Genomic DNA, 55,949 nt, shown 5'->3' with positions numbered 1-55,949 from the left:
ACTACGAGGCCGAGAGCCGCTTCGAGGGCGATCCCACGCCCACGCTCAAGAGCCTGGACCGCAGCAACCGCGTGATCTACGTCGGCAGCCTGTCCAAGAGCCTGGCGCCGGGGCTGCGCATCGGCTACGTCGTCGGTCCGGCGGCGCTGATCGCGGAGCTGCGCGGCGCGCGCCGGCTGATGCTGCGGCACCCGTCGGCGTATATCCAGCGCGCGTTTTCGCTGTTCCTGTCGCTCGGCCACTATGATGCGCACCTGCGCCGGCTGGCCGCTGCGCACCGCGAGCGCGCCGAAGCGCTGCTGGCGGCGCTGGCCACGCATATGCCGGATTTCCACGCGGTGCCGATCGCCGGCGGCGCCTCCTGCTGGATCGAAGGGCCGTCGTGGCTTGACGCCGATGCGCTGGCGCGGCTGGCGGAACTGCAGGGCGTGCTGATCGAACCCGGCAGCGTCTTCTTCATGGCCGAGCCCGCGCCGCGCAACGGCTTCAGGCTGGGCTACTCGTCGATCTCGCTGGACCGCATCGAGCCCGGCATCCGCGTGCTGGCCGCCGTCGCGCGTGAACTGCAGGCCACCGCCGGCAGTGCAGCGCCCCCCGCCGCCGTCACTTGCCGGGCCCGCCCTGCCGCCTGAGCGGGACTGCCGGCCGCGCTGGCGTGGCTGGCCCAAGCGATAGTCCCGAACTGGCGCTACAGCGCCGCGGCCGGTTTCCCTATGCTCGAGTCATGGCCGGTTCCCCACGGACCGGCAGACAACACTCACGGAGACCAAGCCATGTCCAAGGACAACACCGCCGCCGGCATCGAACTGCTGCAAGCCTTCAACGACGCCTGGAACCGCCACGACATCGATGCGCTGATGGCCTGCATGGCCGACGACTGCGTGTTCCACGGCGTGGCCGGCCCCGACCTGCTGGGCCGCAGCTTCGTCGGCCGCGAGGCGGTGCGCGAAGGCTTCCAGCTGGCCTGGCAGACCTTCCCCGATGCGCAATGGGTCGATGGCGACCACTTCGTCGTCGGCGACCGCGGCGTCAGCGAATCGACTTTCCGCGGCACCCGCGCCGACGGCGCCCGCATCGAGGCGCGCATGGTCGACGTGTTCACCTTCCGCGGCGGCAAGATCGCGGTGAAGAACGCCTACCGCAAGGACCGCCCGCCGGTGGTGGCCGCAGCCTGAAGCGAGGAGACGCGCCATGCAAGCCGTAGCTCCCCGCAGCAGCCTCCTGGCCGGCGAGCAGTCGACCGCCCCGACCCGGCCGTACGACCCCGCCTACGACCCCCTGCACACGCCCACGCCCGGCCATGGCCGGGAATACGCGCCCACCTACTGGATCGGCACCGCCGGCGAGCCGCCCGCCGACGACGGCCCGATCACGCACGACATCGACGTCGACGTGGCCATCATCGGCTCGGGCTTCACCGGCCTGACCTGCGCCATCTTCCTGGCGCAGGAATACGGCATCAAGGCCACCGTGCTCGAGGCCAACCGCGTCAGCTGGGGCTGCAGCACACGCAACGGCGGCCAGGCGCAATGCGCTTCGGGGCGGCTCAAGCGCTCGCAGTGGATCCAGCGCTACGGGCTCGATACCGCGCTGCGGCTGCACCAGGAGGTCTGCGACGGCATGGAGACCTTCAAGGGGCTGATCAAGGACATCGACTGCGATCCGCAGCCCGGCGGCCACCTGTATATCGCGCACCGCGACAAGGTCATGCCCGCATTGGAGAAGGAAGCAAAGATCCTGCGCGAGGTGTTCAACTACGACGCGCGCATCCTCGACGCCGACACCGTGCGGCGCGAATACGTCGACGACAAGGAAGCCGCGGGCGCCATGCACGAGCCCGAGGGCATCGGCATCCATGCCGGCAAGCTCGCCTTCGGCTACCTGCGCCGCGCGCGCGCGCTCGGCGCGAAGGTGCATCCGTCCAGCCCCGTGACCGGCTGGGAAACGCGCAATGGCGTGCACTACCTGCGCACGCCGGGCGGCATCGTGCGCGCCCGCGCCGTGGGCGTGGCCACCGGCGGCTACACCTCGCAGTCGCTGCACCGCGAGCTGAAGAACCGGCTGTTCCCGATCCTGTCGAACTCCATCGTCACGCGCCCGCTCACCGCCGACGAACTGGCCGCGTGCAACTTCCGCACCACGCAGGTCATTACCGACACCCGCATCCTGCGCCACTACTACCGGCTGATGCCCGACGGCCGCCTGCAGATCGGCAGCCGCAGCGCCATCACCGGCAACGACGCGCCGCAGGACCAGTACAAGCAGAAGCTGATCGCCGACATGCACCGCAAATTCCCCGCGCTGCAGGGCATCCAGATCGACTATTCCTGGTGGGGCTGGGTCGACGTCAGCCACGACATGATGCCGCGCATCACCCAGCCCGACCCGGCCCAGTCGATCTACTACGCCATGGGCTACGGCGGCAACGGCGTGATGTATTCCGCCCAGGCCGGCAAGCGCCTGGCCGCGCTGATCGCCGGCAAGTCGTCGGCGCTGCCGGAACTGCCGATCTTCCGCTCGCCGCTGCCGTTCCCGAATGTGCGCGAGATGGTGGAATCGCAGATGTTCGCGCCGTTCCGGAGGCTGGGGCAGCGAGTGCTGTATCACTGGTATCACTGGAAGGACGACGTGTTCTGAAGGTGCGGCGCTGCTTGCCGAGCGCGACTGCGTTTGCCACCGTCCAGCGTGATCGCTCCCCTCTCCCGCCCGGCGGCAGAGGGGTTGGGGGAGAGGGCCGAAGCCTCCACGAAGTACCCCCGTCGCTATTGCCAGCGCCCGTCCTCTCGCCCGGCCCCTCTCCCGCGCGCGGGAGAGGGGCGCAAACCGTCAGCGCGGTTGCGCCGAAGCGCAGTCTCTGCAGCCTGCCGCTTGTCAGACCCCCACCGACACCCGAACCAGCCCCCACCGCCTCCACACGCGGCACCGCCGCGCAGTATGATGCCCAGGTCTCCCACCGCGGGAGCATCGCGTGCCGCGCGCCGGCCGCAGTGCATCAGGAGGCACGCTTGGACCCGACCCGGCCGCTACCCGATTCCCCCCGCCCCGGCGACCTGATCGTCGCCCGGCCGGAAGGCCTCTATTGCCCGCCCGGCGATTTCTACATCGATCCGTGGCGCCCGGTCGAGCGCGCCGTCATCACGCACGCCCACTCCGACCACGCCCGCTTCGGCCATGCGCACTACCTGTGCACCGCGCCCGGCCGCGGCGTGCTGCTGGCGCGGTTGCCCGGCATCCAACTCGATACCCTGCGCTACGGCGAACGCATCACCCACCACGGCGTCACGCTGAGCCTGCATCCGGCCGGGCACGTGCTGGGCTCCGCGCAGGTGCGGCTGGAGCACGGCGGACAGGTCTGGGTGGCCTCCGGCGACTACAAGCTGGAGGCCGACGGCACCTGCGACCCGTTCGAGCCGGTGCCCTGCGACACCTTCATCACCGAAAGCACGTTCGGCCTGCCGATCTACCGCTGGCCGCCGCAGGCGACGCTGATGGACGAAATCTTCGACTGGTGGCAGGCCAATGCCCGCGCCGGGCGCGCCAGCATCGTCTATGCCTATACCTTCGGCAAGGCGCAGCGCATCCTGCACGGCCTGCTGCGGCATGCGGGCGCCGATGGCATGCCCGGCCCGGTGATCGTGCATGGCGCGCTCACGCAACTCAACGCCGCCTATGCCGGGGCCGGCGTCGCGCTGCCGCCGACGGCACTGGTCTCGGAATTGCCGGCACGCAGCCCGCTGCTGCGCCAGGCGCTGGTGGTGGCGCCGCCGTCGGCGCAGCGCTCGCCGTGGCTGCGGCGTTTCGGCGATGCGTCGGACGCCTTCGCCAGCGGCTGGATGCAGCTGCGCGGCACGCGCCGGCGGCGCGGCGTCGACCGCGGCTTTGCGCTGTCCGACCATGCCGACTGGCCCGGGCTGCTGCACGCGATCAGCGCCACCGGCGCGGCCCGCATCATCGTGACCCACGGCAACGTGCCGGTGATGGTGCGCTATCTGGGCGAGCGCGGCTGGCAGGCACAGGCCTTCGACACCGAGTACGGCGACGACGATGAAGCCGCGCGCCCGGACCCGGCGGTGTCCGCCGAAGCGGCCCAGGAACAGGCCGCGCCATGAAGGCCTTTGCCGACCTCTACGCCGCGCTCGACGGCACCACGTCGACCAAGGCGCGGCTGGCCGCGCTGGTCGAATACCTGCGCGTCGCGCCGCCCGCGGATGCTGCCTGGGCCGTCTATTTCCTCGCCGGCGGCAAGCCGCGTCAGATCGTGCCGGTATCGCTGCTGCGCGACCTCGCACGGCAGGCCGCCGACCTGCCCGACTGGCTGTTCGAGGAGAGCTACCAGGCGGTCGGCGATCTCGCCGAGACCATCGCGCTGCTGCTGCCGGACCCGCGCGATGCCGACCACGCCGGCCTGGCCGAATGGGTCGAGCAGCGGCTGCTGCCGCTGCGCGGGCTGCCGCCGGAAGCGCTGATGCCGCGCCTGGACGCGCTGTGGCGCCCGCTCGATGCGCATGGCCGGCTGGTGCTGTTCAAGCTGATCACCGGCGCCTTCCGCGTGGGCGTGTCGCGGCTGCTGGTGACGCGCGCGCTGGGCGAGGTGGCCGGCATCGACCCCAAGCGCGTGGCCGAGCGCATGGTCGGCTACACCGACCTGTCGGCGCGGCCCGACGCGGCACGCTTGCTGGCCCTGCTGGCGCCCGAGGACGAAGACGATCGCGCGCTGCGCGCCGGCGGCCAGCCGTATCCGTTCTTCCTGGCCCACCCGCTGCAGGCCCCGGCCGAGCAGTTCGACACCGTGCTGGGCGCGCCCGGCGCGTGGCTGGTCGAGTGGAAGTGGGACGGCATCCGCGCCCAGCTGGTGCGGCGCGGCGGCCAGACCTGGCTGTGGTCGCGCGGCGAAGAACTGATCACCGAACGCTTCCCCGAACTGCAGCAGGCCGCCGCGACGTTGCCGGACGGCACCGTGCTCGATGGCGAGATCGTGATCTGGCAGCAGGCACGGGTGCAGCCGTTTGCGCTGCTGCAGCAGCGCATCGGCCGCAAGACGCTCAGCGCCAGGCTGCTGCGCGAGGCGCCCGCCATCCTGATGGCGTACGACCTGCTCGAATGGCAGGGCGAGGACTGGCGCACCCGCCCGCAAGCCGAGCGCCGCGCGCAGCTGGAACAGGTGGTGGCGGCCCATGTCCACCCCGCGCTGGAACTGAGTCCGCTGGTCGAGGCCGACAGCTGGGAACACTATGCCCGCCTGCGCGACGCGTCGCGCGAACTGGGCGTTGAGGGCTTTATGCTGAAAGCCGCCGGCGCGGCCTATGGCGCGGGCCGCACCAAGGATGTCGGGGTCTGGTGGAAATGGAAGATCGACCCGTACTCGGTCGATGCCGTGCTGGTCTACGCGCAGCGCGGCCACGGCCGCCGCGCCAGCCTCTATACCGATTTCACCTTCGCGGTCTGGAACGCTCCGCCCGGCACGCCGGGCCGCGCGCTGGTGCCCTTTGCCAAGGCCTATTCCGGGCTCACCGATGCCGAGATGCGCGCGGTCGACGCCATCGTGCGCCGCACCACGGTCGAGAAGTTCGGCCCGGTGCGCAGCGTCGAGCCGACCCAGGTGTTCGAGCTCGGCTTCGAAGGCATTGCCCGCAGCGGCCGCCACAAGAGCGGCATCGCGGTGCGCTTCCCGCGCATGCTGCGCTGGCGCACCGACAAGCCGATCGACGAGGCCGACACGCTGGCCACGCTCGAAGCGATGTTGCCGGCCACCAGCGCGCCGCGGGAGGATGCGGCATGAACCCGCCGCGCGCCGCACGCCAACAGGTGGCCCCAGTTATCGACCCGGCCCCGTCCTCGCCGCCACCATTGACTGTGGCCCAGGGCATGCAGGCGCTGTTCGACGCGCGCGGCTGGCAGCCCTTCGCCTTCCAGCGCGAAGTCTGGACCGCGATCGCGCGCGGCCAGAGCGGGCTGCTGCATGCCACCACCGGCACCGGCAAGACCTATGCGGCATGGCTGGGCGCGCTGATGGCATTCGCCACGCCGCGCACGGCCCCGTCGCACGACAAGCCGGCGCCGCCGCTGACCGTGCTGTGGCTGACGCCGATGCGCGCGCTGGCGGCCGACACCACGCGCGCGCTGCAGGCGCCGCTGGCCGAGCTCGCGCTCGACTGGACCGTCGCGCTGCGCACCGGCGACACCGGCAGCGCCGAGCGCGCGGCGCAGCAGCGGCGCCTGCCGACCGCACTGGTGACCACGCCCGAAAGCCTGACGCTGATGCTGACCCGCGCCGACGCCCACGACACGCTGCGGCGCGTGCGCATGGTGGTGGTCGACGAATGGCACGAGCTGCTCGGCAACAAGCGCGGCGTGCAGGTGCAGCTGGCGCTGGCGCGGCTGCGGCAGTGGCAGCCCGCGCTGATGGTGTGGGGGCTGTCGGCCACGCTCGGCAACCTGCCGCACGCGGCCGACGTGCTGCTGAGCGGCGTGCCCGGCGAGCGGCGCGTGCTGGTGCACGGCCATACCCCCAAGACGCTGCTGATCGACACGCTGCTGCCCGACAGCGCCAGCCGCTTCCCGTTTGCCGGCCACCTGGGCCTGTCGATGCTGCCGCACGTGGTCGAAGAACTGGCGCACGGCGGCACCACGCTGGTATTCCTCAATACGCGCTCGCAGGCCGAGCTGTGGTACCAGGCATTGCTCGACGCGCGGCCTGACTGGGCGGGCGAGATCGCGCTGCACCACGGCTCGCTCGATCGCGCGGTGCGCGAATGGGTCGAGCTGAACCTGAAGAACGGCGCATTGCGCGCGGTGGTGTGCACCTCCAGCCTGGACCTTGGCGTCGACTTCCTGCCGGTGGAGCGCGTGCTGCAGGTAGGCTCGCCCAAGGGGGTGGCGCGCCTGCTGCAGCGCGCCGGGCGCTCCGGTCATGCGCCGGGCCGCGCCTCGCGCGTGACGGTGGTGCCCACGCACAGCCTGGAACTGGTCGAGGCGGTGGCCGCGCGGCATGCGGTGCGGGCGGGACGGATCGAGGCGCGCGAGTCGCCCGACAAACCTCTCGACGTGCTGGTGCAGCACCTGGTGACGGTGGCGCTGGGCGGCGGCTTCCGGCCCGAAGCGCTGCTGGCCGAGGTGCGCTCCGCCTGGGCCTACCGCGGCCTGACCGACGAGGAATGGCAGTGGTGCCTGGATTTCGTGCGCCAGGGCGGCGCCACGCTGTCGGCGTACCCCGATTTCCGCCGCGCGGTGCCCGACGACGCAGGCGTCTGGCGCGTGCCGGACGCGGGGCTGGCGCGGCGCCATCGCATGAGCGTGGGCACCATCGTCAGCGATGCCACCATGCAGGTGCGCTACTGGAGCCGCGCGGGCAGTGGCGGCGCCTCGCTGGGCTCGGTCGAAGAAGGCTTTATCGCGCGGCTAGCGCCCGGCGACTGCTTCCTGTTCGGCGGCCGGCTGCTGGAACTGGTGCGGGTGCAGGAGATGACCGCCTTCGTGCGCCTCGCGACCGGCCGGCGCCCGGTGGTGCCGCGCTGGAACGGCGGCAAGATGCCGATGTCGACCGAGCTGGCCGAGGCCGTGATCGACACGCTCGCCGCCGCCGCGGCGGGCCGGCTGGATCCGCGCGACACCCCCGAGCTGCCGCTGATCCAGCCGCTGGTGGACCTGCAGGCGCAATGGTCCGCGCTGCCCTCGCGCCATACCCTGCTGGCCGAGTCGCTGCATTCGCGCGAGGGCTGGCACCTGTTCCTCTATCCGTTCGCCGGCCGCTCGGTGCACCTTGGCCTGGGCAGCCTGCTGGCATGGCGGCTGGGGCAGCAGGTGCCGGCCACGTTCTCGGTCGCGGTCAACGACTACGGGCTGGAACTGCTGGCATCGGCGCCGGTGGACTGGGCCCGCTGGCTGCCGCAGGTATTGGCCGACGAGCGCCGGCGTGACCTGGCCGCCGACGTGCTGGGCAGCCTCAACGCGGGCGAGCTGTCGTTGCGGCGGTTCCGCGAGATTGCGCGCATCGCCGGGCTGATCTTCCAGGGCTACCCGGGCGCGCCCAGGAGCGCGCGCCAGCTGCAGGCGTCGTCCAGCCTGTTCTACGAGGTCTTCCGCAAGCACGATCCCGGCAACCTGCTGCTGGGCCAGGCCGAACGCGAAGTGCTGATGCAGGAGCTGGACGCCCACCGCCTCGCCGCGACGCTGGAGCGGCTGTCGGCGCTGAAGCTGGACCTGCACGCGCTGAAGCGACCCACGCCGCTGTCGTTCCCGCTGGTGGTGGAGTTCCTGCGCGAGAAGCTCAGCACCGAAAAGCTCGCCGACCGCATCGCCCGGATGCTGGCCGACCTGGAGCTGGCGGCCGGACCCGAACCGGGCGAAGCCGCCGGCATGCCGGCCGAAGCAACGGCCGATGCCGTGGCCGAGGCCGCGCGCTTCGGCATGGCCGACCATGCCGGGCCGTCCGCCAGAACACCGCGCCGGCCGCGTCGGCCGCGCAAGCCGTCCAGGCCATTGCCGCTGCTATGACGCCCGACACCCGCACCTTGCAGCAGGGCGGCGCACTGGCCGTGCCGGCCGCCGGCGAAACCCTGTGGCTGCTGCCGGAACACGCGCTGTGGTGGCCGGCGGCCGGCATGCTGATGGTGGCGGACGTGCATTTCGGCAAGGCTGCGGCGTTCCGTGCGCTGGGGCAGCCGGTGCCGCACGGCACCACCGGCGACAACCTGTCCGTGCTGACCCGGCTGGTACGGCAGCTGCCCGTCGATGAACTGGTGTTCCTCGGCGACTTCCTGCACGCGCGCGCCTCGCGCACGCCGGCGGTGCTGCAGGCGTTGTACGACTGGCGCCAGGACCTGCCGGCGCCGTTGCGCTGCACGCTGGTGCGCGGCAACCATGACGCGCGCGCGGGCGACCCGCCCGCCTCACTCGGCATCGCGGTAGTGTCCGAGCCCGCGGTGGCGGGCCCGTTCGCGCTGTGCCATATGCCAGGGACTTCGCCGCTGGGCTATGTGCTGGCGGGCCACCTGCACCCGGCCTGCCGGCTGCGCGGCAGCGGCGCCGACAGCCTGCGCCTGCCCTGCTTCCTGTTCGGGCCGCGCGGCGCCATCCTGCCCGCCTTCGGCGCCTTCACCGGCCATGCCACGGTGCGCCCGCAAGCCGGTGAGCGCGCCTATGTCGTCGGCGGCGGCAGGGTGTGGCCGGCAGCGCCAGCGCGTCAGAACAGGGTATAGCCGCCGTCGATGACGAAGGTATCGCCGGTGTGGTAGGCCGACGCCGGGCTCATCAGGTAGACCGCGATGCCGGCAAAGTCGCTGCCCTCGCCCCAGCGGCGCATCGGCACGCGCTTGTGCACCATCTCCTGGAAGGCATCGTTGCCCTGCGCCGCGCTGGTCATCTCGGTCTTGATCCAGCCCGGCAGGATCGAATGGGCGCGGATGCCCTTGCGCGCATACTCGACCGCGAGCCCGCGCATCATCGAGATCACGCCGCCCTTGGTGGCGGCATAGTGCTCGGCGCGCGGCGCGCCCTCGATGGCGGCGACCGAGGCCGTGCTGCACAGCACGCCGCCCTCGCCCTGCGCCAGCATCTGCCGCACCGCCGCGCGCAGCGTGAAGAAGGTGCCGTCCAGGTTGACGCGCAAGGTCCGCCGCCAGGCCTCGGTGGCAATCTGGTCGAACGCTGCCTTGCTGCCGCTGCCGACGCCGGCGTTGGCAAAGCAGCCGTCGATGCGTCCCAGCGCCGCCACCGTGCGCGCCATCGCGGCGTCGACCGCCTGCTCGTCGCCCACGTCGCAAAGCTCCGTATGCACCTTGCGCCCGTGCCGTCCCAGCCGGTCCGCCGCGGCGGCGTTCTTGCCCGCGCTGGTGCCCCAGATCGCGATATCGGCACCGGCTGCGGCCAGCCCTTCGGCAATGCCGAGGCCGATGCCACCATTGCCGCCGGTCACCAGTGCCACCTTGCCGGTCAGGTCGAACGGATGCTTGCTCATGTCTGTCTCCTCGGATGGGTTGGTCGCTGTCTTGGCCCGACATTCTGGGCAGGACCGACGCCAAAGCTCGTCGTCGGATCGGATGAAATCGCGCGACCGGAAGGGAAACAGACGGATCAGCGTGAAACGGGGAAACGAAGAAGCGGGCGTGGCGCCGCCACGCCGCACTGCAGCAAGGGCATCGGGCGATGCCCGCGGTACGCGCATGCGCCGGCGAGCGAGCCGCTGGCGCCGCGCGGTACGCTACGCGATGTGGCCTAGCGCAAGCCGAAGAAGCTGAGTACCGCGAGAATGATGACTACGGCTCCAACAAGCCAGACGATATTCATGACAGCTCTCCTTGTCCCAAAGGTCCCGACGCGGCCTCAACCGACGCCTTGTGGCGGGTGGATGGTCGACCCGGTCACATGACTCTCGGGCCAGCGATATACCCATCGCTGTCAGGACTTGCCGCAACATTCGTGCCTTGGTTTGCCGGTGCATCGGGCGGCGCACCAGCGACCGTTGCAGGCTCCCGCACCCGCTGCGTGCGCCACGACTCCACGGATTACAAGGAAAGCCAGGGTCTTAATTACAAAAGCATGACATGGCGGGATGCGGCGCTTGTGGCAACTGCGGCAAGCCGTCGGCCGGCGGCGTGGCGCCACCCCTGAGCAGCTCGCCGGGCGTACAGCCGAAATGCCGCTTGAAGCGCCGCCCCAGGTGAGACTGGTCGGAGAACCCCACCAGCGTGGCCACCAGCGCCAGCGGATAGTCGCCCGAACGGATCATCTCGCGCGCGCGCAACAGGCGCACGTGTTCGACATACGCCATCGGCGTTTCACCCATGCTGCGCTTGAACATGCGCGCGAAATGAAAGCGGCTGACGTTGGCGAGATCCGCCAGCGCCTGCAGCGTCACCATCTCCGTGGTGCCGTGGATATAGTCCAGCACCCTGCCCAGCGCATGCGGATGCAGGCCGCCGGGCGTCGGCGAGGCCCCCGGGTGGCCGACATTGAAGCGATGCACCAGATGGGCGGAAAGCGCGCAGGACAGGGACTCGGCAATCAGCAGCTGCGCCGGATGCGCGGTCAGCTGAAGTTCTCGCGCCAGCGTGAAGACCAGGGTCTCGGCAAAACCGTCGCGCACGCCGAAGCAATTGCGCAGCCGCTGGGTCCCGCGTGGCAGGCGCGCGGTGGCATCGGCGGCTTCGTCCAGCAGGCCGGGCGGGACCCTGGCAATGACGATGGAGCCGGGCCGGTCCCAGGTCCAGCTGGATTCGACTTGCCGCGGATGCAGGCTGAGATTGCCGGGAAAGACGATGCTGCGATGGACCTGGCCCAGGCGCCGCTGCTCCAGCGAGGCATGTCCGGTGAGCCTCATCGCCAGCATGTCGTGGTCCAGCTCCGGCGACGACACCGCCCCGCCCGAGCGCCAGTGGTGGACCTGTACGGTGATGCCCGCCCACGGCCGTCCGCGGCTGCTGACATCGGGACGCACCGGCAACTCCGCATCGATAACGCCATGTCTGGGCGACGCTCGCATAGGCACTCAACCCCGCAAGGCCCAGGTCGGTAGCGCCGGGGCCAGGGCCACGTCCCCGCTGTGGATGGAAGCATATGAAGTTAACGGAGCGAAGTAAACCGGCCTGGACATGCCCGGCGCATGCCCCATCCAAGCCGCAAGAATCGTCCACCGCAGCGCAACGGCGTTCTATTTCGATGACCGCTGTGGCGGTAGCGTTGCGACGACTGCCCGCCAGTCCGAAGTCGCCAAGCACCCCTGCGCTAACCGCGACGGCGGAACGCGCCAACCTGCTGCAACTTGCAGATTGCGTCGCCCCGGTTGTTGCCGCAGCGGATTCAGCGAACGGGTGCAAGCCCACAGAAGCGTCCGTCCCCACCGCTCAAGTCCATTGGGCCTAGCAAAGAGGAATGTCAACCATGTCAAGTCCTGTTCATACCAACGGCAGCCAGTCAGCGTCCGGCGATGCCGGCAGCGTGCCTCCTGCGCCCCGCATGCCGCTGCGCATGACGATCAACGGCACGCCGCATCAGCTCGAAATCGATCCGCGCGAATCCCTGCTTGACGTACTGCGCGAGCGCCTGGACCTTACCGGCGCGAAGAAGGGTTGCAACCAGGGCGCATGCGGCGCCTGCACGGTGCTGGTGAACGGGCGCCGCATCAACAGCTGCCTGACCCTGGCCGCGCTGTGCCACGACGCGCAGGTCCGCACCATCGAGGGCCTGTCGGCGCCCGGCGGTGCATTGCATCCGCTGCAGGCCGCGTTCATCGCGCACGACGGCTTCCAGTGCGGGTTCTGCACCGCCGGCCAGATCATGTCGGGCGTCGCCTGCCTCGACGAGGGCCATGCCGGCTCGGCCGACGAGGTGCGCTTCTGGATGAGCGGCAACATCTGCCGGTGCGGGGCTTACCCGGGCATCGTCGCCGCGATCGCCGAACTCGGGCAAAGGAAGCTGCCATGATTCCCTTCACCCTGCACAAGGCCGGCTCGGAAGCCGAAGCCGTGGCGGCCGCTGCTGCCGGCGCCCGCTTCATCGCCGGCGGCACCACGCTGGTGGACCTGATGCGCGAGCACGTGGAACAGCCCGCGCGCCTGGTGGACATCAACGCGCTGCCGCTGAACCATATCCGCGCGGAAGGCGACGAGCTGGTCATCGGCGCGCTGGCCCGCATGGCCGACGTGGCCGCGCATCCGGACGTGCGGCGGCTGCAGCCGGTGATCGCCGAAGCGCTGATCGAAGGCGCCTCGCCGCAATTGCGCAACATGGCCAGCATCGGCGGCAACCTGCTCCAGCGCGTGCGCTGTCCCTACTTCCGCATGCTCGACGCGGCCTGCAACAAGCGCGCGCCGGGCAGCGGCTGCGCGGCCGTCGACGGCCTGCACGCAAGCCATGCCATCCTGGGCACGAGCGCGCATTGCAGCGCCACGCACCCGTCCGACCTTGCGGTCGCGCTGGTGGCGCTGGATGCGGTGGTCCAGGTACGCGGCCCGGACGGCGCGCGCCACATCGCCGTGGAACACCTGTACCGGCTCCCCGGCACCACGCCGCATCTGGAGCACACCCTGGCGCCCGGCGAACTCATCGTCGAGGTCAGGGTTCCGGCGCTCTCTTACGGGCGCACCGCGCGCTACCTGAAGGTGCGGGACCGGGCCTCCTATGAGTTTGCCCTGGTATCGGCCGCGGCGGCGTTCGAGCTCGGCGACGGCGTGATCCGCGCCGCCCGCCTTGCCTGCGGCGGCGTGGGCACGCGGCCATGGCGCATGCGCGCGGCCGAACAGTCGCTGCAGGGCAAGCCGCCGACACGCGCGAGCTTCGAGGCGGCGGCGCTGACCACGGTTGCCGACGCCACGGCGCTGCCGGGCAACCGGTACAAGGTCGCCCTGCTGCAACGCACGGTGGTACGGGCCCTCGAACTGGCAGGAGAATGCAAATGAACACCAACCACATCGGCCAGCCACTCGCCCGCGTCGACGGCCGCACCAAGGTCAGCGGCAGCGCGCAATACGCCGCCGACTTCAACCAGCCCGGACAGGCCTACGCCGTCATCGTCGGCGCCTCGATCGGCCTGGGACGGCTGACGGAACTCGACACCGAAGCCGCGCAGCGCGTGCCCGGCGTGCTCGCGGTCCTGACCCACCGAAACACCCCCAAGCTGGCCTACGCGCCGCACAAGGGCTTTATCGATCCGGAACACGGCGAACGCCTGCACGTGCTGCAGGATGACCGCGTGCACTTCTACGGCCAGCCGGTCGCCGTGGTCGTGGCACAGTCACTGGACCAGGCCGAACATGCCGCCACCCTGCTGCGGATCGGCTATGCCGCGCAAAACCCGGTCTGCGACCCGCTCGACACGCGCGCCGAAGCCGTGGTGCCGGAGGCAGGACGCGAGCCGGGGCCGCACGCGGCGGACCGCGTCCGCGGCGATCCCGACGCGGCGCTTGCCGCCGCGGCCGTCAGCATCGACGCGCACTACGATGCCGCCCGCGAGAACCACGTGCCGATCGAGCCGAACGCCACCGTTGCCGCGTGGGAAGGCGAGCGGCTGACGCTCTGGAGCAAGAGCCAGTTCGTGGTCAACGAGCAGGCCGAGATAGCGGCGATCCTGGGCCTCCCGGCCGGCAACGTCCGCGTGGTCTGCCCGTTCATCGGCGGCGCGTTCGGCACCAGCCTGCGCACCTGGCCCCACGTCACGCTCGCGGCCGTGGCCGCGCGCGTGGTGGGCAGGCCGGTCAAGCTGGTGCTGTCGCGTCGGCAGACGTTTCATCTGGCGGGGCATCGACCGCGCACGGTACAGCGCGTGGCGCTGTCGTCCACGCCCGACGGGCGGCTGACCGCCATCGTGCATGAAGGCAGGGGCGAAACGAGCCGCTACGAGCAGTTCGCCGAGGCGCTGACAGCGGTCACGCCGTTCCTCTATAGCTGCCCCAACGTGCGCACCCGCTACCGGCTGGTGCCGCTGGACATCAGCACCCCCACGTATATGCGCGGCCCGGGCGAGGCCACCGGCATCTTTGCGCTGGAATGCGCGATGGACGAGCTGGCACACGCGCTCGGGATGGATCCCCTCGCGCTGCGCCGGCGCAATGAGCCCGGGCTTGACGAGGGCCTGCAGTTGCCGTTCTCGAGCCGCTCCATGCTGGCCTGCTACGAGCGCGGCGCCGATGCGTTCGGCTGGTCGCGCCGCACGCTCGCACCCGGCTCCATGCGCGACGGCCGCCTGCGCATCGGCTGGGGCATGGCCTGCGCCAGCTACCCGGTGTTCCATGGCCAGGCCAGCGCGCGGGTGCGCCTGCTGGCCGACGGCACGGCCGAAGTCGAGGCCGCCGCCAGCGACATGGGGCCGGGCACCTATACCTCGATCACCCAGATCGCCGCGCAAACACTGATGCTGCCGCTGGAGCGCGTGCGCTTCAGCCTGGGCAACTCTGACTTTCCGCCGACCCCGCCGCATGGGGGCTCGATGACGCTGGCGTCGGTGGGCTCGGCGGTGCGCGCTGCCTGCCTCGCGGCGCTGGACCGGCGCCGCGAGGCAGGCCATGGCAGCGGCATCATCGAGGCCAGCGCCACCGCAGGGCCGGATGCGGGGGTGCGCGGCCGGTTCTCCATGCACGCCTTCGGCGCGGTGTTTGTCGAAGTCGCGATCGATCCCGATGTCGGCACCATCCGGGTCCGGCGGGTGGTCGGCACCTATGGCGCGGGCCGCATCGTCAATCCGCGGCTGGCCGCCAGCCAGTGCACCGGCGGCATGGTCGGCGGCATCGGCATGGCGCTGATGGAGCGAACCGCGCTGGACCCGCGCGACGGCCGCCCGGTGAACGCGCACATGGCGGACTACCTGGTGCCCGTCAACCTGGACATCCAGGGGCTGGAGGCGCATTTCGTCGACGAGGTCGATCCCCACGTCAACGAGCTGGGCGTCAAGGGACTCGGTGAGATCGCGCTGGTGGGGGTCGCCCCGGCCGTCGCCAACGCCGTCTTCCACGCCACCGGGAAGCGTGTGCGAGAGCTGCCGATCCGTATCGAGCACCTGATGGAGCACTAACTGCCGTGCCGCCTGGGTGGCCATGACTGGCGCTATGATGGCGCATTCCCAACCTCTGGTTGCCAGTCATGGACAAGGCCCGGGTCCTCACCCTCTTCCTCGGCGTGGTACGTGCAGGCAGCTTCCGGCGTGGCGCGGTCGAGGCCGGTGTCACGCCGCAGGCGGCGAGCAAGGCGGTGCGCACGCTCGAGGCCCACCTGGGCGTGCGCCTGCTGCACCGGACCACGCGCAAGCTCAGCCTGACCGAGGAAGGGGCGCGGCTGTTCGAACTGACCGCGCCCGGCATGCGCCAGCTCGACGAAGCGCTCGAGCAGGTCCGGGCCAGCCGCGGCGACGACGACGGACTGATCCGCCTGACAGCGCCGCCATCACTGGGCAGCCGCGTGCTGGTGCCGCTGGTCAAGGGTTTCCGTGACCAGTACCCCGGCATCGGCTTCGATGTAGTGCTGAGCGACCTCTTCACCGACCTGGTCGAAGCCAGGATCGACGTGGGCTTCCGCGTCGGCACCAGCCCCGGCCAGAACCTGGTGGCGCGGCGCCTGTGCGACCTGCCGCTGGTCATCTGCGCGGCGCCGGATTACCTGGCCCGGCACGGCGAGCCGGCCACGCTCGATGAGCTGATGCGGCACCAGTGCACGGGCTTCCGCCGCCCCGCCACCGGACGCATGGTGCCGTGGGAACTGCAGGTGGACGGTAACCTGGTGTACCAGGAGCTGCCCGCGGTGGCCAGCTTCAACGACGTGGAAACAGAGGTCGAGGCGGTACGCGCCGGCATCGGCATCGGCCAGCTGCCCGCCTACATGATCCATGCCGACCTGGTCAGCGGACGGCTCAGGGCCATCCTGCCCGGATACAGCAGCAGCCAGGTCGGGCTGTACATGTACTACCCGCACCGCAGCCAGATGCCGGTGCGGGTCCGGCGCTTCATCGACTTCGTGGTGGCGGCCTCGCGCGGCGCGGAGCAGTCGCTGTCACGGCTGGTGGGGGTGGTGGACTAAGACGCCCATCGCCGGCTGGTGCCACCGCGCCCGCAGCCGGCGCCCCCACCCGCGTATATCAGCGGCCAGAAGCGCCCTCTCCTTCTCCGGGCCTGACTCCCATTTCCTTCCCTCCCCCTTCCCGTTGCCTTTCGCTTGACTTTTACTCAACCGAAAGCGCCTGAAATATCGTTTGTCGCGGGGCCCGCCGGCGACAACCATTACACCAGGCCCAACCGCAGGAGACAGCCATGTCAGACCAGCCCTATCCGCTCTGGAGCGCGGAACCCGTCCCCCATCTGCTTGCCTCGCGCGAGCGCGCCACTGGCGCCTGGATCTTCCCGGCGCTGTCCGCCGACTCGCCGCTGACCGAGGGCCACGAGGCCGTCGCCATCACCGGCACGGGCACGCTCTACAGCTATACCGTGATCCATCCCGCGCCCAAGACCGGCCAGCCGCCCTACGCGCTCGGCTATGTCGATTTCGTCGGCCCGGTACGCATCTTCGGCCGCCTGCTGGGCGCGGCGCGCCCGGTCATCGGCGCGCGCTACGCGCCGCGGCATGACGCCGGGCTTGGCTATGTGTTCGAAGCCGTCGCGGCCTGAACGATCGAGAGAAGGGAAAAGGTAAGCACCATGCAGGACATCTACATCCACGGCGGCGCGATGACGCCGTTCGGCCGCCATCCCGGCGTGCTGGCGCCCGAACTGGCGCAACGGGCCATCCTGAAGGCGCTGGCCGACGCCGACGTGCCGGCCAGCCGCATCCAGGCGGTCTATTGCGCCAATGTGCTGGGCGGCATGATCCTCGGCCAGCTGATCGTGCGCGACCTGGGGCTCAAGGGCATCCCGGTCTACAACGTCGAGAACGCCTGCGCCAGCGGCGCCACCGGCGTGCACCTGGCGCGGCACGCGCTGCTGGCCGGGCAATACGACACAGTGCTGGTGTTCGGCATCGAGCAGCTTACCGCGCTCGGCGGCGGCACCATCCCGCTGCAGCGCAACGACCACAAGACCGAGCTCTATGCCAGGTCTGGCATGGTGCTGCCCGCGGTCTATGCGATGCGCGGCACGCGCTTCCTGTACGAGCGCGACGCCCGGCCGGCCGACCTGGCCGAGGTTGCGGTCAAGAACCGCCACCACGGGTCGCTCAATCCGTACGCGCAGCAGCGCAACACCACCACGGTCGAAGAAGTGCTGGCCTCGCGCATGATCGCCGACCCTCTGACGCTGCTGCAATGCTGCCCGTCGCAGGTCGATGGCGCCGCCGCGCTGGTGCTGGGCACGCAGCGGCCGGCGCAGGCGCGGCCGGTGAAGGTGCTGTCGTCGGTGGTGGTGTCGGGCATGCGCGAAGCGGCCGACGACGACATGCTCGATGCCGAGATCACCGCGCGCGCCGCGCGCCAGGCTTACGTACAGGCCGGACTGGGGCCGCAGGACGTCGATGTGGTCGAGCTGCACGACGCCTTCACCATCGCCGAGCTGCTCTACTACGAAGCCCTCGGGCTGGCGCCGCGCGGCGACGCCGTGGCCCTGCTCAAGTCCGGCGCCACGCGCCTGGGCGGGCGCGTGCCAGTCAACCCCAGCGGCGGCCTGCTGGCCAAGGGCCATCCGCTGGGCGCCACCGGCGTGGCGCAGATGGTCGAGATCCTGTGGCAACTGCAGGGGCGCGCCGGCGCACGCCAGGTGGCGCATGCCCGCATCGGCCTGACGCAATGCACCGGCGGCGGCATCGCGGGCGTGGACCACGCCGCCTCATCTGTCCACCTGCTGGGAGTCTGAGATGAGCACCCAACGTTTCGACCCCGCGCACGTGGCGGTGGTGACCGGTGCCGCGCGCGGCATCGGCCTGGGCATCGCCACGCAGCTGGCGCGGCAAGGGCTCACCGTGGCCCTGCTGGACCGCGATGGCGGTGCGCTGGACGAGGCCGTGAGCACGCTGGCCGCCGCCGGGCTCAATGCCTTCGGCGCCACCGCCGACCTGACCGATTCCGGCGCGGTCAACGACGCCTTTGCGCAAGTCGCTGGCCGCGCCGGCCGCGTCGACTACCTGGTCAACAACGCGGGCGCGGTGCGCGACATGCGCTTCCTGAAGATGACCGACGACGACTGGGACCTGGTCATCGACACCAACCTGCGCTCGCAGTTCCTGTGCTGCCGCGCGGCGCTGCCCGGCATGGTCGAGCGCGGCTACGGGCGCGTGGTCAATATCTCGTCGCGCGCCTGGCTGGGCGGCTTCGGGCAGGCCAACTACTCCGCGGCCAAGGGCGGCGTGGTCAGTCTGACGCGCTCGCTGGCGATCGAGTTCGCCGGCAAGGGCATCACCGTCAACGCGGTCGCGCCCGGCATCGTCGATACGCCGCTGTTCCGCGGCTTCGCGCCGGAGGTACAGGCGCGGCTGCAGAAGTCGGTGCCGATGCAGCGCATCGGCACCGCCGACGATATCGCCAATGCCGTCAGCTTCTTCCTCGATCCGCAGTCGTCGTACGTGACCGGCCAGACGCTCTACGTCTGCGGCGGGCGCAGCCTGTCGTCGCCCAGCGTGTAGGGAGGCCATCATGACCATCCAACGCCAGATCGAAGGCGCGGTCGCGGTGCTGACCATCGACCGGCCCGACGCGCTCAATGCGCTCGACGTAACCACGCTGCGCGAACTGCGCGCGCACCTGGCCGAGGTGCGCGACCGCGACGACCTGCGCGTCGCGGTGCTGACCGGCGCCGGCACGCGCGCCTTCTGCGCCGGCGCGGACCTGAAGGGCACGCGCACCTCAAGCGCCAGCTACCCTGAGGCGCTGTTCCGCGCGCCCGAGCCGGCCGCGGACCTGGGGCTGTATATCCGGCTGATGGACCTCACCGATCTCGGCCTCGCCAAGCCGCTGGTCGCGGCGGTCAACGGCCACTGCCTGGGCGCGGGGCTGGAGCTCGCGCTGCAGTGCGACTTGCGGATCGCGTCGACGCAGGCGACCTTCGGCCTGCCCGAAGTCGCAGTCGGCTCGATCCCGGCGGTGTCCGGCCTGCACCGGCTGCTCAAGGCCGTGCCCGCTGCGCATGCGATGCAGATGGTGCTGACCGGCGAACGGATCGGCGCCGAGCACGCCGCGCGCATCGGCCTGGTCACCGAGACGATGGCGCCCAACGCCCTGCCCGACCGCGCGCTGGCACTGGCCGCGCGTATCGCCGCCAACGCGCCGCTGGCCGTGCAGGCGGTCAGGAAGCTGTCGCGCCAGACCAGCCACCTCGGCGACGCCGACGCGCAGCAGCTCACCGAACTCTACTGGGGCGTGCTGCGCGACACCGCCGACCGCATTGAAGGGCGGCAGGCTTTCGCCGAAAAGCGGCAGCCCCACTACACGGGACGCTGAGCGGACCGACAAGAACCACGCAGGAGACACAACCATGGCAGGTATTTCCCGAATCATGCGCGCGGCAATGGCCGGCGTGCTGGCAGTCACGGCGCTGAGCGCAGCGGCACAGGCACCCTACCCCACGCAGAAACCGATCACGCTGGTGGTGCCGTTCGCCCCGGGCGGCGGCAATGACATGCTGGCACGCGCCATCGCACCCAAGATGAGCCAGCTGCTGGGCCAGACCATCGTGATCGAGAACAAACCCGGCGCAGGCGGCAACCTGGGCGCCGACTACGTCGCGCATGCGGCGCCGGACGGCTACACGCTGGTGATCGCGTCGAGCCAGATCACGATGAACCCGTTCCTCGGCATGAAGGTGCCGTTCCAGGTCGAGCGCGACTTCGAGCCGGTCGGGCGCATCGCGTCGGTGCCGATCATGCTGGTCGCCAATCCCGACCAGCCGTTCCGCACGCTGCAGGAGTTCATCCAGTACACCCGCGCCAACCCGGGCAAGCTCAGCTACAGCAGCCCCGGGCCCGGCACGCCGCAGCACCTGGCGGGCGAGGTCTTCGCCAAGCTCAACAAGACCGAGCTGCTCCACGTGCCGTACCGCGGCACCGGCCCGTCGATCAGCGACCTGATGGGCGGCCAGGTGCAGATCTCGTTCGCCACCTTTGCTTCGTCGATCCAGTTCGTGCGCGCCGGCAAGCTGCGCGCGCTCGGCATCGCCGGCAAGAAGCGCAGTGCGCTGATGCCAGACCTGCCGACCTTTGCCGAAGCCGGCATCGTCGGCTATGACGCGGAGCTGTGGTACAGCCTGCTGGCGCCGGCACGCACGCCGAAGACCGTGGTCGATAAGGTCAATGCCGCGCTGGTGGCCGCCCTGAAGTCGCCCGACGTTGCCGGGCAACTGGAAAAGCAGGGCTTCGAGCCGCAGGCCTCCACGCCGGCCGAACTGAAGGCGTATATCGGCAAGGAAATGTCGCGCTGGCAGCGCGTGATCCAGGACAACAACATCAAGGTGGCGCTGTGAACGCGCCGCTTGAACACCCCATGGTGCCGCCCACCGACAACCCGCTGCTGGACTACCTCGGCATCCGCCTGGCCAGCGTCGGCGACGGCCGCTGCGCCTTCGAACTCGACATCGAGCCGCGCCACCTGAACCGGCAAGGCAGCGTGCAGGGCGGCGTGATCGCCACGCTGCTCGACGCCGCGTGCGGCTACGCCGGCCTGCCGATGCGCCCCGACGGCGCGCTCGGCCACGCGGTGACGGTGATGCTGGCCATCAGCTACCTCAGCAGGGCCAGCGCGGGACGGCTGCGCGCCACCGCCACAGTGAGCCGCGCCGGCAGGAGCCTGTACTTTGCCTCGGCCGAACTGGCCATCGATGCCGGCGTGCTGGTCGCCACCGCGCAGGGCACGTTCAAACGATCCCACGTATCTGCGGAGAGCTGACATGCTGCGCGATGCACTGGACGGCCTGACCGTCATCGACTTCACCCAGATCGGCGCCGGGCCGACTTGCACCATGCTGCTGGCCGACATGGGCGCCAGGGTCATCAAGGTCGAGCCTCCCGGCGGCGAGCTGGGCCGCGGGCTCGGCCCCGGCTGGCTCGGCGACGACAGCGCGCTGTTCCACGGCTTCAACCGCAACAAGCTGGGCGTGGCGCTGGATCTGAAATCCCCCGAAGGTCTTGCCGTGGCGCGCCGGATGGCGGCAGAAGCCGACATCGTGGTGGAGAGCATGCGCCCGGGCGTGATGGAGCGCCTCGGGCTGGGCCATGCCGGGCTGTCGACGCTGAACCCGGCGCTGGTCTACTGCTCGATCTCCGCCTACGGCCAGGACGGCCCGTATGCCGGCCGTGCCGGCGTCGACGGCATCATCCAGGCCGATTCCGGCCTGATGAGCCTAATCGGCATGCCCGATGGCGAGCCGTGCAAGGTGCAGGCGCCGGTGGTCGACGTGATGACCGGCTACGTCGCCTGCGTCGGTATCCTGAGCAAGCTGGCGCAGCGGGCGCGCGACGGCCAGGGCGGGCATCTCGACGTCAGCCTGCTCAACGCCGCGCTGGCGCTGCAGCAATCGTCGCTCACCAGCTATTGCGCCGACGGGCGGCTGCCGGAACGCGCGGGCAGTGCCGCGCCCTATTCGGCGCCCAACCAGGCCTTCCGCACCGCCGACGGCTGGATCATGATCGCCGCTTACATGCCCGAGCGCTGGCGCCGGCTGTGCGACGTGCTGGGCCTGCCGGCGCTCGCCGACGACCCGCGCTTCGCCACCTCGCCGCTGCGCGTCGCCAATCGGGCGGCAATGGTCGAGGCGCTGACCAGCGTGCTGGTGACGCGACCCACCGATGCGTGGCTGGCCGTGCTGCAGGATGCCGACATCCTGTGCGCGCGCGTGGCCACCTATGAAGACCTGATGGCACACCCGCAGGTGGCGGCCAACCGCATGGTGCAGCGCATCCCGCACCAGACGCTGGGCGAGGTCCGCATGCCAGGCTTCCCGATCAATAGCGTCCAGGAGAACGCGCTGCCCGCGCGGCCCGCGCCGGCGTGCGGACAACATACGCAAACGGTGCTCGGCGAGCTTGGCTTCAGCGCGGCGCAGATCGCCGCCTTGCAGGCGCGCGGCGCGGTCCATTGTGCCGATACCATCGAGGCACCGCTCACGGCAACGGCATCATGAACCGCGCCGACATCACCGCCGCGCTCCACGCCCGCCGCAGCGTGCGCGGCTTTCTCGATACGCCGGTACAGCGCGAGACCGTGGCGGCAATCCTGGCCGACGCGGCGCGCAGCCCGAGCGCGTCGAACACCCAGCCATGGCGGGTCTACGCCTGCGCCGGTGCCGTGCGCGACCGGCTCAGCGATGCCCTGCTGGCGCTGCACGACAGCGATGGCGGCGGCCATCGCGAGGAATACGTCTACTACCCGCCGGCGTGGCGCGAGCCCTGCCTGGCGCGCCGCCGCACACTGGGCAAGGCGCTGTACGGCCTGCTCGGCATCCCGCGTGGCGACGGCGCCGGCATGGCGCGGCAGTATGCCCGCAACTACGCGTTCTTCGGCGCGCCGGTGGGGTTGTTCTTCACCATCGAGCGCGGGCAGGGACAGGCGGCGTGGCTGGATCTCGGCATGTTCCTGCATGCGGTGATGTTAGCGGCGCTGGGCCACGGCCTGGAAACCTGCGCGCAGCAGGCGTTCGCGCGCTACCACCGGGTCATCCGCGCGCAGCTTGCCATTCCCGACCATGAAATCCTGGTATGCGGCATGTCGCTCGGACACGCCGATCCTGCCGAGCCGGCCAACCGGCTGCGTACCGCGCGCGAGCCGGTGGAGGGCTTTGCCTGCTTCGCCGGCTGGTGACCGGCGAGCGCCGCGCTAGCTTCGCGTCTCGCACTGCGCCAGCAGCCACTCGCGGAACACCGACATGCTGGCGCTTTCATTGCGGTCCGCCGGCGTCAGCAGGTAGTAGGTGAAGTCGCCCATGTCGACGCTCTGGCGGAACGGCGCGACCAGCCGCCCGGCCTCCAGGTCTCCCGCGACCAGGAAGCGCTGGGCGATGGCGAAACCCTGCCCTTCCACTGCCGCCGCATAAGCCATGGCGGAACTCTGGAACGTCATGCCACTGCGCGCGTCGACCTGCGCGTCGGCGCGCGCCGCCTTCAGCCAGTGCGCCCAGTCGTCCGGGCGCGCAATCGAATGCAGCAGCGTCTGGTGCCGCAGGTCGGCAGGCTTTTTCACCTTCGGGTTGCCGGCCGCCACGCCGGGGCTGCAGACCGGCACCAGGATGTTGGACACCAGCCGGTAGGTATTCACGCCGCTCCACTTGCCGTCGCCGAGTCGGATCGCGCCGTCGATGTCTTCCTTGCGGAAATCGACCGGGTCCAGCGACGCGGTCAGCAGCACCTCGATGCCGGGATGGGCCGCATGGAAGCTCGACAGCCGCGGTATCAGCCAGCGCATGGCGAAGGTGGTGTAGGCGCGCACCTTGAGCTGCTTGCGCCGGGCGCGCTTGCCGAGCCGCCGCGTGGCCTCGCGCAGGTCGTCCATGGCCCCGGGTCACGGCGCGGTAGTAGTCCTCGCCGGTGCGAGTCAGTGAAATCTGCCGGTGGCCGCGATGCAGCAACTGCACGCCCAGGCCTTCTTCCAGCGTGCGGATCTGGCGGCTGACGGCGCCCGGGGTCACGTGCAGCTCTTGCGCTGCGGTAGTGATGCTGAGGTGCCGGGCCGCCGCTTCAAAGGCGCGCAGGGCGTTCAGGGGAGGCAGCTTGTCCATGCCGGCGAGTCTGCCATACGGTTGAGGATTGCTCAATCGACATCGCTCGGGTTTATTGACAACTTTTGGTTGTCTTTAAAACGGCATTGCATTGCCTAGTGTTGTTGGCCGCGCGCGCATAAATTTGTCTCCGTAGCCCCCGCTATCAGACATCGAAGTCAAACCGAGCAAAGGAGATTCACCATGTCCGCCAACACCACCATCGCTGCCAACACCAACACCCATGCCACCAACGCCGCCGCCAAGGTCTGGTTCATCACCGGCGCTTCGCGCGGCTTCGGCCTCGAGCTGACCCGCGCCGCGCTAGCCCGCGGCGACCGCGTCGTCGCCACGGCGCGCAACCCGCACGCCGTGATCGGCGCCGTGGGCGAGCACGAACACCTGCTCGCCGTGGCGCTGGACGTCACCAGCGAAGCCCAGGCCATCGCCGCCGCCGAGGCCGCGGTGGCGCGCTTCGGCCGCATCGACGTGCTGGTCAACAACGCCGGCTACGGCCTGCTGGGCGCGGTGGAAGAGGCCTCGGCCCGGGAGGTCGAGCAGCAGTTCGCCACCAATGTGTTCGGCGTGCTGGCGGTGACGCGCGCGGTGCTGCCGCAGATGCGCCGCCAGCGCAGCGGCCATATCGTCAATATCTCGTCGATCGGCGGCTATGCGGCGTATCCGGGCTGGGGCGTGTACGGCGCCACCAAGTTCGCGGTCGAGGGACTGACCGAAGCGCTGTCGGCCGAGCTGGCGCCGCTGGGCGTGCATGCGACGGTGGTGGAGCCCGGCTTCTTCCGCACCGACTTCCTCGATGCCAGCTCGCTGGTGCGCGTCGGAACCGAGATCGGCGAGTACGCGCAGACGGTCGGCGCGATGCGTTCGCACATGGCCTCGGCCAACCACCAGCAGCCCGGCGATCCGGCGCGGCTGGCCGCGGCCCTGCTCGCGCTTGCCGACAGCGACACGCCGCCGGTGCGGCTGCCGCTGGGTTCCGACACGGTCGCCCGCATCGCCGACAAGCACCGCAAGGTGGAAGGCGAGCTGGCCGCGTGGCATGCGCTGGCGGTGTCGACCGACCACGCCGACGCGCGCGGCTGAGTCCGCGCGGGGCGGGGCACGCTTTGCTGCACTGCAGCCAAGCCGGTGCGCCGCCCGGAAAAGGCCGCCGGAGCGCCGGCCTCACCACTTGGAGGGGCCCTTGCGTCGGGCATTGCACGGTATCGGCACGCATCTATGTCGCTTCCGCCGAATTTCGCCAATAATGCCCTGAGAGTCATTGCCGGACGAACCGAGAGCCACCATGCACGAGAGTCCCGATGCCATCCGCACTGTCGCCCTGCTCGGGCACGCAGGAAGCGGCAAGACCTCGCTCGCCGAGGCGTTGCTGCACAAGGGCGGTGCGGTGCACACGCCTGGCAGCGTCGAGCGCGGATCCACCGTGTGCGACAACGATCCGCTCGAGCGCAAGTACAAGCGCTCGCTCAGCGCCGCGGTCGCCCACCTGCACTACCGCGATACCCGCATCTACCTGATCGACACCCCGGGCTACCCGGATTTCGCCGGGCACGCCATCAGCGCACTGGCCGCGGTCGAAACCGCGGCCATCGTCATCAATGCGCAGACCGGCATCGAGATGACCACGCGCCGCGCCATGGCGTGGGCGCAGGCGCGCCAGCTGTGCCGGATGATCATCATCAACGGCATCGACGGCGAGAAGGTCGACCTGCCCGCGCTGCTGGCGGAAATCCAGGAGGCCTTCGGCAAGGAATGCCTGCCCATCAACCTGCCGGCCGACCACGGCGGCAAGGTGGTCGACTGCTTCTTCAATCCGGCCGGCGAGTCGGATTTTTTATCGGTGGCCTCGGCGCACGACGCGCTGATCGACCAGGTGATCGAGATCGACCCGGAGCTGATGGAGCTGTACCTGGAGCAAGGCGAGGCCATCACCCCGGAGCAACTGCACGCGCCGTTCGAGCGCGCGCTGCGCGAAGGCCACCTGGTGCCGATCTGCTTTACCTCGGCCGTCACCGGCGCCGGCATCGAGGCGTTGCTGGACGTGTTCGTGCGGCTGCTGCCCAACCCCACCGAAGGCAACCCGCCGCTGTTCTACCGCTCCACCGGCGCGGATGCCGAGGGCACCGAACAGCGCCAGGCGGTGCGCGCCGAACCGGTGCCGGACAAGCATGTGCTGGCGCATGTGTTCAAGGTGGTGATCGACCCCTATGTCGGCAAGCTGGCGATTTTCCGCATCCACCAGGGCACGGTCACGCGCGACAGCCAGCTCTATATCGGCGAAGGGCGCCAGCCGTTCAAGGTGGCGCACCTGCTGCGGCTGCAGGGCAAGGAGACCCAGGAAGTGGCGCGTGCCGGCCCGGGCGATATCTGCGCGGTGGCCAAGGTCGATGAACTGGGCTTCGACGCGGTGCTGCACGACGCCACCGAGGACGGCAACATCCACCTGACCCCGCTGGAATTTCCCACCCCGATCTATGGCCTGGCGATCGAGCCGGCGCGGCGCGGCAACGAGCAGCGCCTGGCCGAGGTGCTGCACAAGCTCAGCGCGGAAGACCCGTGCCTGCGCGTCGAGCACCCGGCCGGCACCAACGAAACCGTGGTGTTCGGCCTGGGCGAGTTCCACCTGCGCTGCGCGCTGGAGCGGCTGACCGAGCAATACAAGCTGGAAGTGGCGACGCGCCCGCCCAAGATCGCCTACCGCGAAACCATCGGCGCCAGGGCCGAGGGCCATCACCGGCACAAGAAGCAGACCGGCGGCGCCGGCCAGTTCGGCGAGGTGATGCTGCGCATCGAGCCGCTGGCGCGGGGGGCGGGCTTCGACTTCGTCGATGCGGTCAAGGGCGGCGCGATTCCCGGGCAGTTCATTCCGGCGGTCGAGAAAGGCATCCGCCAGGCGCTGGACAGCGGCCCGCTGGCAGGGTTTCCGATGCAGGACGTGCGCGTGACCGTGTACGACGGCAAGAGCCACCCGGTCGATTCGAAGGAAGTCGCGTTCGCCACCGCGGGGCGCAAGGCCTTTATCGACGCGGTGCTCAAGGCCAGGCCGAGCGTGCTCGAGCCGATCGTCGATATCGAGGTCACGGCGCCAGGCAGCGCCATGGGCGACATCATCGGCGACCTGTCGACCAAGCGCGGCCAGGTCCATGGCACGCGCACCGCGGCCGGCAACACAGTGATCGTCGCCGGCCAGGTGCCGCTGTCGGAGCTCAACGACTACCAGTCACGGCTGAACAGCATCACCGGCGGCCACGGCAGCTACACCATCCAGTTCAGCCACTACGACAACGTGCCGCCGGCGCAGCAGGAGAAAATGGCGTCCCGCCACAAGGCGCAGCAGGACACCGACTGACCTGCATGGTGCGGGCTTAGTGCGGGCTTAGTGCTGGCTGGCGCCGGCCGCGCCGATGCCGGTCATGGCGCGCACGAACTGCGCGCCGTAGCGCTGGCGTTCGGCGCTCGCCTGCGCCGAACGGTCCAGCACCGACAACAGCCAGGCGGCGGCAAAGGCCAGCGTCATCGAGAACAGCGCGGGGTTGGCATACGGGAAGATCGCCGACTCGTGCTTCAGGATGCCGACCCACACGGTCGGCCCGAGCACCAGCAGCACCACCGCCGAAACCAGGCCCGTCAGGCTCCCCGCCACCGCGCCACGCGTGGTCAGGCCTTTCCAGAACATCGAAAGGAACAGCACCGGGAAGTTGACCGATGCGGCGATCGCCAGCACCAGCCCGGACAGGAAGGCGATGTTCTGCTTCTCGAACATCACGCCCAGCACCATCGCCAGTACGCCGATCACCAGCGTGGCGATCTTCGACACGCGGATCTCGTCCTTCTCGCTGGCCTGGCCGCGGCGGAACACGTTGGCGTAGAGATCATGCGACACCGCCGACGCGCCCGACAGCGCCAGCCCCGCCACCACCGCCAGGATGGTCGCGAACGCCACCGCCGAGATAAAGCCCAGGAAGAGGTCGCCGCCGATCACGTGCGACAGGTGCACGGCCACCATGTTGCTGCCGCCGATCAGCTTGCCCGCCGCGTCGCGATAGGCCGGCTCCGCGCCCACCATCACGATCGCGCCGAAGCCCACCACCAGGATCAGCACGTAGAAGTAGCCGATGAAGCCGGTGGCGTAGAGCACGGACTTGCGCGCTTCCTTGGCATCCGCCACGGTGAAGAAGCGCATCAGGATATGCGGCAGGCCGGCGGTGCCGAACATCATGCCGACGCCGAGCGAGATCGCATCGATCGGGTTGGAGACCAGCCCGCCCGGCGACAGGATCGCGGCGCCCTTGTCATGCACCCTGGCCGCGCTGGCGAACATGGCTTCGGGGCTGAAGCCGAAATAGGCCAGCACCATCACCGCCATGAAGGTCACGCCGCCGAGCAGCAGCAGCGCCTTGATGATCTGCACCCAGGTCGTCGCCAGCATGCCGCCGAACATCACGTACAGCACCATCAGCGCGCCGACGATGACCACCGCCGATTCATAGCTGGTGCCGAACAGCAGTTCGATCAGCTTTCCGGCGCCGACCATCTGCGCGACCAGGTACATGATGACCACCGTCAGCGTGCCGCACGCGGCGGTGATGCGCACCGGCTTCTGCGCCAGCCGGTAAGAGACCACATCGGCAAAGGTGTAGCGGCCCAGGTTGCGCAGGCGTTCGGCGACGATGAACAGGATGATCGGCCATCCGGCCACCACGCCGAGCGCGTAGATCAGGCCGTCGTACCCCTTGTCGAACATCATCGCCGAGATGCCGAGGAAGGACGCGGCCGAGACCATGTCGCCGGCGATCGCCAGGCCGTTCTGGAAGCCAGTGAGGCCGCCGCCGGCCGCATAGAAGTCCGACGCCGAGCGCGTGCGCCGCGCGGCCCAGCGGGTGATGCCGAGCGTGAACAGCACGAACAGCATGAACATGACGATGGCGCTCCAGTTCAGCGGACGCTGAGCGGCTTCGCCCTGGATAGCGGGGGCCGCCGTGGCGGCGGTGGCGGCGATACTGGCGAGCCCGCACAGGGCCGCGCCGAGGAAACGGTGTACCGGCTTCATGCTTCGCACTCCTTGCGCACGCGTTCGTTGAGCGGATCCAGGTCGCGGTTGGCGCGGTGGACGTAGATGGCGGTGAGCAGCACGGCGGCGACAATCACCGCGACGCCCACGGGGATGCCGACCGTCATGACGCCCCCGGCGAAAGGCGTGCCGAGCGTGGCCGGCGAAAAGGCCAGCAGCAGGATGAAGCCGAAGTAGATTGCCAGCATGACCAGCGTCAGCGACCAGCCCAGCCGCGTGCGGCCGTGGATCAGGCGAATGAAGTCGGGGTGGTTCTGGATGGATTCGAGTTGTCGCGCGTCCATGGTGTCTCCTTTGGCGCAGGGGGTGGTGTGGCGGCTCTTGGTGGCTGCCATCGTGGAATTTCGTTCGTTGCGTCTTGAATGCCGCCGGTTTGCTCCCCTCTCCCGCGCGCGGGAGAGGGGCCGGGGGGTGAGGGCAGGCGTGTGGCAAGCACGATGCCGCGTCACGCTGTGGATACTCTGGCCCTCACCCCCACCCCTCTCCCGCAAGCGGGAGAGGGGAGCCTATGCCAGGGTTGTGGGTGAAAGGCAGCGCCTTAGATCGCGCCGACCGGCTGCTCGTGCGTGACCTTCGGCCGCATGTCCAGCACACGCCGTGCCTTGCCGACCGTGGTGCGCTCGATCCCTTCAGCCGCCACCACCTGCACCCGCGTAGTCACGCCGACATAGGTCTTGATCTGGTCCTTCAGATCCCGCTCCAGCGCCGCCCGGTCATCCGCCGACAGCGACGCGGAGCGTTCCGGCCGCGCCTCGACCCGCACCTCCAGCTTGTCGAGGTGCCCGTCGCGCGTCACCACCAGCTGGTATTGCGGTGCAAGCGCCGGCGCCTTCAGGATCAGTTCCTCGATCTGCGACGGAAACACGTTGACGCCGCGGATGATCAGCATGTCGTCCGAGCGCCCCGTGATCTTGCCGATGCGGCGCATCGCACGCGACGTCGGCGGCAGCAGGCGCGTCAGGTCGCGCGTGCGGTAGCGGATCACCGGCAGTGCTTCCTTGGTCAGCGAGGTGAACACCAGCTCGCCCTCGGCGCCATCCGGCAACACCTCGCCGGTCAGCGGATCGATGATCTCGGCATAGAAATGGTCTTCCCAGATCACCGGGCCGTCCTTGCTCTCGATGCATTCGCACGCCACGCCCGGCCCCATCACCTCGGACAGGCCGTAGATGTCCACCGCGTCGATGCCGGCGCGCGCCTCGATCTCCGCGCGCATCGCGTCGGTCCATGGCTCGGCGCCGAAGATGCCGACCTTCAGCGAGCTTTCCGACGGGTCCATGCCCTGGCGCTCCATCTCCTCGATCAGGTTAAGCATGTACGACGGCGTCACCATGATGATGTCGGGCTCGAATTCACGAATCAGCTGTACCTGTTTCTCGGTCTGTCCGCCCGACACCGGGATCACCGTGCAGCCCGCCTTCTCGGCGCCGTAGTGCGCGCCCAGCCCGCCGGTGAACAGCCCGTAGCCATAGCTGACATGGACCAGGTCCCCGGCGCGCCCCCCGGCGGCGCGGATCGACCGCGCCACCACGCTTGCCCAGGTATCGATGTCCTTCGCGGTATAGCCGACCACGGTCGGCTTGCCGGTGGTGCCGCTCGACGCATGCACGCGCGCCACCTGCTCGCGCGGCACCGCGAACATGCCGAAGGGATAGTTGTCGCGCAGGTCCTGCTTGGTCAGGAACGGGAACTTCGACAGGTCCGACAGCGACTTCAAATCGTCCGGATGCACCCCGGCCGCCTGGAACGCCTTGCGGTAATGCGGCACGTTGTCATAGGCATGGCGCACGCTCCATTTGAGCCGTTGCAGCTGCAGCGCCTGCAGTTCGTCGCGGCTGGCGCGCTCGATCGGCTCCAGCTCGTTGGGGTTGGGATTGCGTTGCACCATTGTCTACTCCATCTCGTTATGATGGCGCCGCGTGCGAGGGGGGCCGGCGCCTGGGTACTGCAAGCCTTGCGCTCAGATAGGCGAGCGGCTCTGGACCACGCGGAAGCGGTTGGCGACGAAGGCCGCATCCGACAGCGAGGCATTGGCCGCGGGGTTGGCACCGGTGGCGTGGAAATCGCTGAACGCGGCCGACTGGTTGACGAAGACGCCGCCGGTCAGGTTGAGCGACAGCGCCACGCCGGCGTCTTCCGCGGCATCGCGGATGCTTTCGGCCACGCCCGCATCGGTGGTGTAGGCCGACAGCGTCAGCGCGCCGTGCGTCTTCGCGCCGCGGTGCGCCAGTTCGATGCTGTGCGCGGTGCTGTCAGTTGCCACGACGAAGGAGATCGGGCCGAACAGTTCCTGCATGAGCTTCGCCTCGTCGCTGGCATCGACCTTCAGCACCAGCGGCGTGCGGATGCGCGCGCCCGGAAACTCGGGATGCTCCAGCACGCGGCTGTCGGCAACGATCTCGCCCAGCGCGCGCGACGCTTCGATCCGCTCCACCACGCCGTCGTTCTGGATCGCACCGATCAGTTCGACCGCCTTGGCCCGGTCGCTGGTCAGCTTGCCAACGGCCTCGCCGATCGCCGAGGCAACCTGGTCGAAGCTGATGCGCCCTTCCGGCGTGTCGATGCCGTCCTTGGGCACGTAGATGTTCTGCGGCGCCGTGCACATCTGGCCCGAATACAGCGACAGCGAGAAGGCGATATTGCGCACCATGCCCTTGAAGTCGGCGGTGGAGTCGATCACGATCTGGTTCACGCCGGCCTTCTCCGTGTACACCTGCGCCTGGTGCGCATTGCGCTCGAGCCAGTCGCCGTTGGCGCTGCTGCCGGTGAAGTCGATCAGGCGCACTTCCGGACGCAACGCCAGCTTCGACGCCATGCGCTCGCTCGGGTCGTTGGCCACCAGCGTGACGATATTCGGGTCGAAGCCGGCTTCTTCCAGCACCTCGCGCGCCACTTCGACGGTGATCGCCAGCGGCAGGATCGCCCCCGGGTGCGGCTTGACCACCACCGCATTGCCGGTCGCCAGGCTGGCAAACAGGCCGGGATAGCCGTTCCAGGTCGGGAAGGTGCAGCAGCCGATCACCAGGCCCACGCCGCGCGGCACCACGGTGTAGCGCTTTTCCATGCGCAGCGGCTCGTTCTTGCCTTGCGGCTTCTCCCAGGTGGCAAGCTTCGGGATGCGGCGCAATTCGTCCCAGGCGTAGGCCACGGCTTCCACGCCGCGGTCCTGCGCGTGCGGGCCACCGGCCTGGAAGGCCATCATGAAGGCCTGGCCGGTGGTGTGCATGACCGCGTAGGCGATCTCGAAGCTGCGGCGGTTCAGGCGCTGCAGGATTTCCAGCGATACGCCGACCCACGCTTGCGGCCCGGCCTTGCGCCACGCCGGCATGCCCTTGGCCACCGCCGCAAAGAGCTGGTCGAGGTCGGGCCTGGGGTACGTGACGCCCAGTTCCGGGCCGTACGGAGAGACCTCCTTGCCGGCCTGCCCGATGGTGCCGGGCTGCCCCAGCGCGAACGGCCGGTTCAGGCGCGCCTCGAAGGCGGCCTTGCCGTCGGCGTTGGCGCTTTCGCCATAGACCTTCGGGCTCGGCATCTCGGCGAACGGGCTCCAGTAGCCGCGCGTGGCGATGGCTTGGGTGGCTTGTTCCAGCAACGCCTGGTGGCGTTCGAAAAACGGATGGGACACGGCTTGCTCCGGGGGCGAAATTGAATCTGTTTGTTTGGAATGGCAGGAGAACGCGTCAGGTTTCCTGGTCGAAATCGATCACCAGCTTGTCGCTGACGGCGTAGCTCTGGCAGCTCAGGATGAAGCCCCGCGCGACTTCATAGTCTTCCAGCGCGAAGTTGACGTCCATGTCGACCTCGCCCTCGATGCGCTTGCAGCGGCAGGTCGAGCAGACGCCGCCCTTGCACGAGTACGGCAGCTCGATGCCCTGCGCCAGCGCGGCGTCGAGCACGGTTTCCTTGTTCTTTTCCAGCGTGAAGGAACGGGTACGGCCGTCCTGGATCACCGTCACCTCGCACTGCTGCTGGCCGACCTGCTTGTGCGCATGCGCGGCGGGCCGCGCCGAGGGGATGCTGGTGGCGAACAGCTCGCGCTTGATGCGGGCCTTGTCGACGCCGTTGTCGAGCAGCGCCTGCGAGACTTCTTCCATCATCGAGTGCGGGCCACAGATAAAGGCGACGTCGATATCCTGCGGCCTGACCCAGTGCTTCAGCAGCGCATTGACCTTCTCGCCGTCGATGCGGCCGTTGAACAGGTCGATGTCGAGCTGCTCGCGGCTGAGCACGAACACCAGGTTGAAGCGCTGCAGGTAGGTATCCTTCAGGTCTTCCAGCTCTTCCTTGAACAGCACCGACGACGACGCGCGGTTGCCGTAGAAGAGCGTGAAGCGGCTGTCCGGCTCCGCCCGCAACGTGGTCTTGATGATCGACAGCATTGGCGTAATGCCACTGCCGGCGGCGAAGGCGACGTAGTGCTTCGCGTGCGTGGCGGACAGCGGCACGTGGAAATGGCCAGACGGCGGCATCACTTCGAGCTTCATGCCCGGCTGCAACTGCTCGTTGGCCCAGTTGGAGAACAGCCCGCCGTCGACACGCTTGATCGCCACGCGCAGCTGTTCATCCTGCACCGCAGAGCAGATCGAGTACGAGCGGCGCACGTCCTCGCCATCGATGCCGGTGCGCAGCGTCAGGTGCTGGCCCTGCACATAGCGGTAGGTGTCGGCCAGCTCGTCCGGCACGGCGAAGGTCACCGCCACCGCGTCGCGGGTTTCGCGCGTGACCGCGGCCACCGTCAGTTCATGGAATTTGCTCATCTCCCCACCTTTTCCTTCTCAGTGCGCCTTGAAGTAGTCGAACGGCTCCTTGCAGTCGCCGCAGCGGTACAGCGCCTTGCACGCGGTCGAGCCGAACTGGCTGACCAGCCCCGTATGGCGCGAGCCGCAGTGCGGGCAGGCCACCACCAGTGCGCCGGACGCCTTGCGGCTGATGCCGCTGATATTGATCACCTGCTGCGCCGGCGGCGCGATGCCGTAGCCGGCGAGGCTGGCCTTGCCGCGCGGCGTCATCCAGTCGGTGGTCCACGCAGGCGCAAGCTGCGTCTGCACGCGCACCTGGTCCACGCCCTGCGCGGCGAGCGCGCTTTCGATGCCTGCGCGGATCACGGTCATGGCCGGGCAGCCGGAATAGGTCGGCGTGATGGTGACGACGCAGGCGTCGCCTACCCACGCCACGTCGCGCACGATGCCGAGATCCACCACGGAGATCACCGGGATTTCAGGGTCCGGCACCGTGTCGAGCCAGGTCCAGACCTGCTCCACGGCGGGACGGGCCAGCGCTTGCGCGATCATGATGCTCACCACTGCGCGCCGGGATAGGCGCGCTGCAGGAACTGCATCTCGGCCAGCAGGTAGCCGAGGTGTTCGGTATGGTGGCCATGGCGGCCGCCGGTTTGCGCCCAGTGGCCGGCGGGCACGCGCAGCGTGGCTTCTTCCAGTACCTCGCCGACATGGCGCTGCCAGGGCCCGGCCAGGGTAGCGGGAGCGGGGATCACGCCTTCGTTCGCCAGCGCGGCCTCGGCCGCATCGGATTCGAACAGCTCGCCGGTAAACATCCACAGGTCGTCGAACGCGTCCTGCATGCGGCGGTGGCTTTCTTCGGTGCCATCGCCCAGGCGCACCACCAGGTCGGCGCTGCGGCGCACGTGGTAGGTCACTTCCTTGAGCGACTTGGCGGCGATCCCGGCGATGCGCGCATCGGTCGAGCGCTGCAGCGCCTCGAGCTGGAAGTAGTGCCACGTATCGAACAGGAACTGGCGCGCCAGCGTATCGGCATAGCTGCCGTTGGGCTGTTCCGCCAGCAGCAGGTTGCGGAACTGGTGCGCGTCGCGCAGGAAGGCGAGCTGGTCGGCGCTGCGGCCGGCGCCCTCCACTTCGGCGGCATAGCCGAGCCACAGGCGGGTCTGGCCGATCAGGTCGAGCGCGACGTTGGTCAGCGCGATGTCTTCTTCCAGCGCCGGTCCGCGGCCGCACCATTCCGACAGGCGCTGGCCGAGCACCAGCGTGGAATCGCCCAGGCGCAGCAAATATTCGAGCTTGTGGTTCGTCATGATGCGGGCCCGTCTCAGATATGCTTGACCGCTTCCGGCATCGGGAAGAACGTCGGGTGGCGGTAGACCTTGCTGTTGGCGGGCTCGAACAGCGGGCCCTTGTCGCCGGGGCTGCTGGCCATCACGTCGCTGGCCCTGACCACCCAGACGCTGACGCCCTCGTTGCGGCGCGTGTAGACGTCGCGGGCGTTGTTGATCGCCATTTCGCCGTCCGGCGCGTGCAGGCTGCCCACGTGCTTGTGGGCCAGGCCGTGCTGGCTGCGGATAAAGATCTCCCAAAGCGGCCACTCTTTCATGGCAACCTCCTGTGTAAAGCGATTCGATGTGGGAGCGGCGCGCTGCGCCGCATGGGTCAGGCGGCGGCTTGCTGCGCCTGCCTGCCGGCCTGCTTGTCGGCGTGGGCCACCAGCGCGTTGCGGAACCATGCGCCGTCATCCCAGGCCTTGACGCGGGTGCGCAGGCGCTCGCGGTTGCACGGGCCGTTGCCCTGGATCACGTTGTAGAACTCGGACCAGTCGATCTCGCCGAAGTCATAGTGGCCGCGTTCCTCGTTCCACTTCAGCTTCGGGTCGGGGATGGTCAGGCCCAGGTATTCCGCCTGCGGCACGGTCTGGTCGACCATCTTCTGGCGCAGCTCGTCGTTGGAGAACAGCTTGATGCGCCATTGCATCGATTGCGCGCTGTTGGGCGAATCGCCGTCGGACGGGCCGAACATCATCAGCGCGGGCCACCACCAGCGGTTGAGCGCGTCCTGCGCCATCTGCTTCTGCGCGGGCGTGCCGTGGCACAGCTTGAGCAGGATGTCGTAGCCCTGGCGCTGGTGGAACGACTCTTCCTTGCACACGCGCACCATGGCGCGCGCATACGGGCCGTACGAGCAGCGGCACAGCGGCACCTGGTTGATGATGGCCGAGCCGTCGACCAGCCAGCCGATCATGCCGATGTCGGCCCAGGACAGCGTGGGGTAGTTGAAGATGCTGGAGTACTTGGCCTTGCCCGAATGCAGCTCGCCCAGCAGCTGGTCGCGCGACACGCCCAGCGTTTCGGCGGCGCTGTACAGGTACAGGCCATGGCCGGCTTCGTCCTGGATCTTGGCCAGCAGCACCGCCTTGCGTTCCAGCGTGGGCGCACGGGTGACCCAGTTGCCCTCCGGCAGCTGGCCGACGATTTCCGAGTGCGCGTGCTGGGAGATCTGGCGGACCAGGGTCTTGCGATAGGCCTCGGGCATCCAGTCCTTGGCCTCGACCTTGATGCCGTCATCCACGCGGGCCTGGAACGCGCGCTCCTGCGGATCCATCTCTTCCATCGCTCGGAGCCTGGTTGCTCCTGTCTCCACCAGCTGTGCGTACATGCGTGCTCCGCTTTTGTTTGGGGCTTGATCTGCATCAAGCTCGTCAGTTGCAATGGATGGTATTGATACAATTTGATTCAAGCAATCGACGTTTGTGTATCACTTTAAGGAACACGATGGCGACTTCCCGCGACTCGGAACTCCCCTCTGCGCGCATCACCCGGCTGGCGCGCGGGCTCAAGCTGGGTGCCAATTCCCTGCTGGTGACGCTGTACGGCGACGTAGTGGCGCCGCGGCCGCAGGCGGTGTGGCTGGGGAGCCTGATCCGCCTCGCCGCACCGTTCGGCATCAATGACCGGCTGGTGCGCACGGCCACCTTCCGGCTGACTGCCGACGACTGGCTGAGCGCCACCAGGATCGGACGGCGCAGCTACTACGGACTGTCTGAAGCCGGCCTGCAGCGCGTGCTGCACGCGGGCAGGCGCATCTATGCGGGCGAGGCCGCGGAGTGGGACGGCCGCTGGACGCTGGTGATGGTGCGCGGCGACGTGCGCGCCACCGTGCGGCAGAAACTCAAGCGGGAACTGCTGTGGGAGGGCTTCGGCGCGATTGCGCCGGGGGTGATGGCGCATCCGAGTGCAGACCTTGGGTCGCTGCGCGAGATCATCGGCGCGGCGCGCGCGCAGGATTACGTGGCGGTGATGGAGGCAAGCAGCCTGGAAGCGTTCTCGATCCGTCCGCTGCAGGCGCTGATGCACCAGACGTTCAAGCTGGGCGATGTGGCCGACGCGTGGCAGGCGTTGTTGCGGCGCTTTTCACCGCTGGCCGACGAGGCGGCGGAACTGGCGCCGGCGGATGCCTTTTTCGTGCGGACGCTGCTGGTCCATGAATACCGGCGCGTGCTGCTGCGCGATCCCAACCTGCCGGAGGCGCTGCTGCCGCAGGACTGGCCGGGGCGGACGGCGCGGGGGATGTGCAGTGCGATGTATGGGGCGTTGCTGGAGGCGAGCGAGGCATACCTGCATCGGGTGGTGGAGGTGGCGGAGGGCGGCTTGGCCGATGCAAAGCCTGCATTGCGCAAGCGCTTCACACACGCCTGACCTCCTGCAGCCCGCGGGGGCGCTCCCCTCTCCCGCCCGCGGGAGAGGGGCCGGGGTGAGGGCAGGCGCATCCCATCGCGACGCAGGCCGAAATCTGCGATGGCCATGGCGGCTTGGCCCGCCATCGCATCTGCAAATGCCGGCCCTCACCCCAACCCTCTCCCGCAAGCGGGAGAGGGAGATGGATGGCTAGTACGTCTCCAGATGCAAGCGCCCTTCCCGCTTCAGCCCTTCAGCCAGCGATTCCCAGTTCAGCCCCGCCTGCTGCGCCACATCGCGCAAGGCCAGCACCACGCCCTCTTCCATGCTCTTCAGCCCGCAGACATAGAAGTACGTATCCGGTGAAACCAGCAGCGCCGCCAGGTCCGCCGCGCGTTCGCGCATCAGGTCCTGCACGTAGCGCCTGGGCTGCCCCGGCGTGCGCGAGAACGCCAGGTTGATGTCGATGAAATCCTTCGGCAGGTTCTGCAGCGGTCCGAAATACGGCAGCTCTTCCTTGCTGCGCGCGCCGAAGAACAGCATCAGCTTGCCGCCGTCGAATTTTCCGGCCTTGCGCAAGCGGCGACGCCATTCCGTCATCGCCCGCATCGGCGCGCTGCCGGTGCCGGTGCAGATCATCACGATGTTCGAGCGCGGATGGTTGGGCATCAGGAAGCTGGCGCCGAACGGGCCGATCACCTCGACCTTGTCGCCCACCTTCAGGTCGCACATGTAGTTCGAACCGACACCGCGCACCGGCTTGCCGTCGTGGTCCTGCAGCACCCGCTTGATGGTCAGCGACAGGTTGTTGTAGCCCGGCCGCTCGCCGTTGCGCGGACTGGCGACGGAGTACTGGCGCGCGTGGTGCGGGCGGCCGCCGGCGTCGGTGCCGGGCGGCACGATGCCGATCGACTGGCCTTCCAGCACCGGGAACGGCGTGGTGCCGAAATCCAGCACGATGTGGTGGGTATCGTAGTCGCGGCCGACCTCGGTCACGCGCACATTGCCGGTCACGGTGGCGATGATGGTCTTGCTCGCCGACTTCGCGCCGTACAGGTTGGTGTAGGCATGGGCGGCGGACCAGGGCGGCACGGTGGCGCCATAACGGGCGCTGTTGAAGGCTTCCTCGACGGTGCCTGCCAGCGGCGATGCCGCGGGAATCTCCGGCACTGCGGACTGCATGTCGGCACCCGGGGCCATGTCGGCGAGCTGCCCGGGCGACAACGGTTCCGGCAGTGCGTCCCATGTCAGCTGTTCGTCGACACTGTAGGCGCGCAGCTTCGGCATGTCGCGCCAGTTGTCGATCGATCCCGTCGGACACGGGGAAATGCAGGCCATGCACAGGTTGCACTTGTCGGCATCGACCACGTAGTTGCGCGAGTCGTGCGTGATCGCACCCACCGGGCAGGTGGCTTCGCAGGTGTTGCAGCGGATGCAGATCTCGGGATCGATCAGGTGCTGCTTGATGACTTGAATTTCTGCCATGTCCATGGCGGTCTCCAGAATCAGAGTGCTTCGCGGGCATGCATCCCGTCCCCAACGGTGTTCCCCTCTCCGGGTGAGGGGTGGTTTAAGCACCGGCCCTTCGTTGATGCTCCCGCCCTCACCCCCGCCCCTCTCCCGCAAAGCGGGAGAGGGGAGAAAACAGGCAGCACGGAAGCAGCCGTGTCGATCAGTTAAACCGCACGTACTCGAAATCCACCGGCTGCCGGTTGATACCCATCACCGGCGGCGCGATCCAGTTTGCGAACTTGCCGGGCTCGACCACGCGGCCCATCAGGCTGGCGACGAAGGCGCGGTCGCCGTCGGTGGGCAGCCACTGGTCGCGGAAGTCGCGCCATTCGGCGTCGGAGATCACGCGGCCGTCGGGCGACACCTTGACGCCGGCGAGCGCGCCGATATTGCGGTGGAAGGCCTTGTGCGGCACCTTCAGGCGGAACGGGATGCCGGCCTTGTCGATGACCTTGTTCCAGCGCTCGATGCCGGCCATGCTGTCCTTGATGTAGTCGTCGCGCAGCACCTCGTTGAGCGCGTTCAGCATCGGCACCTCCTTCTCGGTCAGCTGGCCGTTCTGCGCCTGCAGCACGCGGTAGGTCTGGCCCTTCAGCACGTGGTCGTCCATGCGCTTGCCTTCCTCGTAGCGGCCCTTCAGGCCAGTGCTGTAGAAGGTGGCGGCGTTGCTGGACTCGTCGGCGCCGAACAGGTCGATGGTGACGCTGTAGTGGAAATTCAGGTAGCGCTGCAGCGTCGGCAGGTCGATCACGCCCGCGGCGCGCAGCCTGGCCGGATCGTCGGTCTTCAGCTCGTTCATCACCTGGCAGGTGCGCTGGATCACGCGCGACACACCGCTCTCGCCGACGAACATGTGGTGCGCTTCCTCGGTCAGCATGAATTTGGTGGTGCGTGCCAGCGGGTCGAATGCGCTCTCGGCCAGCGCGCACAGCTGGAACTTGCCGTCGCGGTCGGTGAAGTAGGTGAACATGAAGAACGACAGCCAGTCGGGCGTCTGTTCGTTGAACGCCTGCAGGATGCGCGGGTTGTCCTGCTGGCCGCTGCGGCGCTCCAGCAGCGCTTCGCCCTCCTCGCGCCCGTCGCGGCCGAAGTACTTGTGCAGCAGGTAGACCATGGCCCACAGGTGGCGGCCCTCTTCCACGTTCACCTGGAACAGGTTGCGCAGGTCGTACATGCTGGGCGCGGTCAGGCCAAGGTGGCGCTGCTGCTCGACCGAAGCGGGCTCGGTGTCGCCCTGCGTCACGATGATGCGGCGCAGGTTGGCGCGGTACTCGCCGGGCACGTCCTGCCAGGCGTCCTCGCCCTTGTGGTCGCCGAAGTGGATCTTGCGGTTGGCCTCGGCCGGGTTCAGGAAGATGCCCCAGCGGTAGTCCGGCATCTTGACGTGGCCGAAGTGGGCCCAGCCCTGCGGATCGACGCTGATCGCGGTGCGCAGGTAGATGTCGTGCTGGTGCGAGCCTTCCGGGCCCATGTCGTTCCACCAGCTCAGGTAGTTGGGCTGCCATTGCTCGAGCGCGCGCTGCAGGGTGCGGTCTTCGCTGAGGTTGACGTTGTTGGGGATCTTGTCGCTGTAGTTGATGCCGGACATGGTGGTCTCCGTTTCCGTTATGCGGGCGATTCGGTATGCGTTCGGGCGGGCGGTCAGACCCGGTTCCAGTCGAAGGCGGCCTTGTCGCCCTTGCCGTAGACCTTGAGCGCGCCCTTGTCGCCGACCGCGTTGGGGCGCTGGAAGATCCAGTTCTGCCATGCGGTCAGGCGGCCGAAGATGCGCGTGAACATGTTTTCCTGGCCGTTGAAGCGCAGGTTGGCTTCCATGCCGGTGAGCGCATCGGGCGACATCGCCACGCGCTCTTCCAGCGCGATGCGGACTTCGTCGTTCCAGTCGATATCGTCGGGGTTGGCGGTGACCAGGCCCAGCGCCCAGGCGGCGTCGGCATCGAGCGGCTGGCCGGCCCTGGCGCGCACCGCATCGAGCGCGGGCTGTTCGTCGTAGAAGCGCCGTCCCAGGCGGCTCTGGCCGGTGGCCATCGGGTACAGGCCAAAGTTGACGTCGGCCACGGTGATCTTCGGCGCGCGCGCCTCGTCGTCCGGCAGCGCCAGGTGGTAGCTGCGGTCGCACGCCAGCGCCAGTTCCAGGAAGGTGCCGGCAAAGCAGGAACCCGGCTCGATCAGCGCGAACAGGCTGCGCGACGACACGTCCAGGCGGCTCAGCGTGCGGCGCAGCAGGCCGATGGTCTCGCGCACCAGCCAGTGGTCCTGGTGCGCCAGCAGGGTGGCGTCGCTGGCCAGCACCGCGGTGGCGTCGCCGGCGGTCTTGATCAGCCAGGTGCCGATGTCCAGCTCGTTGGTACGCATCGACAGGATCGCGTCTTCGAGCTCGCGCGCCAGTTGCAGCGGGTACCAGCTGGCGCCGGCTTGCACGATCGCGTCGATGCCCTGCGGCTGCGCGCCCGTCGGTGCCTTCACCGTGAAGGTGGCGGTGCGGCCGGCGCGGTCGATCTCGATCGTCACATGGGTGTAACGCAGCGCATCGGCTTCGATGGTCCGCTCGATCGGCGCGAGCGCGACACCCTTCGCATCGGCCGGGCGGTCGCTCTGCGCGGCCAGTGCCAGCGCGCGCTCCCGCACCTTCTGCGCGAATACCGCGGGCTTGGCGATATCGTCGACCAGGCGCCAGTCCTTGGCGCGCTGGCCGCGCACGCCTTCGGTGGTGGTGCAGAAGATATCGGCGAGGTCGTGGCGCACATGGCGCTTGTCGGTCACGCGGGTCAGGCCGCCGGTGCCCGGCAGCACGCCCAGCAGCGGCACTTCCGGCAGGCTTACCGCCGACGAGCGGTCGTCCACGAGCAGGATCTCGTCGCAGGCCAGCGCCAGTTCATAGCCGCCGCCGGCGCAGGCGCCGTTGACCGCGGCCAGGAACTTCAGGCCGCTGTGTGCCGAGGAATCCTCGATGCCGTTGCGGGTCTCGTTGGTGAACTTGCAGAAGTTGACCTTCCACGCATGGCTGCTGACGCCGAGCATGAAGATATTGGCGCCGGAACAGAACACCTTGTCCTTGCCGCTGGTGATGACCACGGTGCGCACTTCCGGATGTTCGAAGCGGATGCGGTTGAGCGCATCGTTCAGTTCGATATCGACGCCAAGGTCGTAGCTGTTGAGCTTGAGCTTGTAGCCGGGACGCAGACCGGCGTTCTCGTCGATATCCACCGCCAGCGTGGCGACGGGGCCGTCGAAGGCCAGCTTCAGGTGCTTGTATTGGGAGGGATCGGTCTGGTAGTCGACGCGGGGGGCGGTGGTCACGGCGGGGTCTCCTCTGCGAAACTGCACTATCGTGCATCAACGGGTATCTGGCTTGAACGAACTATAGTTCATCGAACGGATTTTCCGCAAGCACTATTGTGCAGATTTCATGCGGCGTGACCGGCAGTACTCCCGTCGTCCCGTGATTGCGCCAGTGCCGTCACACCGGCATGCGCAATGCCTGGCGCACCAGCCCGCGCAGCCCGGCAAAGGTGGCATCGAGCGGCTGCGCGCTGGTGTCCAGCGAAAACTCGGCTTTGGAATAGAACGCGGCGCGGCCGGCCAGGATCTGGCGAAGGTCCTCCATGGCCTCCTTGCTGGCGGCCATCGGGCGGAAGTCACCCTGCGCCCGCACCCGCTCCATATGGTGTTCCGGCTCGGCCCGCAGCCATACCGTGGTGCAGTGGGCCAGCAGCAGGTTAAAGGTGGCGGGGTCCGACACCAGGCCGCCGGGCGTGGCGATCACCGCTTCGGGATAGATCTGGATGGCTTCCTCCAGCGCGCGCCGCTCGTAGCGGCGATAGGCATTCATGCCGTACAGGCCCTGGATCTCGGAGATGCTGCAGCCGGCGAATTTCTCGATCTCGCGGCTCAGTTCGACGAACGGGAAATCCAGGTCTTCGGCCAGCATCCCGCCCAGCGTGGTCTTGCCGGCGCCGCGCAGGCCGATCAGCGCCACGCGCGGGCTGCGCGCGGCCTGGGCCGCATTCTCGCCGCCGGTACCGAGCAGCTCGCCCACGGCGATGCGCACGCGCCGCAGCGTGGCTTCGTCACGGTGTTCCAGCAGTTCGCGCAACAGGACCCATTCCGGCGACGACGTGGTGACGTCGCCCAGCAGCCCGGCCAGCGAGCACTGCAGCGCCTCGGCCACATGCTGCAGCACCAGGATGGAGGCGTTGCCGCTGCCGTACTCCAGGTTGGCGAGATGACGCTCGGAGACGCCGGCCGCCTGCGCCGCGGCCTTGCGGGTGAGGCCGCGGCACGCCCGCTGCGCGCGCACGCGCTCGCCCAGGGACACCAGCAAGGGGTTTTTCTCCGGCCCGTTGGCGGCGACGCCGCTTGAACCATGCTGCAGTTCCTTATCCGGGGTTAACCCAGATTCATGCAATATAGTGCTTGACATGATTTCCCTGCGGCTCTATTTTTCATACATGCACAATAATGCATGACGCCGGTGAAGGCAACCGGCGCCTCAGATGGAGCCCCCAGTCCTATGTCCCCAACAGAATTCCGCGGCCAGATCGCGCAGCTCACCGCGCAACTGGCCGGCCGCCCGCTCGATGCCGCGCTCGATGCCTGGCTGAACGCCGAGCACGGCGCCGGCAGCCCCACCTACCAGCAACTGATGGCGTCATGCCGGGCCGGCGTGGCCGAGGGCTGGCTGTGCGAGCGCGAAGGCGGCGGCATCCGCTACGGCCGTATCTTCAAGCCCGCCGACGACCTGCACGGCTTCTCGGTCGACGTGGTCGACATGCACGACATCGCCGGCCCGCACCACACCCACCCCGAGGGCGAGATCGACCTGATCATGCCGCTCGATGGCGACGCGCGCTTCGACGGCCGCCCCGCGGGCTGGCTGGTGTGCCCGCCGGGCAGCGCCCATCGCCCCACCGTCAGCAACGGCCGCGCGCTGGTGCTTTACCTGCTGCCGCAAGGCCGCATCGACTTCACGCGCTGAGATCGACCATGACCGAACTCCTTTCCAATTACCTCGGCGGCAGCTGGCAGCATGGCAGTGGCGCCGGCACCGCGCTGCTCGACCCGGTGCTCGGCAACGAACTGGTGCGCGTCGACGCCACCGGCCTGGACCTGGCGGCCGGCTTCGCCTTTGCCCGCGAGCAGGGCGGCGCCGCGCTGCGCGCACTGAACTACCGGCAACGCGCCGCGCTGCTGGCCGAGGTGGTCAAGGTGCTGCAGGCCAATCGCGATGCCTATTACGACATCGCCACCGCCAACAGCGGCACCGTGCGCAACGACTCCGCGGTCGACATCGACGGCGCCATCTTCACGCTGGGCGCTTACGCCAGGCTGGGCGATACGCTCGGCGACCGGCATTTCCTGGCGGACGGCGAAGCGGCCCGGCTGGGCAAGGACCCGCTGTTCCAGTCGCAGCACGTGCTGGTGCCCACGCGCGGCGTGGCGCTGTTTATCAATGCCTTCAACTTTCCGGCGTGGGGCCTGTGGGAAAAAGCCGCTCCGGCGCTGCTGGCGGGCGTGCCGGTAATCGTCAAACCCGCTACCGCGACGGCCTGGCTGACCCAGCGCATGGTGCGCGACGTGGTCGAGGCCAAGATACTGCCGGCGGGCGCGCTGTCGGTCGTGTGCGGCAGCGCCGCGGGGCTGCTGGACGCGCTGCAGCCATTCGACGCGGTCTCGTTCACCGGTTCGGCCGATACCGCGGCGGTGATCCGCTCGCATCCGGCCATCGCCCGGCGCTCGGTGCGCGTGAACATCGAAGCGGACAGTATCAATGCCGCCGTGCTGCTGCCGCAGGACGGCCCCGGCAGTGCCGCCTTCGATTTGCTGGCGAAGGAAGTCGTGCGCGAGATGACGGTCAAGTCCGGGCAGAAATGCACCGCGATCCGCCGCGTGTTCGTGCCCGAGGCGCTGTATGCGCAGGCTGCCGAGGCCATCGGCGCGCGGCTGTCGAAGGTGACCGTGGGCAACCCGCGCCACGACTCGGTACGCATGGGCGCACTGGTCAGCCGCGCGCAGTTCGACGCCGTGCAGGCGGGTCTGGCCGCGTTGCGCACGCACGCGCAAGTGCTGCATGACGGCGCGCGCCAGCCGCTGGTCGATGTCGACCCGGCGGTGGCCTGCTGCCTCGGCCCGACGCTGCTGGGCGCAAGCGATGCCGACGCGGCCGCCGCGGTGCACGACACCGAAGTGTTCGGCCCGGTCGCCACGCTCCTGCCCTACCGGGATACGGCCCATGCCCTGGCCCTGGTGCGCCGTGGCCAGGGCTCGCTGGTGGCCTCGCTCTATGGCAGCGACGCGGCCGCGCTCGGCGCCGCCGCGCTGGAACTGGCCGACAGCCATGGCCGCGTGCATGTGATTTCACCCGACGTGGCGCAGTTGCACACCGGCCATGGCAACGTCATGCCGCAATCGCTGCACGGCGGCCCGGGCCGCGCCGGCGGCGGCGAAGAGTTGGGCGGCCTGCGCGCCCTGCACTTCTACCACCGGCGCAGCGCCATCCAGGCCAGCACCGCGGTGCTCGGCAGCCTGGGCTGACCGCGGCCTGAGCGATCCGGCCCACTTTTTTCCCGCGTCGCCACATCCGCATGGCGGCGCGCGGCACACCGTACACCAGCAACGGGGAGACAACCCATGAACGCCACGCCCGCAGCGCCACCGGTCCCGCCACCCGGCGCGACCTTCAACTTTGCCGCGCACCTGCTCGCCTGCAATCTCGCGCGCCCCGGCAAGGTGGCCTATGTCGACGACGACGGCCAGCTCACCTATGGCGAACTCGACCAGCAGGTGCGGTGCCTGGCCGCGGCGCTGCTCGCCGCCGGCCTCCGCCGCGAAGAGCGCGTGCTGCTGCTGATGCACGACTGCACCGACTGGCCGGTGTGCTTTCTCGGCGCGATGTACGCCGGCATCGTTCCCGTGGCCGTCAACACCTTGCTGACCGCCGACGACTACGCCTACATGCTGCAGCACAGCCGCGCGCAGGCGGTGCTGGCCTCGGCGGCGCTGCTGCCGGTATTGCAGGAAGCGCTGGCGCGGCCCGGGCATGAGGTGCGGCAGGTGCTGGTATCGCGTGCGAAAGACGCATTGCCCGATGGCATGGCGACGCTGGAAGCGGCGCTGGCCGCGCAGGCACCACTGCCCGCGCCCGCCGCCACCGGATGCGACGATCCCGGGTTCTGGCTTTACTCGTCGGGCTCGACCGGCCAGCCCAAGGGCGTGGTGCACAGCCACGGCAATCCCTACTGGACCGCGGCGCTCTATGCCGGGCCGGTGCTCGGCCTGAACGAGCGGGATGTGTGCTTCTCCGCGGCCAAGCTGTATTTCGCTTACGGCCTGGGCAACGGGCTCAGCTTTCCGCTCAGCGTCGGCGCCACGGTGGTGCTGATGGCCGAGCGGCCCACGCCCGATGCCACCTTCCGCCGCTGGCTGCAGCACCAGCCGACGGTGTTCTTCGGCGCGCCGACCGGATACGCCGGCCTGCTCGCGTCGCCGGCGCTGCCGGCCCGCGCCGAGGTCGCGCTGCGGCTGTGCTCGTCGGCCGGCGAAGCGCTGCCGGCGGACCTCGGCGAGCGTTTCACCGCGCATTTCGGCTGCGAGATCATCGATGGCATCGGTTCCACCGAGATGCTGCATATCTTCCTGTCGAACCGTCCCGGCCAGGTGCGCTACGGCACCACCGGCTGGCCGGTGCCGGGCTACACCATCGAGCTGCGCGACGAAGACGGGCGCCCGGTGCCCGACGGCGAGATCGGCGACCTGTATATCCACGGCCCCAGCGCCGCGATGATGTACTGGGCCAACCGCGAAAAGTCCCGCGAGACCTTCCGCGGCGGCTGGACCAAGAGCGGCGACAAGTACGTGCGCAACGCCGACGGCAGCTACAGCTACGCCGGGCGCAGCGACGACATGCTCAAGGTCAGCGGCATCTACGTGTCGCCGTTCGAGGTCGAGGCCACGCTGGTGCAGCATCCCGCGGTGCTCGAAGCCGCCGTGATCGGCGTGCCGGACCGCGACGGGCTGGTCAAGACCAAGGCCTTCGTGGTGCTGAAGGCGGGCGCGCAGCTGGGCGAGGACGAACTGAAGGCCTTCGTCAAGGAACGGCTGGCCGCCTTCAAGTACCCGCGCGCGATCGCCTTCGTCGAGGCGCTGCCCAAGACCGCCACCGGCAAGATCCAGCGCTTCATGCTGCGCGAACGAGAACTGCAGGCCGCCGCAGAGCGTGCCGCCGCGGTGGCGTGAGCGGCAACTCCGCCCTGCCGCCACCCCAACCATCCGGAGACAAACCATGCGTCAGATCGATGTCCACCAGCTGGCCGACACGGCCCGCTTCAACCGCTTCCATGCGCTGATCCTGTTCTGGTGCGCGCTGATCATCATCTTCGACGGTTATGACCTGGCCGTGGCCGGCATCGCCCTGCCGTCGATCATGAAGGAGATGGGCGTGACCGCCACCAGCGCGGGTTTCATGGTCAGCTCGGCGCTGTTCGGCATGATGTTCGGCGCGATCTTTCTGGGCACCGTGGCAGACCGCATCGGGCGCCGGCGCGCCATCGTCATCTGCATCGCGCTGTTCAGCGTGTTCACCGCGGCGGCGGGCCTGACCAGCGACCCCGTCAGCTTCAGCATCACGCGTTTCCTCGCGGGGCTGGGCATCGGCGGCGTAATGCCCAACGTAGTGGCGCAGATGACCGAGTACTCGCCGCGCAAGCTGCGCGGCACGCTGGTGACGCTGATGTTCAGCGGCTATTCGGTCGGCGGCATGCTCGCCGCGCTGCTGGGCAAGGGGCTGATCGAAAGCTACGGCTGGCAGTCGGTGTTCCTCGCCGCCGGCCTGCCGGTGCTGCTGATCCCGCTGGTGCTGCGCGCGCTGCCGGAATCGATGCCTTACCTGATCCGCACCGGCCAGACGGCCGCGCTGCAGTCGGTGGTGTCGCGGCTGGCGCCGTCGCACCGCCCGCAGGCCGGGGATGTCTTTGTGCTCCCCGCCGATGACGGCGAAGCCCGCGCGGCCGGCGGCACGCCCATCCGCCGCCTGTTCCAGGACGGCCGCGGCGTCAGCACGGTGATGTTCTGGGTCGCGTTCTTCATGTGCCTGTTCATGGTGTACGCGCTCAGCTCGTGGCTGGCCAAGCTGATGGCCGGCGCCGGCTACAGCCTGGGCTCGGCGCTGACCTTCGTGCTGGTGCTGAACTTCGGCGCCATGCTGGGCGCCATCGGCGGCGGCTGGCTGGCCGACCGCCTGCCGATCAAGCACGTGCTGATCGGCATGTATGCGCTGGCGGCGGTATCTATCACGCTGCTGGGCTATCCGATGCCGACCGCCGCGCTGTTCGTGGTGGTCGGCCTGGCGGGCGCGTCCACCATCGGCACGCAGATCGTCACCTACGCCTACGCGGGCCAGTTCTACCCGATGGCGGTGCGCGGCACCGGCATCGGCTGGGCTTCCGGCGTGGGCCGCAGCGGCGCCATCCTGGCGCCGATCGTGATCGGCGTGCTGGTGGGAATGTCGCTGCCGCTGCAGCAGAACTTCATGGCGATGGCGATCCCGGCGGTGATCGCGGCCGGTGCCGTATCGATGATCAACCACCGGAGGTCGGCCTCGGCGCAGGCGGAAGTCGCTGCGCCGGTGCGGGCGGCGGTGCGGGAGGCCTGAGGAAAAATTGCTTGTGACTTGAGTCCTTCCGCATGCCCCTTGTTTGCTCCCTCTCCCGCTGGCGGGAGAGGGTTGGGGTGAGGCCAGGCGTATCGACGAAGTACAACGTGCCGGTCCGCGCGTGCCTGCCCTCACCCCCCGCCCCTCTCCCGCAAGCGGGAGAGGGGAGCAAACCGGCAGCCTGGCGAAGGGTGTTTTTACTTCCCGCCCTTCACCGTCGTATAGGCGGTGATCAGGTTGCGGTAGTCCGGGATATGGTTGGAGAACAGCGTGCCCAGGCCTTCGATGTCGTTGCGCCAGTCGCGGTGCAGCTCGCACGCCACGCCGAACCATGTCATCAACTGCGCGCCGGCTTCCGCCATCCGGTGCCAGGCCGAATCGCGCGTGATTTCGTTGAAGGTGCCCGAGGCATCGGTGACGACGAACACTTCGAAGCCCTCTTCGATCGCCGACAGCGCCGGAAACGCCACGCATACTTCCGTGACCACGCCGGCGATCAGCAACTGCTTCTTGCCGGTGGCGCGCACGGCCGAGACAAAGTCTTCGTTGTCCCAGGCGTTGATCTGGCCCGGGCGTGGAATGAATGGCGCATCCGGGAACATGGCCTTGAGCTCGGGCACCAGCGGCCCGTTGGGGCCATCCTCGAAACTGGTCGTCAGCACCGTCGGCAGCTTGAAATACCTGGCCAGGTCGGCCAGCGCCAGCACGTTGTTCTTGAACTTGTCGGGCTCGATGTCCCGCACCAGCGACAGCAGGCCGGCCTGGTGGTCGACCATCAGCACGGCGGCCTGGGTCTTGTCCAGGCGCTTGTAGGGCTTACTCATGGCGCGCTCCTGTGGAGAAATTGCGGGCGCGGCCGGGATCCCCGGCAGCGCCCGCGTGGAGAAGCAGTGCCTAACAGGTTAGGACGTTAACGCTGGGAGTCCAGTACCTCGTGCTTCTGCTCGACTTCCTGCGCCTTCATGTAGCTTTCTATCAGCAGCTGGTAGGCCGGGAAGATCCTAGTGTAGACCTCGGCCCATTGCTGCGCGTCCGGGCGGTTCCAGGACTGTTGCAACTCCGACGCCACCGCGGCGGTGTCCATCGGCACCACGCCGGCCTGGACGATGCGCGCCAGGGTGATTTCCTGCGCCATCTTGGAATAGGTGCCCGACGCGTCGACTACCGCGAACACCTTGTAGCCGTCAGCCACCGCGCTGATCGACGGGAACGCCATGCACACGCTGGTGATGGTGCCGGCGATGATCAGGGTCTTCTTGCCGGTTTCGCGCACGGCGGCGACAAAGTCGGGGTTGTCCCAGGCATTGATCTCGCCCTTGCGCGCGACGTATTTGGCATGCGGCGCGTTTTCGTGGATCTCCGGGATCAGCGGACCATTGGGACCTTGCGGCACCGACGCGGTCGTGATGACCGGCAGCTTGCACAGCGTCGCCATCCTGGCCAGCGCGGCGGCGCGCAGGCGCAGCTCGGGCATCGGCATGTCGCCCACGGTCTGGAACAAGCCACTCTGGTGGTCGATCAGCAGCATTGCCGTATCGGCGGGATCGATGGCCGGACGCTTGCCGTTGAAATTGGCGGGTGTGGTCATTGGGCATTCTCCTATGCGGTTGGCAAAACCGGCGGACCGGATCATCCGGAACCGACCGTGTTGCAGAAGCATAGGACTTGGCAAAAACGCCCGGTAGACCGGAGAATCTGCCCTCAGCGTCCTACTGGCAGGACGACAGGAGCGGCTTTGCATCCGGACCTCAATGACCTGTACTACTTCGCGCAGGTGGTCGACCACCAGGGCTTTGCCCCGGCCGGCCGCGTGCTGGGCATCCCCAAGTCCAAGCTCAGCCGGCGCGTGGCCCTGCTGGAAGAGCGCCTCGGCGTGCGCCTGATCCAGCGCTCGACGCGGCGCTTCTCGGTGACGGAACTGGGACAGACCTATTACGCCCACTGCAAGGCCATGCTGGTCGAGGCCGAGGCGGCCGAGAGCGCGATCGAGCAATGCCGCGCCGAGCCCAGCGGGCTGGTGCGCATGACCTGCCCGGTGGCCCTGCTGCATGCGCACGTGGGCGGGATGGTCGCCGACTTCATGGCGGCCAATCCCAAGGTCATCGTGCACCTGGAGGCCACCAACCGGCGCGTTGACGTGGTCGCCGAGGGCATCGACCTGGCCGTGCGTGTGCGCGTGCCGCCGCTGGAAGACAGCGACCTGGTGATGCGGGTGCTGGCGCAGCGCGCCTGGAGCTTTGTCGCCAGCCCGGCGCTGCTGGAAAAGCACGGACCGCTGCTGGCGCCGGCGGACCTGAACGCGCTGCCCACGCTGGACCTGGGCCCGCCGCGCCCGTCGCACACCTGGTCGCTGTACGGTCCCGGCGGCGCCAGCGCCGACTTGCACCACAAGCCCCGGCTGGTCACCGACGACATGATCATGCTGCGCACCGCGGCAGTGGCCGGCGCGGGCGTCGTGCAACTGCCGGTGATGATGATGACCGACGAGCTGCGCGATGGCTGCCTGGTAAAGGTGCTGCCGGAATGGTCGGTCAAGGGCGGCGTGATCCACGCCGTGTTTCCGTCGCGGCGCGGGCTGCTGCCGTCGGTGCGCGAGCTGATCGATTTCCTGTCGCAGCGCTTCGCGCAGATCGACGAATCCTGAGCGGCGCGGGCGCGCCCCCGCTACGGGCAGTGGCCGTCACGCGGGCGGCCTTGGCCCGAAAGTGGTATCATCCACGTTCCCATGTACAGACCGGATCGGCAACGCCCGCCTTCTGTGCATCTGCCGCAGACCTCTCTGCTGTAAGCACTCCAGTAGCGGCATATCAGGCGCAAACCCGGGCCGACACCCGCTGCGTCCTCGGGCCGACAGCCCATCACCCTTTTCCGACCAGCGGCTGGTCCGCTCCGCGACGATCGCCCGTACCCTGCCGGTACGCCGGCGCCTCGGCCTGCGCAGGCATGGTCCACTTCACGCCAGATACAACGCCCGCGCTGCCGCGCGGGCCCGATGCTGGCACATCGCAACGGCTGACGGCCGCCACCGCGCCACGCGCCGCATCGGCATGCCGATGCCCGCGCTGCCGACGGCCGCGCCCAAGAACAGGTAACACATTGAATCGAGTCAACTCCATCCAGCAGAGCCCTTATACCGTTTCCGTCTATCCGATCGAGCAGGAACCTGGCCTATGGTTCGCGACCTACATGATTGCGGAATACCGCAACGGCGCCGAACGCATCGTGGCCAACGTGGCCATGCGCCATGACACCCACCGCTCCGAAGCCCGCGCCAGGCAGGCAGCGCGCCGCGCGGGCGAACATGCCGCGGCGCGCCTGCGCCAGCAGTAGGCCGCGCAGCAAGCCGCCTCGTCAGTCCCATCCATCGGTCCGCCGCTATCCGGCTGGCCGCCACCACGGCACGCGCACAAGCCGCGCGGCTACAGCAAGGAGCTCCCTTGGCAAAAGAAGAACTGGTCGAATTTGGCGGCAAGGTGTCGGAAGTGCTGCCCGACAACCGCTTTCGCGTGATCCTGGAAAACGGCTTCGAAGTCTGGGCGTATTCATCCGGGCGGCTGAAGAAGAACCGCATCCGCGTACTGGCGGGCGACCGTGTCACGCTGGAGATGTCGCCCTATGACCTGACCAAGGGCCGCATCAACTACCGGCACAAGTCCTAGCCGGCACCACTTCGCCATGGCATGCGCCGCGCCGGCGCGTGCCGTCCCGCACTGCTCTATCCCACAATCAAGGAGAATCGATCATGTCCGTCATCGAAGAATGGGAAGCCCTGCACCTGACGCCGGAAGGCTGGCAGCCGGGCAGCTACCGACACGCGCCCTGGCAAGCGGTGGAAATCGCACCGCCCGCGGCGGGCGTGCTGACTGTCAGGCGCCACGTGACGGCGACCTATTGCGGTCCGTCACGCGCGGTGGAAGACCGTACTCCGGAGATCACGGACATGGCGCTGATCGAAGCGCTGCTGGAGCGCCACGGCGACCCCGTATTCCGGATCTGACGCCACGCGGCATTCCGCGCAGCCGCCTACCGTTGCCGCTGGCGCACTGACACGTCAGCCAAGCACGCGCACATGCGGCCGGGCCGTCCTGAGCCCGGCGCCGACCGTGCGCAACTCGCCGTCCCACGGGGCGGCGGCCAGGTCCAGCACATAGTCGCCCTCGCGCGCCTTGTCGTGCAGCTGGTCGCGCACCACCTGGCCGATGGCCAGGCGGCACAGCGCCTCGCCATTGGTGGCAAGCTGGCCGCGCAATGCGGCCGGGTCGGTCAGTACGCCGAACGAACGCCGCCCTACGCCGACGAAGCTGGTGAACAGCACGCCGGTGGGGCGCTCGGCATCGATAAAGCAGATGGCCACGTGATAGGTGGTGCCTTTGCCCTCGCCGGGCAACGTGCACAGAAAACCGGATGATCCCGTACGTATGTCCATGAACGGACTCCTTGCAGTCTGACGGATGACGCCGCGCGCCTCCTTGCGCAACGGGCCGGATCGACCGGCACGCTGCAAACACCGGCGCCCTATAGCGACGCCCTACAGCGACGCCACGGATTCGCCGGCAATCAGCCCGTTGATGATGTCTTCGCCGAACTGCAGCGCGCCGCGGCGCGCCGAGCCGATGTTCTCCCAGCGCGACTGGCCCAGCGGGAACACGCGTGCATGGTCCTCGCCCGGGCGATAGCCTTCGCGGCAGATCACGATCGAAGCCTGGAAGCTGTTGTCGGGCCGGGTGCGCGGCCAAGCCTGCTCGGGCCGGTTGCGGTAGACCAGCGGGTACAGGTCAAAACCCTTGTAGCTGGCAAAGGGTGTGGTGCCGGGAACATTGTTGCCGGGACTGCGGCTGGGACTACTGTCGCTCACGACGGCTCCATGCGGCATGATGCCGCGTCGATGGAAGAGAAATGCAGGAACGGCGCCGGGGTTCGCTCAGGACGCCGGCAATCCAGACGAGGCCACCGACACCCCGGGCACCGCGCCGTTGATGATGGCTTCGGCATAGCGCAGCGCACCACGGCGGGCGCCGCCGACGTTGTCCCACGGCGTGGCATCCAGGCGGAACGTACGTGCCTGCGCGCCTTCCGGCGACTCGCCTTCGAGACAGATCACCACCGCCGCATCGAACGAGCGGTCGGGCCGCGGCTCTGGCCACACGCGCGTGATGGTGTGCTTGTACACCAGGGGATAGAGGTCGTACCCCTTGTAAGTCGCAGCTGGATAGATATCCATGGCAGCCTCCGGCGGAATGGTGGTGTTGCCCCCACTCTACGCCTGTTGAGGGCCACGCAGTGGCTTTATTTCGCCATCGGCCGGCATCATGCCGGGCAAAATGAAAAAGCTCCGCCACAGCGGAGCTTTTCTTTTCAAACTGGCGCCGGGGCGCTCAGCTTAACTTGGTTCGGCGCGCTTAAATCGGCTCGATCTTGGTCGCGGCCGGGCCCTTCTGGCCGACGCCGGCGACGTAACGCACCTTCTGGCCTTCTTGCAGCGACTTGAAACCGCTGCCCTGGACTTCGGAGAAGTGCGCGAACAGGTCGTTGCCGCCTGCATCAGGCGTAATGAAGCCAAAACCCTTCGAATCATTGAACCACTTGACGGTACCGGTTTCCATGTTGGATTCCTCAAAAAGTATTTCTTGCCTGGCAAAAGCGCCGGCAAGGCATGACGATCAAGGAAGTAACTTGGAGAATAAGTGGCGCCGTGTGGGCAAGCACCTGGACTTCGAGATTGCTGCTTGAAAGACCTGCACTCACCCTTATACAGGTGCCTCCGCCCCGGGTCAATTCACTTCGCCAGATCGGCAAAAAATTGCGGCAATAAGCGTCGCATGGGCTGGCTGCGGGCCCCGCTGTCAGTGCGTGCTACAGTGCCGCATCGAACGGACAAGAACGAATGACACTCTGCCCTGCCTGCCAGGCCATCGAACGCCACCGCCGCGGTGCCCCCGGGCACGCCGCGCTGCGCATCACCGACACCCAACGCATCAAGCCGCCCGGGTCGGCCGCGGTGACCATCAGCACCTTTGTGTGCCAGGACTGCGGCGCGCGCTGGACTTACCGGGACCAGAAAAAAGGCACCGAACAAGGCTGGGAAGTACAACCGGACACTTAGCCCGGCCCTGAAAGGAAAAAACCCCGGACCAGAGTCCGGGGTTTCTGCTCACGCGCGGCCCGCAACGCGGGCCGGCTGCGCTCAGGCTGCCACCGAGGCCAGCGCGGCGTTCAGCGTCTGGCTCGGGCGCATCGCGGCGCTGAGCTTGGCCGCGTCCGGCTGGTAGTAGCCGCCGATGTCCACCGGCTGGCCCTGCACCGCGGCGAGTTCGCCGACGATCTTCTGCTCGTTGTCGGTCAGCGTCCTGGCCAGCGGCGCAAACTTGGCGGCCAGCTCGGCGTCGTCCGACTGCGCGGCCAGTTCCTGGGCCCAGTACATCGCCAGGTAGAACTGGCTGCCACGGTTGTCGAGCTCGCCGGTCTTGGGCGACGGGCTCTTGTTGTTGTCGAGCAGCTTGCCGGTGGCGGCATCCAGCGTCTTGGCCAGGATCTTGGCACGGGCGTTGCCGGTCTTGATGCCGACATCTTCCAGCGACACCGCCAGCGCCAGGAACTCGCCCAGCGAATCCCAGCGCAGGTGGTTTTCTTCCACCAGCTGCTTGACGTGCTTGGGCGCCGAACCGCCCGCGCCCGTTTCATACATGCCGCCGCCGGCCATCAGCGGCACGATCGACAGCATCTTGGCGCTGGTGCCCAGCTCCATGATCGGGAACAGGTCGGTCAGGTAGTCGCGCAGGATGTTGCCGGTCACCGAGATGGTGTCCAGGCCGCGGATCACGCGCTCGAGCGTATAACGCATGGCGCGCACCTGCGACATGATCTGGATGTCCAGGCCGCTGGTGTCGTGGTCCTTCAGGTAGGTTTCCACCTTCTTGATCAGCTCGGCCTCGTGCGGGCGGTACGGGTCCAGCCAGAACACCGCCGGCATGCCCGAGTTGCGCGCGCGCGTGACGGCCAGCTTGACCCAGTCGCGGATCGGCGCGTCCTTGACCTGGCACATGCGCCAGATGTCGCCCTGCTCGACGTTCTGCGTCAGCAGCACTTCACCGGTGGCCAGGTCGACGATGTTGGCGACGCCGTCTTCGGCGATCTCGAAGGTCTTGTCGTGCGAGCCGTATTCCTCGGCCTTCTGCGCCATCAGGCCGACATTGGGCA

The 55,949-nt window shown here is 68.7% G+C and carries 53 protein-coding genes and 1 pseudogene (2 of these 54 cut by a window edge); 31 read left to right on the top strand and 23 right to left on the bottom strand.

The window, feature by feature from the left end; genetic code table 11:
- The 7 genes from pdxR to pdeM form a co-directional block, all read left to right on the top strand.
- Positions 1 to 632, top strand: the 3' end of a protein-coding gene (gene pdxR / locus A3AG_RS0127440; RefSeq protein ID WP_018008488.1) for a MocR-like pyridoxine biosynthesis transcription factor PdxR. It extends 931 nt beyond the left edge of the window; 632 of the gene's 1,563 nt are visible here — the last part of the coding sequence; its start codon lies off the left edge, out of view; its stop codon occupies positions 630 to 632.
- 141 nt (positions 633 to 773) lie between these two features.
- Positions 774 to 1,175, top strand: coding sequence for a nuclear transport factor 2 family protein (locus A3AG_RS0127435; RefSeq protein WP_018008487.1), 402 nt, complete (start codon positions 774 to 776; stop codon positions 1,173 to 1,175).
- Between the two features lie 16 nt (positions 1,176 to 1,191).
- On the top strand, positions 1,192 to 2,637 hold the full coding sequence (locus A3AG_RS0127430; RefSeq protein ID WP_012356403.1) for an NAD(P)/FAD-dependent oxidoreductase: 1,446 nt from the start codon (positions 1,192 to 1,194) through the stop codon (positions 2,635 to 2,637).
- Between the two features lie 368 nt (positions 2,638 to 3,005).
- The gene (locus A3AG_RS0127425) at positions 3,006 to 4,109 is read left to right on the top strand and encodes a ligase-associated DNA damage response exonuclease (protein ID WP_240619977.1); all 1,104 of its coding nucleotides are present in this window, start codon (positions 3,006 to 3,008) and stop codon (positions 4,107 to 4,109) included.
- Positions 4,106 to 5,779 carry an ATP-dependent DNA ligase gene (locus tag A3AG_RS0127420; protein WP_018008485.1) on the top strand — a complete coding sequence of 558 codons (1,674 nt, stop codon included), beginning with the start codon at positions 4,106 to 4,108 and terminating at the stop codon, positions 5,777 to 5,779. The genes A3AG_RS0127425 and A3AG_RS0127420 overlap by 4 nt, the downstream gene beginning before the upstream one ends.
- Entirely contained in the window at positions 5,776 to 8,493 is a 2,718-nt protein-coding gene (locus A3AG_RS0127415) for a ligase-associated DNA damage response DEXH box helicase (protein ID WP_018008484.1), read from the top strand. Before A3AG_RS0127420 ends, A3AG_RS0127415 begins: the two co-directional genes overlap by 4 nt.
- Positions 8,490 to 9,197 carry a ligase-associated DNA damage response endonuclease PdeM gene (gene pdeM, locus A3AG_RS0127410; protein WP_018008483.1) on the top strand — a complete coding sequence of 236 codons (708 nt, stop codon included), beginning with the start codon at positions 8,490 to 8,492 and terminating at the stop codon, positions 9,195 to 9,197. The genes A3AG_RS0127415 and pdeM overlap by 4 nt, the downstream gene beginning before the upstream one ends.
- On the opposite strand, the gene A3AG_RS0127405 is transcribed toward pdeM, so the two are convergent.
- Both A3AG_RS0127405 and A3AG_RS0127400 read right to left on the bottom strand, forming a co-directional pair.
- Positions 9,182 to 9,955, bottom strand: coding sequence for an SDR family NAD(P)-dependent oxidoreductase (locus A3AG_RS0127405; protein ID WP_018008482.1), 774 nt, complete (start codon positions 9,953 to 9,955; stop codon positions 9,182 to 9,184). The genes pdeM and A3AG_RS0127405 overlap by 16 nt on opposite strands.
- Positions 9,956 to 10,522: 567 nt before the next feature.
- Entirely contained in the window at positions 10,523 to 11,434 is a 912-nt protein-coding gene (locus A3AG_RS0127400) for a helix-turn-helix transcriptional regulator (RefSeq protein ID WP_020384485.1), read from the bottom strand.
- A gap of 518 nt (positions 11,435 to 11,952) precedes the next feature.
- Here A3AG_RS0127400 and A3AG_RS0127395 point away from each other — a divergent pair.
- The 12 genes from A3AG_RS0127395 (at position 11,953) to A3AG_RS0127340 (ending at position 23,191) form a co-directional block, all read left to right on the top strand.
- Positions 11,953 to 12,420, top strand: coding sequence for a (2Fe-2S)-binding protein (locus A3AG_RS0127395; protein ID WP_240619976.1), 468 nt, complete (start codon positions 11,953 to 11,955; stop codon positions 12,418 to 12,420).
- Entirely contained in the window at positions 12,417 to 13,394 is a 978-nt protein-coding gene (locus A3AG_RS0127390) for an FAD binding domain-containing protein (protein WP_018008479.1), read from the top strand. The genes A3AG_RS0127395 and A3AG_RS0127390 overlap by 4 nt, the downstream gene beginning before the upstream one ends.
- Positions 13,391 to 15,502 carry a xanthine dehydrogenase family protein molybdopterin-binding subunit gene (locus A3AG_RS0127385; protein WP_018008478.1) on the top strand — a complete coding sequence of 704 codons (2,112 nt, stop codon included), beginning with the start codon at positions 13,391 to 13,393 and terminating at the stop codon, positions 15,500 to 15,502. Before A3AG_RS0127390 ends, A3AG_RS0127385 begins: the two co-directional genes overlap by 4 nt.
- 68 nt (positions 15,503 to 15,570) lie before the next feature.
- Positions 15,571 to 16,500, top strand: a complete 930-nt coding sequence (locus A3AG_RS0127380; RefSeq protein WP_018008477.1) for a LysR family transcriptional regulator — start codon at positions 15,571 to 15,573, stop codon at positions 16,498 to 16,500.
- A gap of 230 nt (positions 16,501 to 16,730) precedes the next feature.
- On the top strand, positions 16,731 to 17,084 hold the full coding sequence (locus tag A3AG_RS0127375; protein WP_018008476.1) for a Zn-ribbon domain-containing OB-fold protein: 354 nt from the start codon (positions 16,731 to 16,733) through the stop codon (positions 17,082 to 17,084).
- 30 nt (positions 17,085 to 17,114) lie between these two features.
- Positions 17,115 to 18,260: a thiolase family protein gene (locus tag A3AG_RS0127370; RefSeq protein WP_018008475.1), complete on the top strand. Its 1,146-nt coding sequence runs from the start codon at positions 17,115 to 17,117 to the stop codon at positions 18,258 to 18,260.
- Between the two features lies 1 nt (position 18,261).
- The gene (locus tag A3AG_RS0127365; protein ID WP_018008474.1) at positions 18,262 to 19,026 is read left to right on the top strand and encodes an SDR family NAD(P)-dependent oxidoreductase; all 765 of its coding nucleotides are present in this window, start codon (positions 18,262 to 18,264) and stop codon (positions 19,024 to 19,026) included.
- A 10-nt stretch (positions 19,027 to 19,036) separates the two neighbouring features.
- A complete protein-coding gene (locus tag A3AG_RS0127360) occupies positions 19,037 to 19,840 on the top strand; it encodes an enoyl-CoA hydratase/isomerase family protein (protein ID WP_018008473.1) in 804 nt (267 codons plus the stop codon).
- Between the two features lie 34 nt (positions 19,841 to 19,874).
- Positions 19,875 to 20,858, top strand: a complete 984-nt coding sequence (locus tag A3AG_RS0127355) for a tripartite tricarboxylate transporter substrate binding protein (protein WP_026164513.1) — start codon at positions 19,875 to 19,877, stop codon at positions 20,856 to 20,858.
- On the top strand, positions 20,855 to 21,280 hold the full coding sequence (locus A3AG_RS0127350) for a PaaI family thioesterase (RefSeq protein WP_240619975.1): 426 nt from the start codon (positions 20,855 to 20,857) through the stop codon (positions 21,278 to 21,280). Before A3AG_RS0127355 ends, A3AG_RS0127350 begins: the two co-directional genes overlap by 4 nt.
- A 1-nt stretch (position 21,281) precedes the next feature.
- A complete protein-coding gene (locus A3AG_RS0127345; RefSeq protein WP_018008470.1) occupies positions 21,282 to 22,514 on the top strand; it encodes a CaiB/BaiF CoA transferase family protein in 1,233 nt (410 codons plus the stop codon).
- The gene (locus A3AG_RS0127340) at positions 22,511 to 23,191 is read left to right on the top strand and encodes a nitroreductase (protein ID WP_018008469.1); all 681 of its coding nucleotides are present in this window, start codon (positions 22,511 to 22,513) and stop codon (positions 23,189 to 23,191) included. Before A3AG_RS0127345 ends, A3AG_RS0127340 begins: the two co-directional genes overlap by 4 nt.
- Before the next feature lie 15 nt (positions 23,192 to 23,206).
- Here A3AG_RS0127340 and gcvA read toward each other — a convergent pair.
- Positions 23,207 to 24,104 (bottom strand): annotated as a pseudogene (gcvA, locus tag A3AG_RS32085) (transcriptional regulator GcvA).
- A 183-nt stretch (positions 24,105 to 24,287) separates the two neighbouring features.
- Between gcvA and A3AG_RS0127330 the strand changes: the two are divergent.
- On the top strand, positions 24,288 to 25,184 hold the full coding sequence (locus tag A3AG_RS0127330) for an oxidoreductase (protein ID WP_018008468.1): 897 nt from the start codon (positions 24,288 to 24,290) through the stop codon (positions 25,182 to 25,184).
- A gap of 202 nt (positions 25,185 to 25,386) precedes the next feature.
- Positions 25,387 to 27,450, top strand: coding sequence for an elongation factor G (fusA, locus tag A3AG_RS0127325; RefSeq protein ID WP_018008467.1), 2,064 nt, complete (start codon positions 25,387 to 25,389; stop codon positions 27,448 to 27,450).
- 27 nt (positions 27,451 to 27,477) lie between these two features.
- Here the strand turns inward: fusA and A3AG_RS0127320 are convergent, their stop codons facing one another.
- The 9 genes from A3AG_RS0127320 to paaA all read right to left on the bottom strand — a co-directional run bounded on the left by A3AG_RS0127320 (position 27,478) and on the right by paaA (position 36,572).
- A complete protein-coding gene (locus A3AG_RS0127320) occupies positions 27,478 to 29,151 on the bottom strand; it encodes a cation acetate symporter (protein ID WP_018008466.1) in 1,674 nt (557 codons plus the stop codon).
- A complete protein-coding gene (locus A3AG_RS0127315; protein WP_018008465.1) occupies positions 29,148 to 29,456 on the bottom strand; it encodes a DUF485 domain-containing protein in 309 nt (102 codons plus the stop codon). Before A3AG_RS0127315 ends, A3AG_RS0127320 begins: the two co-directional genes overlap by 4 nt.
- Positions 29,457 to 29,710: 254 nt before the next feature.
- Positions 29,711 to 31,060 carry a phenylacetate--CoA ligase PaaK gene (paaK, locus tag A3AG_RS0127310; RefSeq protein WP_018008464.1) on the bottom strand — a complete coding sequence of 450 codons (1,350 nt, stop codon included), beginning with the start codon at positions 31,058 to 31,060 and terminating at the stop codon, positions 29,711 to 29,713.
- Between the two features lie 72 nt (positions 31,061 to 31,132).
- Complete coding sequence (gene paaN, locus A3AG_RS0127305; protein ID WP_018008463.1) at positions 31,133 to 32,797, bottom strand: phenylacetic acid degradation protein PaaN; 1,665 nt, start codon at positions 32,795 to 32,797, stop codon at positions 31,133 to 31,135.
- Between the two features lie 55 nt (positions 32,798 to 32,852).
- Positions 32,853 to 33,929 carry a 1,2-phenylacetyl-CoA epoxidase subunit PaaE gene (gene paaE, locus A3AG_RS0127300; protein WP_018008462.1) on the bottom strand — a complete coding sequence of 359 codons (1,077 nt, stop codon included), beginning with the start codon at positions 33,927 to 33,929 and terminating at the stop codon, positions 32,853 to 32,855.
- An 18-nt stretch (positions 33,930 to 33,947) separates the two neighbouring features.
- Positions 33,948 to 34,463 (bottom strand): 1,2-phenylacetyl-CoA epoxidase subunit PaaD, encoded by a 516-nt coding sequence (gene paaD / locus A3AG_RS0127295; protein WP_026164511.1) that lies wholly within the window; start codon positions 34,461 to 34,463, stop codon positions 33,948 to 33,950.
- Between the two features lie 5 nt (positions 34,464 to 34,468).
- Positions 34,469 to 35,221, bottom strand: coding sequence for a 1,2-phenylacetyl-CoA epoxidase subunit PaaC (gene paaC, locus A3AG_RS0127290; RefSeq protein WP_018008460.1), 753 nt, complete (start codon positions 35,219 to 35,221; stop codon positions 34,469 to 34,471).
- A gap of 14 nt (positions 35,222 to 35,235) precedes the next feature.
- Positions 35,236 to 35,517, bottom strand: a complete 282-nt coding sequence (paaB, locus tag A3AG_RS0127285; RefSeq protein WP_018008459.1) for a 1,2-phenylacetyl-CoA epoxidase subunit PaaB — start codon at positions 35,515 to 35,517, stop codon at positions 35,236 to 35,238.
- A gap of 56 nt (positions 35,518 to 35,573) precedes the next feature.
- A complete protein-coding gene (gene paaA / locus A3AG_RS0127280; protein ID WP_018008458.1) occupies positions 35,574 to 36,572 on the bottom strand; it encodes a 1,2-phenylacetyl-CoA epoxidase subunit PaaA in 999 nt (332 codons plus the stop codon).
- A gap of 116 nt (positions 36,573 to 36,688) precedes the next feature.
- On the opposite strand from paaA, the gene paaX reads away from it, so the two are divergent.
- Entirely contained in the window at positions 36,689 to 37,612 is a 924-nt protein-coding gene (gene paaX, locus A3AG_RS0127275; RefSeq protein WP_018008457.1) for a phenylacetic acid degradation operon negative regulatory protein PaaX, read from the top strand.
- A gap of 189 nt (positions 37,613 to 37,801) precedes the next feature.
- Here the strand turns inward: paaX and boxA are convergent, their stop codons facing one another.
- The 4 genes from boxA to A3AG_RS0127255 all read right to left on the bottom strand — a co-directional run bounded on the left by boxA (position 37,802) and on the right by A3AG_RS0127255 (position 43,526).
- The gene (boxA, locus tag A3AG_RS0127270) at positions 37,802 to 39,082 is read right to left on the bottom strand and encodes a benzoyl-CoA 2,3-epoxidase subunit BoxA (protein WP_018008456.1); all 1,281 of its coding nucleotides are present in this window, start codon (positions 39,080 to 39,082) and stop codon (positions 37,802 to 37,804) included.
- A gap of 181 nt (positions 39,083 to 39,263) precedes the next feature.
- Positions 39,264 to 40,691, bottom strand: a complete 1,428-nt coding sequence (boxB, locus tag A3AG_RS0127265; RefSeq protein WP_018008455.1) for a benzoyl-CoA 2,3-epoxidase subunit BoxB — start codon at positions 40,689 to 40,691, stop codon at positions 39,264 to 39,266.
- A 53-nt stretch (positions 40,692 to 40,744) separates the two neighbouring features.
- Entirely contained in the window at positions 40,745 to 42,403 is a 1,659-nt protein-coding gene (gene boxC / locus A3AG_RS0127260; protein WP_018008454.1) for a 2,3-epoxybenzoyl-CoA dihydrolase, read from the bottom strand.
- A gap of 160 nt (positions 42,404 to 42,563) precedes the next feature.
- Entirely contained in the window at positions 42,564 to 43,526 is a 963-nt protein-coding gene (locus tag A3AG_RS0127255; RefSeq protein ID WP_018008453.1) for a helix-turn-helix transcriptional regulator, read from the bottom strand.
- A gap of 90 nt (positions 43,527 to 43,616) precedes the next feature.
- Here A3AG_RS0127255 and A3AG_RS0127250 point away from each other — a divergent pair, with 90 nt between their 5' ends.
- From A3AG_RS0127250 to A3AG_RS0127235, 4 genes are all read left to right on the top strand, one after another.
- The gene (locus tag A3AG_RS0127250) at positions 43,617 to 44,081 is read left to right on the top strand and encodes a DUF4863 family protein (protein ID WP_026164510.1); all 465 of its coding nucleotides are present in this window, start codon (positions 43,617 to 43,619) and stop codon (positions 44,079 to 44,081) included.
- Between the two features lie 8 nt (positions 44,082 to 44,089).
- Positions 44,090 to 45,637 carry a 3,4-dehydroadipyl-CoA semialdehyde dehydrogenase gene (locus tag A3AG_RS0127245; RefSeq protein WP_026164509.1) on the top strand — a complete coding sequence of 516 codons (1,548 nt, stop codon included), beginning with the start codon at positions 44,090 to 44,092 and terminating at the stop codon, positions 45,635 to 45,637.
- A gap of 96 nt (positions 45,638 to 45,733) precedes the next feature.
- A complete protein-coding gene (locus A3AG_RS0127240) occupies positions 45,734 to 47,338 on the top strand; it encodes a benzoate-CoA ligase family protein (RefSeq protein ID WP_018008452.1) in 1,605 nt (534 codons plus the stop codon).
- A gap of 46 nt (positions 47,339 to 47,384) precedes the next feature.
- On the top strand, positions 47,385 to 48,752 hold the full coding sequence (locus A3AG_RS0127235; protein ID WP_018008451.1) for an MFS transporter: 1,368 nt from the start codon (positions 47,385 to 47,387) through the stop codon (positions 48,750 to 48,752).
- Between the two features lie 197 nt (positions 48,753 to 48,949).
- On the opposite strand, the gene ycaC is transcribed toward A3AG_RS0127235, so the two are convergent.
- On the bottom strand, positions 48,950 to 49,576 hold the full coding sequence (gene ycaC, locus A3AG_RS0127230; RefSeq protein ID WP_018008450.1) for an isochorismate family cysteine hydrolase YcaC: 627 nt from the start codon (positions 49,574 to 49,576) through the stop codon (positions 48,950 to 48,952).
- A gap of 86 nt (positions 49,577 to 49,662) precedes the next feature.
- Positions 49,663 to 50,340, bottom strand: coding sequence for an isochorismatase family protein (locus A3AG_RS0127225; RefSeq protein WP_018008449.1), 678 nt, complete (start codon positions 50,338 to 50,340; stop codon positions 49,663 to 49,665).
- A 147-nt stretch (positions 50,341 to 50,487) separates the two neighbouring features.
- Between A3AG_RS0127225 and A3AG_RS0127220 the strand changes: the two genes are divergently transcribed.
- The 4 genes from A3AG_RS0127220 (at position 50,488) to A3AG_RS0127200 (ending at position 52,749) form a co-directional block, all read left to right on the top strand.
- Positions 50,488 to 51,396 carry a LysR family transcriptional regulator gene (locus A3AG_RS0127220; protein ID WP_026164508.1) on the top strand — a complete coding sequence of 303 codons (909 nt, stop codon included), beginning with the start codon at positions 50,488 to 50,490 and terminating at the stop codon, positions 51,394 to 51,396.
- A 452-nt stretch (positions 51,397 to 51,848) separates the two neighbouring features.
- Entirely contained in the window at positions 51,849 to 52,082 is a 234-nt protein-coding gene (locus A3AG_RS0127210; RefSeq protein WP_018008447.1) for a hypothetical protein, read from the top strand.
- A 107-nt stretch (positions 52,083 to 52,189) separates the two neighbouring features.
- Complete coding sequence (infA, locus tag A3AG_RS0127205; RefSeq protein ID WP_008646230.1) at positions 52,190 to 52,411, top strand: translation initiation factor IF-1; 222 nt, start codon at positions 52,190 to 52,192, stop codon at positions 52,409 to 52,411.
- 83 nt (positions 52,412 to 52,494) lie between these two features.
- Positions 52,495 to 52,749, top strand: coding sequence for a hypothetical protein (locus A3AG_RS0127200; RefSeq protein ID WP_018008446.1), 255 nt, complete (start codon positions 52,495 to 52,497; stop codon positions 52,747 to 52,749).
- A 54-nt stretch (positions 52,750 to 52,803) separates the two neighbouring features.
- On the opposite strand, the gene A3AG_RS0127195 is transcribed toward A3AG_RS0127200, so the two are convergent.
- The 4 genes from A3AG_RS0127195 to A3AG_RS0127180 form a co-directional block, all read right to left on the bottom strand.
- Positions 52,804 to 53,178, bottom strand: coding sequence for a hypothetical protein (locus A3AG_RS0127195; protein ID WP_018008445.1), 375 nt, complete (start codon positions 53,176 to 53,178; stop codon positions 52,804 to 52,806).
- A gap of 102 nt (positions 53,179 to 53,280) precedes the next feature.
- Positions 53,281 to 53,607 carry a hypothetical protein gene (locus tag A3AG_RS0127190; protein ID WP_026164507.1) on the bottom strand — a complete coding sequence of 109 codons (327 nt, stop codon included), beginning with the start codon at positions 53,605 to 53,607 and terminating at the stop codon, positions 53,281 to 53,283.
- 66 nt (positions 53,608 to 53,673) lie between these two features.
- Positions 53,674 to 53,973 (bottom strand): hypothetical protein, encoded by a 300-nt coding sequence (locus tag A3AG_RS0127185; RefSeq protein WP_018008443.1) that lies wholly within the window; start codon positions 53,971 to 53,973, stop codon positions 53,674 to 53,676.
- 178 nt (positions 53,974 to 54,151) lie between these two features.
- Positions 54,152 to 54,355, bottom strand: coding sequence for a cold-shock protein (locus tag A3AG_RS0127180; protein WP_018008442.1), 204 nt, complete (start codon positions 54,353 to 54,355; stop codon positions 54,152 to 54,154).
- Positions 54,356 to 54,636: 281 nt separating this feature from the next.
- On the opposite strand from A3AG_RS0127180, the gene A3AG_RS0127175 reads away from it, so the two are divergent.
- A complete protein-coding gene (locus A3AG_RS0127175) occupies positions 54,637 to 54,855 on the top strand; it encodes a hypothetical protein (protein ID WP_018008441.1) in 219 nt (72 codons plus the stop codon).
- 81 nt (positions 54,856 to 54,936) lie between these two features.
- Here A3AG_RS0127175 and A3AG_RS0127170 read toward each other — a convergent pair whose 3' ends face one another.
- Positions 54,937 to 55,949, bottom strand: partial view of an NADP-dependent isocitrate dehydrogenase gene (locus tag A3AG_RS0127170; RefSeq protein WP_018008440.1) — the 3' portion only. Its footprint extends 1,225 nt past the window's final position; only the last 1,013 of its 2,238 coding nucleotides appear in the window; the start codon falls outside the window, past its right edge; the stop codon is at positions 54,937 to 54,939.

The sequence above is a fragment of the Cupriavidus neocaledonicus genome, assembly GCF_000372525.1.
GTDB classification, from domain to species: Bacteria; Pseudomonadota; Gammaproteobacteria; order Burkholderiales; family Burkholderiaceae; genus Cupriavidus; species Cupriavidus neocaledonicus.
This window is presented reverse-complemented; position numbering and strand designations above follow the sequence as displayed.

Excerpts from the sequence above, each read along its gene's own strand:
- boxA (WP_018008456.1), bottom strand. The coding sequence starts at position 39,082 with ATGGACATGGCAGAAATTCAAGTCATCAAGCAGCACCTGATCGATCCC.
- paaX (WP_018008457.1), top strand. The coding sequence starts at position 36,689 with ATGGCGACTTCCCGCGACTCGGAACTCCCCTCTGCGCGCATCACCCGG.
- A3AG_RS0127390 (WP_018008479.1), top strand. The coding sequence starts at position 12,417 with ATGATTCCCTTCACCCTGCACAAGGCCGGCTCGGAAGCCGAAGCCGTG.
- A3AG_RS0127315 (WP_018008465.1), bottom strand. The coding sequence starts at position 29,456 with ATGGACGCGCGACAACTCGAATCCATCCAGAACCACCCCGACTTCATT.
- A3AG_RS0127240 (WP_018008452.1), top strand. The coding sequence starts at position 45,734 with ATGAACGCCACGCCCGCAGCGCCACCGGTCCCGCCACCCGGCGCGACC.
- A3AG_RS0127380 (WP_018008477.1), top strand. The coding sequence starts at position 15,571 with ATGGACAAGGCCCGGGTCCTCACCCTCTTCCTCGGCGTGGTACGTGCA.
- A3AG_RS0127250 (WP_026164510.1), top strand. The coding sequence starts at position 43,617 with ATGTCCCCAACAGAATTCCGCGGCCAGATCGCGCAGCTCACCGCGCAA.
- paaB (WP_018008459.1), bottom strand. The coding sequence starts at position 35,517 with ATGAAAGAGTGGCCGCTTTGGGAGATCTTTATCCGCAGCCAGCACGGC.
- paaK (WP_018008464.1), bottom strand. The coding sequence starts at position 31,060 with ATGGTGCAACGCAATCCCAACCCCAACGAGCTGGAGCCGATCGAGCGC.
- pdeM (WP_018008483.1), top strand. The coding sequence starts at position 8,490 with ATGACGCCCGACACCCGCACCTTGCAGCAGGGCGGCGCACTGGCCGTG.
- paaC (WP_018008460.1), bottom strand. The coding sequence starts at position 35,221 with ATGACGAACCACAAGCTCGAATATTTGCTGCGCCTGGGCGATTCCACG.
- A3AG_RS0127355 (WP_026164513.1), top strand. The coding sequence starts at position 19,875 with ATGGCAGGTATTTCCCGAATCATGCGCGCGGCAATGGCCGGCGTGCTG.
- fusA (WP_018008467.1), top strand. The coding sequence starts at position 25,387 with ATGCACGAGAGTCCCGATGCCATCCGCACTGTCGCCCTGCTCGGGCAC.
- A3AG_RS0127235 (WP_018008451.1), top strand. The coding sequence starts at position 47,385 with ATGCGTCAGATCGATGTCCACCAGCTGGCCGACACGGCCCGCTTCAAC.
- A3AG_RS0127200 (WP_018008446.1), top strand. The coding sequence starts at position 52,495 with ATGTCCGTCATCGAAGAATGGGAAGCCCTGCACCTGACGCCGGAAGGC.
- paaD (WP_026164511.1), bottom strand. The coding sequence starts at position 34,463 with ATGATCGCGCAAGCGCTGGCCCGTCCCGCCGTGGAGCAGGTCTGGACC.
- A3AG_RS0127175 (WP_018008441.1), top strand. The coding sequence starts at position 54,637 with ATGACACTCTGCCCTGCCTGCCAGGCCATCGAACGCCACCGCCGCGGT.
- A3AG_RS0127370 (WP_018008475.1), top strand. The coding sequence starts at position 17,115 with ATGCAGGACATCTACATCCACGGCGGCGCGATGACGCCGTTCGGCCGC.
- A3AG_RS0127330 (WP_018008468.1), top strand. The coding sequence starts at position 24,288 with ATGTCCGCCAACACCACCATCGCTGCCAACACCAACACCCATGCCACC.
- A3AG_RS0127420 (WP_018008485.1), top strand. The coding sequence starts at position 4,106 with ATGAAGGCCTTTGCCGACCTCTACGCCGCGCTCGACGGCACCACGTCG.
- A3AG_RS0127385 (WP_018008478.1), top strand. The coding sequence starts at position 13,391 with ATGAACACCAACCACATCGGCCAGCCACTCGCCCGCGTCGACGGCCGC.
- A3AG_RS0127255 (WP_018008453.1), bottom strand. The coding sequence starts at position 43,526 with ATGTCAAGCACTATATTGCATGAATCTGGGTTAACCCCGGATAAGGAA.
- A3AG_RS0127435 (WP_018008487.1), top strand. The coding sequence starts at position 774 with ATGTCCAAGGACAACACCGCCGCCGGCATCGAACTGCTGCAAGCCTTC.
- A3AG_RS0127225 (WP_018008449.1), bottom strand. The coding sequence starts at position 50,340 with ATGACCACACCCGCCAATTTCAACGGCAAGCGTCCGGCCATCGATCCC.
- A3AG_RS0127360 (WP_018008473.1), top strand. The coding sequence starts at position 19,037 with ATGACCATCCAACGCCAGATCGAAGGCGCGGTCGCGGTGCTGACCATC.
- A3AG_RS0127395 (WP_240619976.1), top strand. The coding sequence starts at position 11,953 with ATGCCGCTGCGCATGACGATCAACGGCACGCCGCATCAGCTCGAAATC.
- A3AG_RS0127375 (WP_018008476.1), top strand. The coding sequence starts at position 16,731 with ATGTCAGACCAGCCCTATCCGCTCTGGAGCGCGGAACCCGTCCCCCAT.
- A3AG_RS0127195 (WP_018008445.1), bottom strand. The coding sequence starts at position 53,178 with ATGGACATACGTACGGGATCATCCGGTTTTCTGTGCACGTTGCCCGGC.
- paaE (WP_018008462.1), bottom strand. The coding sequence starts at position 33,929 with ATGAGCAAATTCCATGAACTGACGGTGGCCGCGGTCACGCGCGAAACC.
- paaA (WP_018008458.1), bottom strand. The coding sequence starts at position 36,572 with ATGTACGCACAGCTGGTGGAGACAGGAGCAACCAGGCTCCGAGCGATG.
- A3AG_RS0127180 (WP_018008442.1), bottom strand. The coding sequence starts at position 54,355 with ATGGAAACCGGTACCGTCAAGTGGTTCAATGATTCGAAGGGTTTTGGC.
- boxB (WP_018008455.1), bottom strand. The coding sequence starts at position 40,691 with ATGTCCGGCATCAACTACAGCGACAAGATCCCCAACAACGTCAACCTC.
- A3AG_RS0127245 (WP_026164509.1), top strand. The coding sequence starts at position 44,090 with ATGACCGAACTCCTTTCCAATTACCTCGGCGGCAGCTGGCAGCATGGC.
- A3AG_RS0127405 (WP_018008482.1), bottom strand. The coding sequence starts at position 9,955 with ATGAGCAAGCATCCGTTCGACCTGACCGGCAAGGTGGCACTGGTGACC.
- A3AG_RS0127345 (WP_018008470.1), top strand. The coding sequence starts at position 21,282 with ATGCTGCGCGATGCACTGGACGGCCTGACCGTCATCGACTTCACCCAG.
- A3AG_RS0127320 (WP_018008466.1), bottom strand. The coding sequence starts at position 29,151 with ATGAAGCCGGTACACCGTTTCCTCGGCGCGGCCCTGTGCGGGCTCGCC.
- A3AG_RS0127365 (WP_018008474.1), top strand. The coding sequence starts at position 18,262 with ATGAGCACCCAACGTTTCGACCCCGCGCACGTGGCGGTGGTGACCGGT.
- A3AG_RS0127415 (WP_018008484.1), top strand. The coding sequence starts at position 5,776 with ATGAACCCGCCGCGCGCCGCACGCCAACAGGTGGCCCCAGTTATCGAC.
- ycaC (WP_018008450.1), bottom strand. The coding sequence starts at position 49,576 with ATGAGTAAGCCCTACAAGCGCCTGGACAAGACCCAGGCCGCCGTGCTG.
- A3AG_RS0127340 (WP_018008469.1), top strand. The coding sequence starts at position 22,511 with ATGAACCGCGCCGACATCACCGCCGCGCTCCACGCCCGCCGCAGCGTG.
- A3AG_RS0127185 (WP_018008443.1), bottom strand. The coding sequence starts at position 53,973 with ATGGATATCTATCCAGCTGCGACTTACAAGGGGTACGACCTCTATCCC.
- A3AG_RS0127430 (WP_012356403.1), top strand. The coding sequence starts at position 1,192 with ATGCAAGCCGTAGCTCCCCGCAGCAGCCTCCTGGCCGGCGAGCAGTCG.